Here is a 57,671-nt window from a genome sequence, read left to right as displayed (position 1 = left end):
GGGCGGCTGGAAGATCATCCAGACTATGGGCAAGAAGATCAGCGACATCGAAAGCCCGCAGGGCTTCGCCGCCGAGACCTCCAGCGCGGTGGCCATCCTGACCTCGGCACACCTGGGCTTCGCGCTGTCGACCACCCACGTGTGCACCGGGGCCATCTTCGGCGCCGGCGCCGGCAAGCGACTGGCCTCGGTCAAGTGGGGCGTCGCCCGCCAGATGGTCACCGCGTGGGCGCTGACCCTGCCCGCTGCTGCCTGCGTGGGAGCGGTGGCCGGTGGCGTCGCCGAGCGGGGACAGGTCGGGACGATCATCGTCGGCCTGGTCGGCGCCGGGATCGCGTTCGCCATCTTCGTCGCCTCGCGGCGTAACCCGGTCGGCGCGCACAACGTCAACGACGTCGAGGACACCACCCCGACGCGCGTCGGCGACCTGGCGATGAGCGCGGCGTGACCGCGACCGGACCTGGTACGGAGGAGTCGAGATGAAGGTCGACATCAAGTGGGGCCCGCTGGGCGAGGTCGCCCTGGTCACGATGGGCGTCGCGGTCACGGTGGTCGTGCTGGTCGCGGGCGGGTTGGTCGGACTGGCTGCCAAGGACGCCGACCCGAGGAGCCGCATGGTGGACCCGAGACTCGGGCAGTTCATGGGCTACCTGTGCCTGGGGTCCGTCGCGTTGGTCCTGCTCTACGGACTCAAGATGATCGTCGTGAAGCACTAGGAGCCGTCGACTGCTGAACAACTACGTGACGCCCGGGACGCAACGCGCCGTTCCGGGCGTCACGGCGGTCCCAGCGATGTGGAGCGGCCGTCAACGCAGATCGCGCAGAATTCGGGCGGCCGCGTTGTGCCCCGCGGCCCCGATCACGGAGCCGGCCGGGTGGCAGCCCGCCGATCCCGCGTAGAGGCCCGGGACCCCGGTCGCGTAGGGCATCCGGGCGTCGAACGCGAACGTGTTGTCGACGTGGTGGATGTGCCCGCCGGTGATCCCGAAGTGCTCGGCGATGCGCGGCGGCGGCAGCGCGTGCACGTCTATCACCGATGCGGTCGTGCCCGGCGCGAACCGGTCGCAGACGGCCAGCAGTCGGGCCACGTAACCGTCGACCTCCGCCGCCCAGGTGGATCCGGCCGGGACGTGCGGCACCGACTGCACGAACAGCGCCGATGAGTGCGGGCCGTCCGGCTCGGTCAGGCTCGGGTCGACGGTAGTGTGCAGATACCACTCGATCGTGGGGAACTCCGGCAGCACGCCGGCCTGGACCTGCCGCCACATCTCGCGCACGGCATCCAGCGGCCGATCCTCGCCGGGCAGCAGGTGCACGGTCGCGCCCCCGGAAGAACGCCCGCCGAGACCGGGGAAGCGCGGTGGCCGGGCCAGCGCGAGGTTCACCTTCATCGTCACGCCCGGCCGGTAGAGCCGATCCAGACGTTGGATCAGATCGATGGGCAGCACGTCCGCGCCGACCAGCCCCGGCAGCCGGAACGGGTCGCAGGCCACCAGCACGACGCGGGCCCGGATGCTCTGCCCGGTCGCGGTCTCGACCCCGTCGACCACGCCGCCGGTGGTGCCGATGCGGGTGACCGCGCTGCCGCGCCGCAGGTCGGCACCGGCCAGTCGCGCCGCGTCGGCCAGCCGCGCTGCCACCGTGCCCATCCCGCCGGCCACGATCATCCAGGTCCCGCCGGCGGCGGGCAGCCGGCACATGTTGTGCGCCAGGAAGTTGTGGCCGGTGCCCGGGTCGTCGGGACCGGCGGTCAGCCCGGAGATCCCGTCGGTCACCGCGTACATGGCCGGCAGCCGTTGGCCGACGAAGCCGAACCGATCCAGGTACTCGACCACCGAGCCGCGGCACAACGCGACGAACTTCTCCCGCAACCCCGGCCGGATCCAGCGTTCCGCGGTGGCCTCCACCGACTCCGGTTCGGTGAGCCAGGCCGGTGCCAGGTCCTCGCGGAAGGCGGCCAACTCCGCGCCGAGCGCGTCGTCGGCCCGGGCATCGGCGGGGGAGAAGGCGGCCTGCAGCGCCTGCCGGTTGGCGGCCCCGTCGGCGCCGAGCAGCAGCGACGGCAGCCCGGAGCCGACCGCGGCGGGCAGGGCGTAGTGCGGGTCGCGGCGCAGGGTGGGCAGGTCGAGTTCGAGCAGCCGGATCAGCTCCGGGGGCATCAGCCCGAGCAGGTACGCGCCGGTGGACTGCCTCAGCCGCGGGGCGGAGGCGAACGGGTGCTCGGTGCGGGCGGCGCCGCCGAACACCTCGGCGGCCTCGGCGACGATCACCGACAAGCCGGAGCGGACCAGCAGCGTCGCGGCGACCAACCCGTTGTGCCCGCCGCCGACGACCACCACGTCGGCGGCGGTCGGCGATGCGGTCCCGGTCATTCCTGACGCCCCGTCAGGTCCGGTCAGTCGCGGTCCTGGCGCAGTACCCGGGCCAGGACCTTGCCGGCGGCGTTGCGCGGCAGCTCGTCGAGGAAGGTCACGTCGCGGGGGACCGCGTGGCGGGCCAGGCGCTCGCGCACGATCGCCCGGATGTCCTCCGCGGTCAGCGTCGAACCCGCGGCGGTGACCACGAACGCCGCCAGGCGCTGGCCGAGGTCGGCGTCGGGCACCCCGACCACCGCCACGTCGGTGATGCCCGCGACGTCGGACAGCACGTCGGTGACCTCGCCGCAGAACACGTTCTCCCCGCCGCAGACCACGAGGTCGTCCTCCCGGCCGTCGACGTGCAGGCGGCCGCGGAGGTCCACGTGCCCGAAGTCGCCGGTCGGCATCAGGCCGTCCGCGTTGGTGGCCACGCCGGCAGCGTCGGTATAGCCGTCGAACAACATCGAGTTGCCCACGAAGATCCGCCCGCTGACCCCGATCGGGCAGGGCAGGCCGTCCGGGTCCAGGACGGTCAGCCGCGTGCCCAGCGGCGGCCGCCCGGCCGACCCGGGGTCCTGGGCCAGGTCGCCGGGCCCGGCCACGCTCACCCAGGACACCTCGGTCGAGCCGTAGAGGTTGTGCAGCACCGGCCCGAAGCGGGCCGCGGTCGCGCGCACGCTGGCCGGTGACAGTGCCGACCCGCTGGTGACGATCAACCGCAGTGCGGACAGGTCGGCCGCGGCGACCTGGTGGTCGGGCAGTGCGAGCAGTCGGTTCAGCATCACCGGGACGCAGAACAACTGCTCCACCCGGTGCTGGGACATCAGCCCGGCCAGCCGGGCGGGGTCGAAGTGGCGGCTGAGCACCACCGGGCAGCGCGCGGTCAGCGCCAGTTGCAGCGCACCCAGGCCCCAGGCGTGAAACAGCGGCGCCGGGATCGCGGTCGGCGTGGTGGCCCGCAACGGGATGCAGCCGAGCAACCCGGCCACGGCCAGCAGCGCCGCCGTGGTCGACGGTTCCGGACGGGCCGCGCCCTTCGGCGTGCCGGTGGTCCCGGAGGTCAGGACGATCATCCGCCCGACGCTGGTCGGGCGGCGCACCTGGCGATCGCTGCGGGTCTGCCGGATCAGGGTGCGCACCCCGTTGCGGTGCCCGTCGGCCCAGGCGGTCACCACCCGGACCTCCGCGGGCAGGCTCGGCAGGGCGAACTCGGCATCGGCGATGATCAGCCGCAGCCGCTGCGCGGCCACGATCCGGGCCAACTGCTCCGGTCCGGAGCCGGTGTTCAACAGCACGGCGTCCGCGCCCAGCCGGGACAGCGCCAGCAGGCACTCGACGAACTCGGCGGAGTTCCGGCACAGCAGGCCGACCCGGTCGCCCGCGCCGACGTCGAGGTCGGCGAACGCGGCGGCCAACCGTCGCCCGTCGTGGTCCAACTCGGCCCAGGTGCGCATCCCGGAGTCGTCGATCACGGCGACCCCACCGGCATCGAGCGCGGCCGCGGCCGCGACCGCCCCGGCCAGCGTCGGACCCTCGCGCCGCACGGCGTCCAACTGACGCAGGATCAGGTCGGGCCGCAGCGGCGGGATGACCCCGCTGCGCAGCACCCCGAAGCCTGTGCTCAGCGCGGTCAGCGGGTCGTGCGCGACCAATGCGATGCCGCGGACCGTCTCGGCCGGCACCGCCCGGGCCAGCCGCAGACCCTCCTCGGCCAGGCCCCGGAACGAACGCGGGCTCAGCACGGCGGACCGACTCGTATCGTCCGGTCGATCCAGCCGTCGCAGACCAAGGCAACCGCTCCCGTCGGGCCGGGGCCCGCGCCGTCGCGGACCAAGGGGCTCGACCCACGATACGGAACCCCGTCTCGGCGTCCCACGCCGTTGCCGGCGGCCACAGTGGCGTCGGTCACGGACGGGGCTAGGGTGTGCCCAGCGCGGGGCCCGACCGGCGCGCGGCACGGTGGCGCAGGAGGGCGAGGACATGGCGCAGACCTCGGTCGGCGACACGCCCCGCCGTCTGCCGCAGCTCCGCCTGCCCGGCCCGATCGACCGCTCCCTGGTGACGGTCGGTCAGATGGCGAGCATGTCCGGTGAGGTCGCCCGCGACCTGGTCGTGGACCTGGCTCGCGGCCGATTCCCGTGGGGCGAGTTCATTCTCCAGGCCTGGTTCGTCACCAGTGTCTCGCTGCTGCCGGCCCTGCTGGTCGCGATCCCGTTCGGCGTCATCGTCGCCATCAACGTGGGCAGCCTGGCCGCCCAGGTGGGGGCCACCTCGTTCGTCGGCGCCGTCAACGGCCTGGGCGTGATCCGGGAGGGTGCGCCCGTCGTCACCGCGCTGCTGCTGGCCGGGGCCGCCGGGTCGGCGATCTGCTCGGATCTCGGGGCGCGCACCATCCGGGAGGAGATGGACGCCATGCGGGTCATGGGCATCTCGCCGGTGCGTCGGCTCGTGGTGCCCCGGGTGGCGGCGCTGATGATTGTCGGCGCGCTGCTGTGCGCGGTGGTCGCGATGACCGGTGTGCTGGCCGGCTACCTGTTCAACGTCTACGTGCAGCACGGCACCGCCGGTGCCTACCTGTCGTCGTTCACCTCGTTCGCGACCGCCGGCGACTTCATCGTCGCCGAGATCAAGGCCACGATCTTCGGCTTCCTGACCGCGATCGTCGCCGCACACAAGGGCCTGCATGCGAAGGGCGGGCCGAAGGGTGTGGCCGACGGGGTCAACCAGTCGGTGGTGTTCACGTTCCTGCTGCTGTTCAGCACCAACATCGCGCTGACCCAGGCGTACTTGCTGATCTCCCCGCCCAAGGTCGTCTGAGACGTGCTCAGCGTCGGGGTCGGCGGACGGCGGGCAGCCGGGAGTGGCGGCGGTCCGCGGCCGATCCCGGTGCTGGCCGGCGTCGTCGCGTGGCTGATCCGGCTCGGCGAGGTCGCCACGTTCTTCTTCGTCGCATTCGCAGCGATCCCGGCGGCCCTGCGGCACTACCGCAAGGAGATCGGCCGCCTGCTGTCCGACATCAGTTGGGGCCGGGCCCTGCTGGTCGGCGGCGGGATCATGGGCGTGATGCTGCTGCTGTCGGCGTTCGTCGGCACCTCGGTCGGCATCGCCGGGTTCACCGGGCTGAACATCATCGGCCTGGCACCGTTCGCGGGTTTCGTGTCGGCGCTGGCCAACACCCGCGAGTTCGCCCCGCTGATCGCGGGCACCGCGTTCGCCGCGCAGGTGGGTTGCCGCTACACCGCGCAGATCGGCGCCATGCGGATCTCGGAGGAGATCGACGCGCTCGAGGTGATGGCGGTCCGGCCGATGCCGTACCTGGTCGCCACCCGCGTGGTGGCCGCGGCGCTGGCGATGCTCCCGCTCTACGTGGTCGGTCTGTTCGGGTCGTACTTCGCGACGAAGTTCGTCGTCACGGCTTTCTTCGGGCAGTCCTCGGGCACCTACGAGCACTACTTCCTGGCGTTCCTGAACCCGTTCGACATCGTGCTGTCGACGATCAAGGTCGCCGTGTTCATCGTGCTGACCACGTTGATCCACTGCTATTACGGCTACACCGCCGCGGGCGGTCCGGAGGGTGTCGGCCGGGCCACCGGGCGCGCGATCCGGGCGAGCATCATCGTGATCATCGTGACCGACATGTTCATGACGTTGGCGTTCTGGGGCTACGACCCCGGCGTGCGGATCAGCGGATGAGCGCGACGAGAAGGGTCCGGACCTACGGGGAGCCGTCGCGCCGTGCGCTGGCCGGTCGTGGTCTGGTGATGCTCGGCATCATCGTCGGGCTGATCGCGTTGGTCGCCGCGGAGTTCTCCGGAACCTTCGCCTCCGGCGCGAGCGTGCGCACCGTGCAACATGACGCCGGCGACGCGCTGGTGCCCGGGTCGGACGTCAAGCTGCGTGGGGTGGTCGTCGGCCGGGTCACCGGTGTGCGCCGGGTGCTCGGGCGGACCGGGGCGGACATAGACCTGCTGATCGACCCGGGTCGCATCGCCTCGGTACCGGCCGGGGTGACCGCGCGGGTCCTGCCCGCGAACGTGTTCGGTCAGGACTTCGTCGAACTGCTCGCGCCGGCCGCCGCCGGGCCGCACATCCACTCCGGCGTGCAGATCCCCGAGGACACCTCGGCGGAGTCGCTCGAACTGTCCGACGTGTTCCAGAAGCTGTACCGGGTGCTCACCGCGGTGCAGCCGGCCAAGCTGGCCACCGCGTTGGGCGCGCTGGCCGAGGCGTTGAACGGCCGCGGCGATCAGATCAACTCGGTCATCGGTCGGTCCAACACCTACCTGAGCCAGCTCGCGCCGGAACTGCCGACCCTCGAGCACGACCTGACCGCGTTCGCCTCGCTGGCGCAAACCTTCGCTGCCCAGACCCCGACCCTGTTCAGCTCGGTCGACGACACCCTGGTGCTGCTGCGCACGCTGATCTCCCGGGAGGCCCAGTTCGTCGAACTGCTCGGCGGCGGTCTCGGCCTGACCGGGCACGCCAAGGACCTGCTGAACAACAACGCGGACAACCTGATCCAGGTCTCGCACCAGACCAGCGCGATCTTCGGCGCGCTGGGCGCCCACCCGGACGCGTTCTCCACCGGCTTCGTCGACCTCGGCAAGTTCCTCGGCAGCCTGGCGGTCACCGACGGCCGCCGGTTCGGCCTGGACGCGCTCCTCAGCTCCGCACCGTTGCCGGCCTACGGGCCGGCCGACTGCCCCAAGTACCCGGGCCTGAACGGGCCGAACTGTTCCGGCGCGGCGACGACCGCCCCGAAGACGGCCGACCTCGCCCTCGGGGTCACCTACGGCGGCATCGGCCCGGTCGGCAGCGTGGCCGAGAAACTGGTGCTGGGTCAGATCCTCGCCTCACTGGTCGGTGACCACCCGCAGGACTTCGGTGACGTCGGCTACCTGTTGGCCGGTCCGCTGTTGCGCGGCACCACCGTGCGGCTTCCTGACGCGGCGTCAGCAGGTGCCCGGTGAGCGAGCGCAGCGAGCGAACCGTAGGGACGGCGTACACCACGGCGAACCGGCGCCGGCGCACGGAGGCGCGGCGGTGAGCGAGCGCAGCGAGCGAACCGTAGGGACGGCGTACACCACGGCGAACCGGCACCGGCATACGGAGGCGCGGCGGTGAAGGCCGCGACCGTGCGTGGTTCAGCGGTGCGGCTGGCGATCTTCGCGGTGATCTCCGGGATGATCGCGCTACTGCTCTACAACACGCTGACCAACGCGCTCGGCTCGTCGACCAGCCACTACACCGCGATGTTCGACGACGCCTCCGGCCTGCACTCCGGTGACAACGTGCGGGTGGCGGGGGTCCGGGTCGGCCGGGTCGACAGCGTCAGCCTCGACGGCACGGTCGCGAAGGTCGGCTTCACGGTCAACCGCAGCCAACCGGTGCTCAACAACACCCGTATCGCGATCCGCTACCAGAACCTGATCGGGCAACGGTTCCTGGCGCTGCTGCCCGGTACCGGGGCGGCGACCGCGCTGCCGTCCGGGGCCAGGATCCCGCAGGCCGCCACCGAGGACGCCCTGGACCTGACCGTGGTCATCAACGGTTTCCAGCCGCTGTTCGAGGTGATCTCCCCGGACGACATCAACAAGCTGGCCTCCTCGATCGTCTCGGTCCTGCAGGGCGAGGGCGGCAGCCTGGTCAACCTGCTGAAGACCGCTTCGGACCTGACCGGGCATCTTGCGGATCGCGACCAGCTGATCGGGCGGGTCATCGACAACTTCGCCACGGTGCTGTCCGACGTGGGCCAACGCAACACCCAGGTCGACGACCTGATCGGGCAGTTGCACCGCCTCGTCGCCGCGACTGCCGCCGACCGCGACCAGATCGGCGGCTCGATCGACGCCCTGGCGGGCCTGACCACCGCGACCACCGCGCTGCTGCGGGACATCCGGCCGCAGCTGAAGGCCGACCTGACTCGCCTGGACTCGGTCGCGGGCACCTACGCCGCGTCGGCGACCGCGTTCGGGCAGGCCGTGCAGGGCCTGCCGGTCGCGCTGTCCTCGTTCACCCGGATCATGCAGTACGGGTCCTGGACCAACCTCTACCTCTGCAACGTGTACTACACGTTCGCGGGCAGCAAGCCGCAGCAGTTCGCCGCGAGCGGCTCGAACTCGGCGGTGTGCAAGTGACGAGAGTGCGTAGGTTCCTGGCCTCGCTCAGCGCTCGGTCCATCGGGGCGATCACGGTCGCGATCGTGGTCGCGATGGTCGCAGCGCTGTTCGTGCCCTCCGGATTCGCGCTGGGCAAATCGACCTACCACGCCGAACTGCCCGAGGCCGGCGGCCTGACCACCGGCGACGAGGTCCGGGTCGCCGGGGTCCCGGTCGGCAAGGTCTCCGACCTGCGGGTGACCCGGGCGATCGTGCTGGCCGACCTCCGAATCGACAAGAACGTGCACCTGGGCAGCGCCACGACCGCCGAGGTGAAGGTCGCCACCCTGCTGGGCAACCACTTCCTGTCGTTGAGCCCGGCCGGTACCGGCACCCTGCCCAAGCACACGATCCCGTTGGCCAACACGACCGTGCCGTTCGAGGTCCAGGACATCGTCGCGGCCGGCGGCACCGCGCTGGAGAAGTTGGACGGCGCGAAACTGCAGGCCGCGTTGAAGGTGCTCGCCGACGACTTCCGCAACACCCCGGCGCTGACCGGTCAGGCCTTCGCGAACATCGCCCGCCTGTCCGATGTCGTGGTCAAGCGGCGCGGCGAACTGGACACACTGATCAAGGACGCCGACGCGGTCACGGCAAACCTCAACCTCAACCGCGACACCCTCGTCGACCTGATGAAGCAGGCCAGCCTGATCCTCGACGCGGTCGCCAAGCGCCGGGCCGCGATCACCGCGCTGTTGACCGAATCCCGCGACCTGGCCGTGCAACTGACCGGCCTGGTGCGGGACAACAAGGCGACGATCGGGCCGATGCTCGCCCACCTGAACGTGGTCCTGGAGGTGCTGAAGAACAACGACGCGGCGCTGAACCAGATCGGGATCCTGCTCGGCCCGGCCGGCCGCTACTTCGCCAACAGCGCAGGTAACGGGCCCTACCTCGACATCAACGGCCCGGACGCGATCTTCCCGGACTCCATGCTCTGCGGGCCGCAGCAGAAGTGCGTCCCGAATGCGGGCAAGAAATGACGCGCCGTCAGCGGGTTGCCGCGAGCGCCCTGACCGTGGCCGGACTGTGCCTGGGCACGACCGCGTGCCTGCCGTTCGTCTCGGACACCATGACGATCTCGGCCCGGTTCACCGAGTCCGTCGGTCTGTTCCCGGGCAACCGGGTCGATGTGCTCGGCGTGCCGATCGGCCGGGTCACCGACGTCAAGCCGCAGGGCACCTCGGTGCTGGTCCGGATGAGCGTCCCGAGCGACTTCAAGATCCCGGCCGGCGCGCAGGCGCTGATCATCCCGCCCAGCGTCATCACCGACCGGTACGTGGAACTGACCCCGGCCTGGACCTCCGGGCCGACCCTGACCTCGGGCACCGAGATCCCGCTGGCCCGTACCCGGACCCCGGTCGAGTTCGACCGGATCGTGCGCTCGCTGGACACGTTGTCGAACAGCCTGAACGGCGACCAGGCGACGGTTGCCGCGATCCGCGACGCGCTGCACGTGGGCGCCACCAACCTCAAGGGCAACGGCTCCGCGATCCACCAGAGCATCCAGGGCCTCTCGGCCGCGTTGGGCACGTTGGCCGAGAACAGCGTGAACATCTCCGGGCTGATCCACAGTCTGGACGGGCTCACCGCAGCCTTCGCCCAGAACGATACGACGGTCCGTCAGTTCGCCAAGAACGTCACCGCCGCAACCCAGCTGCTCTCCGACAACGGCAAGAACCTCAACGACACCGTCTCCGCGCTGGCCACTGCGCTCGGTGAGGTTTCGTCGTTCGTGAAGAGCAATCAGGCCGCGTTCGGCACCACCGTCGGCGACCTGAGCAACGTGCTCTCGGTGATCAACGCGCACAAGGGCGCGTTGACCGAGGCGCTCGACGTGCTGCCGTTGACGTTCCAGAACCTGGCGCAGGCGATCAACCCGGCCGACCATCGGATGCGGGCGAATGCCTCGGCCGCGGCCAACATCCTCAACCCCGTGGTGGCGCAGCAGTTCTGCGACAGCTTCGGGCCGTTCCTGTGCGCCAACGCGGGCAAGCCGATCGGGTCGTTCTCCGCGTCCTGGCCGCACCGATGAGCGAGCTTGCGAGTGAATCCATGTCACAGTCTCAGCTGATGCCGACCGGTCACCTGCCAACGAAGGCGCACCGATGAACCGGGCAGGCCTGCTGGCCGGCGGAGTGGCGCTGACCACCTTGGCCGGGTGCGGGCCGACCATATTCGACCTGCCTCGGCCCGGCGGAGGAGTCTCCGGCGACACCTACGAGATCACCGCCCAGTTCGCCGACGCGCTGAACCTGCCCGACGGCGCGCACGTCCGGGTCGGGGGCGTCGAGGTCGGTCGGGTGGAGAACATCAGCACCCACAACTTCGTCGCCGACGTGCGGATGCGGATCCCGCGCAAGGTCGTGATCACCGATGCGGCCACCGCCCAGCTGCGCCTGACCACCCCGCTGGGTGAGGGTTTCGTCGACATCGACCCGGGCAAGGGTCCGCACCAGCTCACCGACGGCGCGGTGCTCGCGACCGCGGCGACCAACACTGCTGCCAGCGTCGAGGACATGCTCGCGGCGGCCTCGGTGCTGATCACCGGAGGTGGCCTGGGCCAACTGCGGACGATCGCGGTCGAACTGCAGAAGGTGATCCAGGGCGACCACGGCGACCCGCGTGCGCTGTTGAAGTCGCTGAACGACACGTTGAGCGCCTTGGACTCGCGCAGCGCCGACATCGACAAGACGCTGGTAGCCCTCGACAGCCTGGCCGGCACGCTGGTCAACCGGAAGGCGACCCTGGACGCGGCGTTGCGCGACGCCGCGCCCGCGGCCAAGCTGCTGGCCGACCAGACCGACAAGTTCAGCAAGCTGTTGTCCCAGCTGGCCCAACTCGGCAAGGTCGGCGACCGGGTGGTCAAGGCCACCAGCGCCGACATCATCTCCGCGCTCAAGTCCGCCCAACCGGTCCTGGACGCGCTGATCTCGGTCTCGAAGGACATCGGCCCGACGTTGAGCCAGCTGGTGACGTTCGGGAAATTCTTCGACAAGGCCACGCCCGGCGACTACCTGTCCGGCGACGCCCAGTTCTCGCCGTCCGCGATCGGCGTCGGCACCGCCGGGCCGGATCTGAGCCTGCATCAGATGATGCGGGGGCGGCGATGATGACCTTCCTGCGTCGGCGCGGGAACCTACTGGCGAACCTGGCCGTCGCGCTGGTGCTGGTCGTCGGCGTCTACCACGTCGGCTTCAACATCCTGCGCCTGCAACTGGCCCGGCACCCGTTCGGCGTGAGCATGCAGCTGGGCACCTCCGGCGGCCTGTACCCGCGTTCGGAGGTCACCTACCGCGGCAAGCTCGTCGGGCAGGTCACCTCGCTGAAGCTGGTGCCCAACGGTGTCGTCGCGGCGCTGCGGATCGACGAGGGCACGAAGATCCCGGCCGACCTCGACGCGGTGGTCGCCGACCTTTCACCGGCCGGTGAGCAGTTCGTCGACCTGCGACCGCGGGTGGCCACCGGGCCGATGCTGCACGACGGCAGCGTGATCACCCAGGACCGCACGAGCGTCCCGCTCACGGTCCCGGTCGTGATCCGCGACGTGTCGCGCCTGCTCGACCAGTTCGACACCGCTGATCTGAACACCGTGGTCAGCGAACTGGCGACGGCGCTGAGCGGGACCGGGCCGGCGATGGCCGGGATCATCGAGAACTCCGACAAGATCCTGGCCGCGGCCCAGCAGGACCTGCCGTCGCTGAACAACGTGCTGAACAACGGCAAGACCGATGTGGACACCGGCAACGACCTGTCGGGGGAGTTCGCGAAGTTCAACACGGCACTGCGCGGGCTGACCGAGCAGCTGGCGGCCACCGACCCAACGATCGACAAGCTGCTGGCCTCGGGCCCCGGCTTCGTCGGCGACCTCGACAGCTTCGTCACCCAGTTGACCAACCCGATCTCCACGCTGCTGGGCAACCTGGTCACCCCGGGCAGCCTGATCGCGGCCCGGATCCCCGCGCTCAACGCGCTGCTGATCGCGTTCCCGCAGGCCACCGCGGGGCTGCGGACCACCGTCAAGGACGGCAACTTCATGACGGAGTTGCACCTGACCGGAAACCCGACCTGCAACTACGGGACGCCGCGGCGCACCCCGGTGGACGCCACCCGGCACCCGGCGGACCTGAACCGGGTGTGCACCGACAAGACCACCCCTGGCGTGGCGGCGCGCGGGGCCCAGAACGCGCCGCGGCCCTCGCCGTCCGGCCCCGGGGCGAACCTGGGCCCGGACGTCACCGGCTCGACCGCCGTGGCTTCCTACGACCCGAGCACCGACATGGTGGCGCTGCCGAACGGCTCACGACTGAACCTGGCCACCGTCCGCGGCGCCGGCACCGAGGCCGCCGTGCTGGCGCTGCTGCTGGCGTTGCTGCGCCAGTGACGCGAGCGGCGTTGCGCGGTTGAGGCGCGGGCGAGGCAGAATCCTCCCCCAAGGAGGCGCATGAACGAGCGCAGCGAGCGAACCGATGTCACAGTGACGGCCACCTTCGACCCGCACCGGGAATGGACGGTCCGCCGGTGAGCGAGTCGAATTCCGGTGGCGGTCCGGCGGTCCCGCACCAGTCCCCGGCCGGACCGGAGGCGAGCCCGGCTGCCGAGGCCCCGCACGCATCGAGCCCGGCCCCGCCGGCCGAGCCCACGCCGTCGGCGGCGGAGCCGGCCAAGCCGGGTCGCCGGGTGCCCTGGCGTCGGCTGGTGGTGCCGGCGGCGGCGGCCGTCGGAGTGGCGGCGGTCGTGCTTACCGTCCTGCAAACGTTGCGGCTACGTGACGAGCACGCGGACGACGACGCGCGCCGGCAGGCGATCGTCACCGCGACCAACTACGCGGTCGACCTGACCACCTACGACTTCTCGCACCTCGACGCGGAGTTCCAGAAGGTGCTCGACGAGTCGACCGGGTCCTTCCGCTCCGAGTACACCGCGGCCAGTGCCTCCCTGCGCGACCTGATCGCGAAGTTCAAGGCGACGGCATCCGGGAAGGTTCTTGAGACTGCTGTTGTCGCCAGCGACACAAGTCATGCAACGGTGTTGTTGTTCGTAGATCAAACAGTCACGAACACGAATTCCACTGCCCCACGCGTCGACCGAAGTCGGATGAAGATGGGGCTGGAGAAACACAATGGGAAATGGTTGATCAGTTCCCTCGACCTGCTCTGACCGCAGGCCCGGCGCTCAGTGGTACAGGCGCTCAGTGGTACAGGCTTTGTGTGTACCCGGCCATCCAGATTCCGAAGGTGATGGTGGCGATCGCGCACAGCACTGCAATGCCCGCAAGCAGAACGGAGGACCGATTCAGTCGCCTGTCGGCGCCGAGGACCTCGATCGTGGCCACCGAGGTGCCGCCCGCGCGGCTCGGCTCAGTTCGCATGGGTGAGATCGTCCCGTCAAACGACCGATTTGCACCCGCCTCGCTGACGTTCATTTACCAGGTTTTCCAGCCGCATGAGACGTTCGCTCAATTTCGTCGCGGTGTGTGCACGGGTGGGGACGCAGCGCCATCCAGTTCAGTATTCGCAGCCTTCGGTAATGCCGTCGCGCCGCTTGGCGCTCGGCGGGTGAGGAGCTTCACCCGGCCACCGGTTCCCGCGTAACCTACGGTTGCGTAACCTAGTTGGCAGAGCACGCAGTGTCGGGCAGGTCGGACGCCGGCGGCCCGGGCACAACGGCAAGCAGAACGGCAATCAGGGAGCGTCGTGACCACGACAGAACTCACGCAGATCGAGATCCTCACCGAGCTCGAGTCGGTGGTGGAGGCCGAGCTGGCACGTCACCTGGCCCAGGCCAAGGAGTGGATGCCGCACGAGTACATCCCGTGGGGCGAAGGTCGCACCTACGACGGCCCGCTGGGCGGCGAGGCCTGGAACCGCGAGCAGTCGAAGGTCGACCCCGCGGTGGCCACCGCGCTGGCTGTCAACCTGCTGACCGAGGACAACCTCCCCAGCTACCACTTCGAGATCGCCACGCTGTTCGGTCGCGACCGCGCCTGGGGCGCCTGGGTGCATCGGTGGACCGCGGAGGAGGGTCGGCACGGACAGGCGATCCGCGACTATCTGCTGGTGACTCGTGCCTGCGACCCCGTCGCGCTGGAGCGCGAGCGCATGGTCCACATGTCCGACGGCTTCACCAACGACAACCCGGGCGACGCGATCGCCTCGGTCGCCTATGTGTCCTTCCAGGAGCTGGCCACCCGGGTCTCGCACCGCAACGTCGGCAAGGCCACCGGCGACCCGATCGGCGAGGCGCTGTTTTCCCGCATCGCGACCGACGAGAACCTGCACATGGTCTTCTACCGACGGCTGCTCGAGGCGTCGCTGGAGATCGCACCGGACAGCACGATGCGCGCCATCACCGACGTCGTGCGCAAGTTCCAGATGCCCGGCTACGACCTGCCCGGCTTCCAGCGCAAGGCCCTGGAGATCGCGCTGGCCGGGATCTACGACATCCGGCAGCACCGCGACAACGTCCTGCTCCCGGTCCTGCGCTTCTGGAACGTCTGGGAGCGGTCGTTCGGCCCCGAGGGCGAGAGGGCCCGCGATGAGCTGGACGCGATCCTCGCCGAGCTCGACTCCTCGGCGACCCGCTTCGCCGAGCGCCGCGACGCCCGCGCCGCCCGCATCGCCGCGCGCGCCTGAGGCGCCTCCGCCGGTCGGAACGCGCCCTCCGCCCTGTGCCGTACCGCCTTGAGCCCTACCGCCCTACCGGCCTTGCAGTCGTCGACCTTCGTCCCCGCCTGTCGGCCGAAATAACCGCCGACAGGCGTGGTTTACGGTCGACGACAGCAAATGCTTGACGTTTCTTACCGGCGGTAAGATGCTGTCGGGTATGGGGACAATCACGACTCTTCGCCGATTCCTGGCAACCTCCGTCGCCGCGACCCTCGTGGTCGCGCTCGGTGTCCCGGCAGCCTCAGCCGCCGGCCCGACCAACTACCCGGACGGCTCCGGCTATCCCGTCTCGCCCAGCGACGACGCGTTCTACACCCCGCCGAGCCCGATCCCGGACGTCGCGCCCGGCACGATCCTGCGCTCGCGCCCGGTCGTCGTCCGCGGGCTCGGCCTGCCGATGCCGGTGCGCACCTACCAAGTGCTCTACCGCTCGACCGACACTCAGGGCCGGCCGGACGCCGTGTCGGGGACCGTCGGGGTCCTGCAGGACGGCCGCGCGGACGTCGACCGGCCGCTGGTCGTCTACAACATCGGCACCCACGGACTCGGCCCGACCTGCGCGCCCTCCTACCTGCTGCGGCTGGGCATGGACCCGGAGGAGCCGCTGATGGCTTCGGCCATCGCCCGCGGGTACGCGGTGATGGTGACCGACTACGAGGGCCTGGGCACCCCGGGCCCGCACACCTACGCCTCCGGTCCGACCACGGGCCATGCCGTTCTTGACGGGGCGCGGGCCGCGCTGCACCTGCCCGACCTCGGGCTGAGCCCGAAGGCCAAGACGGCGATCTGGGGCTACTCCGAGGGCGGCCTGGCCTCGACCTGGGCGGCTGAGTTGGCGAAGAGCTACGCCCCCGACGTCAACCTGGTCGGCACGGCGGCCGGCGGGGTGCCGGCCAACCTCGAGCACACCGCCCGCATGCTCGACGGCACTTACGGGTCCGGGCTGCTCCTGGCCGCTGCGGTCGGCCTGAACCGGGCCTACCCGCAGCTGAAGCTGGATCAGATCCTCACCGACGCCGGTAGGCAGGCCGCCGCGGCCGTGGCGAGTGAGTGCGTCGAGCAGTTCGCCGCCCAGTACTCCTTCAAGAAGCTCGCCGACTACTCGAAGGTTCCCGACCCGCTGGCCCTGCCGCGGGTGCGCGCCGTCCTGGACGCCAACAACCTGGGCCGCCGCATCCCGGCCGAGCCGATGCACATCTACGAGGCGACCAACGACGAACTGCTCCCGCTGGCCGACGTCCACAACCTGGTGGCCGACTACTGCCGGCATGGGTTGGCCGTGGACTACCACGAGTACCCGGGCGAGCACCTGTGGGTGGCTGGGTCCGGCTCGTTCGACGCCCTGGACTGGATCGCCGCCCGCTTCAACGGCGTCCCGGCGCCCAGCAACTGCGCCCAAGGCTGAGACCTCGGCCTAGGCCCCCGAACCAACCACGCGACTTCTGCTGCCTGTCCCACGTATCGCGCGCCCGCGATAGGTGGGACAGGCAGCAGAAGTGCGGTGGCGGTGGCGGTGGTGGCGGTGGTGGGCGCGCGGGGTCCGGCGGGAGCGTCAGGTCTGCCAGCGGGGCTTGCGCTTCTCCAGGAAGGCGGTCATGCCCTCCTTGGCCTCCTCGGAGGCGAACAAGCTCGCGGACAGCCGGGCGATGTCCTCGCCGTCGCGGTCCAACAGCTCCACGATCTCCTGGCCGAGCAGCTTCTTGGTCTGCGCCAACCCCTGCGGGGAGGCGAGCAGGAGCTCGCTCAGCACGTGCTGTACGGCCGCGTCGAGTTCGGCTGCGGGCACGGCCGCCGAGATCAGGCCGGCGTTCGCCGCGGCGGTGGCGTCGAAGGTCTCACCGGAGAGCATCCACCGGTGGGCGGTCCGCGGCTCCATCCGGGGCAGCACGGTCAGCGAGATGATCGCGGGCGCGACGCCGATGCGGGCCTCGGTGAAGGCGAAGGTGATGTCGGCGGCGGCGATGACGACGTCGGCGGCGCCGATGATGCCCAGGCCGCCGGCCCGGGCCGGCCCGGCCAGCTTGACGACCACCGGCTTGGACAGCGCGGCGATGCGTCGCAGCATCCCCAGCAGGATCCCGGAAACCTTCTCCAGACCCAGCGCGACCGCTTCCTTGAGATCCATGCCGGCGCTGAACACCGGTCCGTTGTGGGTCAGCACCACGACCCGGGTGGAGGCGTCGGCCTCGGCGGCGTCCAGCGCGTCGGTCAGCGCGGTAAGCATCGCGGTGGACAGCGCATTGCGGTTGGCCGGCGAGTTCAGGGTCAGCGTCGCGATGCCGCCCGCGCTCGTCGACAGGACCAGGGGTTCATCGCTCATGCCGCCGCCTCGTTCCTCGGCGGCGTCATGAGGGACAGGCGATTGAGGCGAGCGGAGCAGAGCACGCTTTTCGCTCTGGCTCCCGAGCCGATTGAGCCTGTTGACCGCAGGGAACACGGTCGCGCTGTGTTCATTGATTCGCTCGCAAGCTCGCTCATGACTACCTCTCGACATGCGTGCGTCCGGCGAACCCGAGGCTATAGCCGGGGGTTCGCCGGACGCTGCGGAGTGTGCGCGGGCCAGGCCTCGGTCAGCCCGGCAGGACCTTGCCCTGCTTGGCCGCGGTCACCAGCGAGGCGGGCGGGCTGAACCGGTCGCCGTACTTGGCGGCCAACTCCTGGGCCCGGTCGACGAACCCGAGCGGGCCACCCTCGTAGCCGGCGATGTACTGCACGACACCACCGGTCCACGGCGGGAAGCCGATGCCCAGGATCGAACCGATGTTGGCCTCCTCGACCGAGCGCAGCACGCCCTCGTCGAAGCACCGGATGGTCTCCAGCGACTCGACGAACAGCATCCGCTCCTGCAGCTCGATCAGCCCCGGGGTGCCGAGGGTCGGCATCAGGTCGTCGTTGCCGAAGTGCTCACGCAGCCCCGCCCACAGCCCGGCCTTCTTGCCGTCGACGTACTCGTAGAACCCGGCGCCTTCCTTGCGGCCGGGCCGGTTGAACTCGTCGATCATCCGGTCGACGACCGCGTCGGCGGGGTGATTCGCCCAGCCGGCCGCGCCGACGGCGCGCTGGGTCTCCTGGCGGATGTGGCGCATCAGCTTCATGTTCAGCTCGTCCATCAGCGCCAGCGCGCCGACCGGGTAGCCGGCCTGGGTGCACGCCTGCTCGATGGTCTGCGGGTCGATGCCCTCGCCGACCATCGCCAGGCACTCGTTGATGAACGTAGAGATCACCCGGCTGGTGAAGAAGCCGGGGGAGTCGTTTACCAGGATCGGCGTCTTGCGGATCTGCTTGGCGATGTCGAAGGCCCGCGCCAGGGTGGCCTCCGAGGTCCGCTTGCCGGAGATGATCTCCAGCAGCGGCATCTTGTCCACGGGGGAGAAGAAGTGCAGGCCGATGAAGTCCTCGGACCGCTGCACGCCCTCAGCCAGGCCGGTGATCGGCAGGCTGGAGGTGTTCGAGCCGAGCAGGGCGTCCGGGGCCACCAGGTGCTCGATCTCGCTGTAGACCTTGTGCTTGAGCTCCGGGCTCTCGAACACCGCCTCGATGACCAGGTCGGCCCCGGCGACGTCCTCGGCGGTCTCGGTCGGCGTGATCCGGGCCAGCAGCGCGTCGGCGGCTTCCTGGGTCATCTTCCCGCGCGAGACGGCCTTCTTGACCAGGCCCTCGGAGTACGCCTTGCCCTTGGTCGCCGCTTCCAGGCTGACGTCCTTGAGCACGACGTCGATCCCGGCCTTCGCGCACACGTAGGCGATGCCTGCGCCCATCATCCCGGCTCCGAGGACGGCGGCCTTCTTGGCCGTGTAGGTCTCGTAGCCGGCCGGCCGGCTACCGCCGGAGTTCACGAACTGCATGTCGAAGAAGAACGCCTTGATCATGTTCTTCGAGACCTGGCCGATCGCCAGGTCGACCAGGTAGCGCGTCTCGATCTTGAACGCCGAGTCGATGTCGACCTGCGCGCCCTCGACTGCCGCGGCCATGATGTTGCGCGGGGCGGGCATCGGGGCGCCCTTGATCTGCTTGCGCAGGTTGGCCGGGAACGCGGGTAGGTTCGCCGCGAACGCCGGGGTCGACGGCGAACCGCCGGGGATCTTGTAGCCCTTGACGTCCCACGGCGCGGTGGCGTTCGGGTTGGCCTTGATCCAGGCCTTCGCGTCGGCCAGCAGCGCGTCCGGGGTGTCGACCACCGCGTGCACCAGGCCCTTGGCCAGGGCGTCCTTCGGGTTGTAACGCTGGCCCTGCAGCAAGACGTTCAGCAGCGCGTCCTGGATGCCGAGCAGGCGCACCGTGCGGGTGACGCCGCCGGCGCCGGGCAGCAGGCCCAGGCTGACCTCGGGCAGGCCGATCTGGCTGCCCCGCGCGTCAAGTGCGATGCGGTGGTGGCAGGCCAGGGTGATCTCGTAGCCGCCGCCGAGGGCCGCGCCGTTGATGGCCGCGACCACCGGTCTGCCCAGGGTCTCCAGGCGGCGCAACTGCCTCTTGATGTTGTCGACGTTCACCGTGAACACCGGGGCGTCCTCGGGCCGCGCCGCAATCAGGTCGTTGAGGTTGCCGCCGGCGAAGAAGGTCTTCTTCGCCGAGGTGACGACCACGCCGGTGATGTTCGACTTCTCGGCCTCGAGTCGGTCGTTCACCGCGGTGATCGAGCTGACCCAGGCGTCGTTCATGGTGTTGGCCGAGCCGGCCGGGTCGTCCATGGTGAGGACGACGATGCCGTCAGCGTCCTGCTCCCAGCGGATCGTGCCGAGCGTGTCCTGCGCCGTCATGCGCGGGGGTCCCTTCTAGATTTCCCTTACCCGACTGGATGACTGACGATCGATCAGATTCGCTCGACCACGGTGGCGATGCCCATGCCGCCGCCGACGCAGAGCGTGACCAGGCCGTAGCGCTGGTCGCGGCGGTGCAGTTCGTCGACGATCGTGCCCAGCAGCATCGCGCCGGTGGCACCCAGCGGGTGCCCGAGCGCGATCGCGCCGCCGTTGACGTTGACCTTCTCCTCGAGCTCGGTCTGCGACAGGCCCATGTCCTTGCAGAAGCGCAGCACGACGGCCGCGAAGGCCTCGTTCATCTCGAACAGGTCGATGTCGTCGACGTCCAGGCCGGCCTTGAGCAGAGCCTTGCGGCTGGCCGGCGCCGGGCCGGTCAGCATGATCGCCGAGTCGGCGCCGCTGACCGCGGTGGAGACGATCCGCGCCCGCGGGGTCAGGCCGAGCTCGGTGCCGATGGCCTCGGAGCCGATGGCGACCAGCGAGGCGCCGTCGACGATCCCGGAGGAGTTCCCTGGGTGATGTACGTGGTTGATCTTCTCGACCCAGTGGTACTTCTGCAGGATCGTTGCGTCGAAGCCGCCGAGCTCGCCGATCATCTCGAACGAGGGGCTGAGCGCGCCGAGGCCCTCCAGGGTCGTGTCGGCGCGGACGTGCTCGTCGTGGTCGAGGATCAGCACGCCGTTGCGGTCGCGGACCGGGATCAGCGACTGGCTGAAGTACCCGCCGGCCTGGGCCTTGGCCGCGCGCTCCTGGGAGAGCAGCGCGTAGCGGTCGACGTCCTCGCGGGAGAAGCCCTCCAGGGTGGCGATCAGGTCGGCGCCGATGCCCTGCGGGGTGAAGTAGGTCTGGTAGCTGGTCTCCGGGTCCATCGCCCAGGCGCCGCCGTCGGAGCCCATGGCCACGCGCGACATCGACTCGACGCCGCCGGCCAGCACCAGGTCCTCCATGCCGGAGCGGACCTTCTGGGTGGCCATGTTCACGGCCTCGAGGCCGGAGGCGCAGAACCGGTTGATCTGTACGCCGGCGACGGTGTCCGGCAGGCCCGCGACCAGGGCCGCGGTTTTCGCGATGTCGGCGCCCTGGTCGCCCACCGGGCTGACCACGCCGAGCACCAGGTCATCGATACGGTCCGTGTCCAGGCCCGGGTTGCGTCGCCGCAGCTCGTCGATCAGGCCGACGACCAGGGATACGGGCTTCACGGTGTGGAGCGAACCGGTCTTCTTGCCGCGTCCGCGCGGGGTGCGGATCGCCTCATAAACGAACGCTTCGGTGCTCACGGCTGCCTCCTGCAGACAATGGCCTTCAGCTCGGACCGGCGGAGACGACCCTCTCGGCTCGCTCCGTCCTAAGTTGACTCGCCAGTAGCTTAGCGTCCGAGGCCCGCAACCTGACGTCCGGTCCCGGTGTCAAGCACAACGGTCGGACGCCGGTGAGGCTTCCCGGCGGTGGCGGCAATCCTGGCACCGATTTGCGTTAATGGCCATTCGCATCGGTGTGCCGGGCTCGTCCCCGACGCATGCGAACCGGCCCGTCGTGGCGGCCAGTAGGTTTGCCGGATGCACGATGCCAAGGAGTTGATCCAGCTCGGCGACGCGGCTGTGGCGCGGCTGGCCCGTCGGGGTTACCAGCTCGACCCGGCCCCGCTGGCCGCCCTGCTGACCGGACGCAACCAGGCCATCCGCACCGGCGACGAGCTGCGCGCGGAGTCCAAGCGCATCGCCGGCGAGGTCGGCAAGGCGGCCAAGGCCGGCGGCGACGTCGAGGGCCTCAAGGAGACCGCGCGGGAGCTCAAGGAACGCATCCGGACCGTCGAGGAGGACGCCGAACGGCTGGCCGCGGCGCTGCACGAGCAGATGCTGGTGATCCCGAATCTGCCCTCGGACGCGGCCCCGGACGGGCGCAGCGAGGACGACGCGGTCGAGGTGCGCCGGTGGGGCAGCCCGCCGGAGTTCGATTTCGCGCCGGCCGACCACGTCGACATCGGCGAGGCACTCGGCATCCTCGACTTCGCCCGGGCCACCAAGCTGTCCGGGCCGCGGTTCTCCGTCGCCCGCGGCGCGGGAGCCGCGCTGGAGCGGGCGCTGACCTCGTTCTTCCTGGACCTGCACACCCGACGTCACGGGTACACCGAGTACTCGGTGCCGGCCTTGGTCACCCGGGCCACGATGACCGGCACCGGCCAGCTGCCGAAGTTCGCCGACGACCTGTTCGCCACCTCGGCCGGCGACCGGGAGCTGTTCCTGATCCCGACCGCCGAGGTGCCGCTGACCAACCTGCACGCCGACGAGATCCTCGAGGCGTCGGCGCTGCCGTTCGCCTACACCGCACACACCCCGTGCTTCCGGTCGGAGGCCGGCTCCTACGGCCGCGACACCCGCGGCATCCTGCGGCTGCATCAGTTCTCGAAGGTGGAGCTGGTGCGCATCTGCGTGGCGGAGAACTCGAACGCCGAGCTCGAGCTGATGGTCTCCCACGCGGAAACCTGCCTGGTCGAGCTGGGTCTGCCGCACCGGGTGATCAAGCTGGCGGCCGGCGACATGGGGTTCTCCGCGCAGCTCACCTACGACATCGAGGTGTGGCTGCCGAGCCAGGGCCGCTACCGCGAGATCTCGTCCTGCTCGGACTGCGGTCAGTTCCAGGCCCGCCGCGCCGGGATCCGGGTCCGCGACGCCGCGGGAAGCCGCGCGCCCGCGGCGACGTTGAACGGTTCCGGGCTCCCGATCGGACGCACGATGGCCGCGATCCTGGAGAACTACCAGCAGGCCGACGGCTCGGTCGTCGTCCCGGAAGCCCTCGTGCCGTACCTCGGGACGAAGACGTTGGGGCCGAAGGAGAGCTGAGATGAGCGCTGGACACACGATCACGATCGAGCCTGCGAATGCCCTGGTGACCGTTACGGTCGACGGGGTCAAGGTCGCCGAGTCGCAGGGCGCACTGGTCCTGCACGAGACCGGACTGCCGCCGCGCTACTACCTGCCCGCGTCCGACGTCGACGCCGGCGTGCTGCGGTCCAGTGAGCTGCACACGACCTGTCCGTTCAAGGGCCAGGCCAGTTACCACTCGCTGGCGATCGACGGGACGACCCACACCGATGTCGTCTGGTACTACCCGGACCCGATCCCGGAGGTCGCGCAGATCGCCGGGATGCTGAGCTTCTACCCCGACCGGGCCCGCATCGAGGTCGACGGCGCAGCCGTCTGAGCCATGCTCGAGTGGAAAGGGGCCCGGTGCCCGAATACGCCCCGGAGTTGATCGCCGGCGGCTTCGCCGTGGAGATCGCCGACGCGGATCTGCTGCACAACTGGCTCGACCTGGCCGACCTGGCGCACGTGCTGGTGCTGCTGGACCGGGGCGTCCTGCCCCGGTCCGCGGCGGCGCGCCTGCTGGGGGCGTTGCTGGCGAGCCACGAGACACCGGTGGCGGAGATCGGTTACGACCCGGCCCGCGGGGAGATCTACAACTGCCGCGAGGACTGGCTGGTGGCCCGGATCGGCGACGACGCCGGGTGGCTGCACGCCGGTCGACCCCGGCGGGAGGCGGTGCGCATCGCGCTGCGGCTCCGGCTGCGGCGCGACGTGCTCGACCTGATCGAGGCCACCGCGCAGTTCGCCGGTGCGGTCGGTGCGCAGGCCGCCCGGCACACCGAGACCTGGATGCCCGAGCAGACCTATCTGCAGCACGCGCAGCCCTCGACCTTCGGGCACTATCTGCTGACGTTCGCCCATGCCGGGCTGCGCGACCTGGCCCGACTCGAGGACGCGTACGCCTGGCTGAACCGCAGTCCGGGCGGGGCCGGCGGGGTGAACGGTTCGGCGTTGACCGGCGACCGGAACACGGTGGCCGACCTGCTCGGTTTCGACGGGGTCATCGAGCACACCCGGGATGCCATGTGGCAGACCGACGGGTACATCGCGCTGCTCTCCGCGGTGACCAGCCTGGCCATCACGTGCGCGAAGCTGGCCGAGGACCTGGAGATCTGGGCCAGCCAGGAGTTCGACTACGTACGCCTGGCCGACGGGCACACCCGCACCAGCGTCCTGATGCCGCAGAAACGCAACCCTTACGCCTTGACGATGATCCGGGGTGAGGCCGGGGTCCTGATCGGCCGGCTGACCGGGATGCTGGCGGTGACCAAGTCCCCGTCCGCACGCAGCGACAACCTGATCTTCGCCTACGGCGAGGTGCCCCGGGCACTGGATCTGGCGGTGCGTCAGATGCGCTTGACCGCCGGTGTCGTGGCCGGGCTGACCGCGAATGCCGACCGGATGTACGCGGCGTTGGAGTCGGGGTACTCGCAGGCGGCCGACTTGGCCGAGCACCTGATGGTCGAGGTCGGGATCGACTACCGGACGGCCTACCGGATCGTCGGTGCTGCCGTGCGGCGGGCCGCCGAGCTCGGTCTGCGGGGGATCGACATCACCGGCGGGCTGCTCGCGGAGTGCGCGGTCGCGGTGGCCGGTTCCGAATTCGGTCTGCGTGAGCTGGATCTGACGGCCGCGCTCGATCCTCGCCAGATCGTCCGGTCGCGGGGCACGGTCGGCGGCGCCGAACCCACCGTGGTCGCGGCGATGGCGGCCGGGGCGGTCTCGGCCGGGGACCAGGCCCGCCGGGCCGCGGAGCAGCGTCGTGTCGCGCTGGACGCCGTCGAGTCCGGCCTGATCGCTCGGTCTCGCGACCTGGCAGCGATCTGACTTGCCGTCAGATCGATTGCCGAGTCGGTGGTCAGTCCGTGATCAGGATCTGGTCGGGACGGCGCTGAGCCGGGATACGGGCACCGCGGCGAGCGAAGTTGGCCTCTTGAGCGGCCTTGTGCTCGCTGCAGAACCACACGGTGGCGCGGTACAACGGTGTGGTCACGATGATGCGGTGCGGCGCCTGAGCACCGCACTGCGGCTCGGCGTTCGAGGTGAACCAGGAACAGCTGTGCACTTCGGGTCCTCTCGTCCCGCACTTGCGGGTCCGGTGCCGGCAGGCAGTCGCAGTCCTGTCAGCAGGTAGTTCTCGCCTCCGGCGTGCCGCCGGTGCGGGTTTCCTGGTTGAGACGAAGCCGTTACAAGTTCGGTTGCACCGCGGCAAGAAATCCCACGATCGTTCCGGTGTGGGTCATCCGTTCGGGCCGCTTTCGGGCGTTCTGGGTCCTCCGCGACGAAGTTCCCGCTTCGCCGCCTGTTGCGACCTGCCGGAAGGGTTCCGGGTCTAGGTGGTGAACAGCGTCGGCGCACCTCCGCTGGCCAGGAAGACCACCGGACCCTGGGCCGTCCCCGTCGCAGCCGCCGCGAGCAGACCGGCCATCGCCTTCGCCGCGAACACCGGGTCGAGGAACACGCCCTCGGTCCGCGCGACCAGATCGGCGGCCGCCGCCGATTCCGGCGACGGTTCGCCGTACGGGGCGGCGAGGAGCATCTCGGCGTGCACGATCGGCTCCCGCGTCGGCGCGGCCGACTCGATCAGCGCGCAGGCCTCCGCCGCGATCCCGGCGACCCGAGCGATGCATTCCGCTGCCGGGCGGCTCACCGTGACCCCGTGAATCTCCCAGGGCGTGCCGTAGGTGGCCGCCCCGGCGACCAGGCCGGCGTGGGTCCCGCACGACCCGGTAGCCAGCCAGAGCTGACGCGGTGTCAGGTTCAGCTGCGCGGCCTGGGCGGCGATCTCGCCGGTGGCGCTGAGATAGCCCAGGGCCCCGACCGGACCGGCGCCGCCGCGGCCCAACGTGTACGGGTTGCGGCCGACCGAGCGCATCCGCTCGGCGATGGCCTCGGCGACCGACTCGACCGTGGAGCGATCCGGGTCGCCGGTGAAGTGGATCCCGGCCCCGATCGACGCGGCCAGCGCGAGGTTGCCGGTGTAGGGCACGGGTTGCCCGTAGTAGACCAATGCCGCGTCCATGTCCCGGGTCCGCGCGGCCAGCGCCGCGAGCATCGCCCAGTTCGAACTCGGCCCGCCGCCGGTGATCAGGCAGTCGGCGCCGGCCGCGGTCGCCGCGCCCAGCACGAACTCCAGTGCCCGAACCTTGTTCCCGCCCAGGCCCAGCCCGGTCAGGTCGTCGCGTTTGAACCAGATCTCCACCCCGGCGGCCTCGGACAGCCGCGGCGCCGGGTGCAACGGGGTCGGCAGCGTGCCCAGCCGGATCCGGGGCGCCGCCGCCAGGCCGGGCGGGATCACCTGGCCCCGCCCGCCGCGAGCACCCGGTCGATGAAGGTCGTCGTCGAACCGAGCGCCGTCCGCGGGTCGATGGCCGCGCTGATCTGATCCGGCGTCAGCAACCCGCGTTCGGCGACCACCTTCTCCAGGTCGAGGCCGTTCTCGACTGCGTGCATCGCCGCGGTGTAGATCGCCTCGTGCGCCGCGTGCTTGCCGATGCGATCGCCCAGGACGCGCATCATCGGTTCGGAGAGCAGTAGCCCGCGCCGCGCGTCGAGGTTCACCCGCATGCGTTCGGCGTTTATCTGCAGGCCCTCCAGCAGTCGCGCCCCGAACCCCAGCGCCGCGCCGGTGAGCTGGCAGGCCTCCGGCAGTGCCAGCCACTCGGCCTTCCAGCTCCGGCCGTCGCGCTCGTGCAGCGCGATCATGCCCTCGACGCACGAGGCCGCGTCGAGGCGGACCCGGCGGGCCAGGGTGTCCAGGTGCTCGGCCAGTTCCGGGTTCCGCTTGTGTGGCATCGTGATGCTGCCGACCTGACCGGGGGTGAACGGCTCGGCGACCTCGCCGATCTCCGGGCGCGCCAACTCGAAGACCTCGTTGCCGATCTTGCCCAGGGTCCCGGACACCATTGCCAGCAGCATCGCGAACTCCGCCACCCGGTCGCGGGCGGTGATCCACGCGATGTCCGGCGCCCCCAGCCCGCAGCGGCGGGCGAATGCCGCCAGCAGGTCCGGTGCGCCCGGGCCCCAGAACTCCATCGTCCCGAGCGCCCCGCCCAGTTGCACCACGGCCAGCCGCGGTCGCGCTTCCCGGATCCGTTCGGCGTGCCGGCCGAGTTCGTCGGCCCACACCGCTGCCTTGAACCCGAACGTGATCGGCAGGCCGGGTTGGCCGTGGGTGCGTCCGCACATGATCGTGTCGCGGTGGGCGCGGGCCAGTTGCAACGCGGCTGCCCGGCAGCGCTCCACGTCGCGGTCGAGGATGTCGAGGACCGTGGTCATGGTCTGCGCGGTCCAGGTGTCGGTGACGTCCTGGACGGTGGCCCCGTAGTACACCCACTCCCGCGCGGCCTCCGGCAGCACCCGACGCAGTTCCTGAATCAGCCCCAGCGTCGAGTGACCGGCCGCCCGGGTGCCGGCCGCGACGGCGGCGAGGTCCAGTCGGTCGACGTGGGCTTGCTCGGCGATCGCCGTGGCGGCCTCGGCCGGCAGCATCCCCACCTCGGCCTGGGCGGCGGCCAGTGCGGCGAGCACCTCCAGCCAACCCTGGGTGCGCCCGGTGTCGTCGAACAGGGCGTGCATCTCCGGGGTGGTCCACAGATGGCCGAACAGCTGCGAGTCGGACAGGTGGCTGCTCATGACCCGCCGTTCGCCGCCGGCGTCAGGGGGGTCTCGGCGTGCGCCGGGTCGAGCAGCAGGGTCCGCAGGCCGGTGCGGATCTCGTCGAGGTTCGCACCCCACGGCACGACGGCGCAGCGGCCGTCGACCTCGATGCCGCGCTCCAGCAGGCAGCACTTGATCAGCGCCAGTTCGTTGCTCGCGGCGAACTCCGGGTCGGCCGCCAGGCGCGCGCGCGGGCACAGGTCGACCTGGGGCGGCTCGTCGCCGTAGAAGTGCCGATGGAACTGCAACGAGCGCTCGCACCCGATCAGCAGCCAGTCCTCGCGACCGGCCGGGCGGGTGTCGAGGAACGCGAGCCTGGCGCCGTCGGGTGCGGCCCCGGAGCCCCGGCAGGGCAGCAGGTAGGTGTCCGCCGGGTTGGCTGCCACCAGGTCGTCGATGACCACGGCGTCGAGCACCAGGTTGATCGGCGGCAGGTCCTCGTCGAACGCGACGACCTGCTCGGCCTGGGCCAACAGCTTCGGCGGATGCGGCGGGACGACCTCGGTCACCCGGACCCGGATCGGAGCGGGTCGGTACAGGAAGTTCACGTGGGAGAACATTCCGACCACGACGGTGGTGAGCTTGTCCGGATCGGCCACCTTGCCCAGGGCGGTCGCATTGCCCACGTCGACCGACGGGTCCTCCAGGTAGGCAGTGTCCTCCGGGCCGGACAGCACCAACGCGTCGGTGACCGGGGAGAACAGCGGCACCGTGCTCTCCTTGGCGACCTGCACCAGTGCCGTCCGGTCGCCGTGGCGCAGCGCCAGGAAGTCGGTGCGCCGGTAGACCTCACGGCCCATCAGGTGCTCGAGGATCGCCGCCTCGGTGAGCGGGAAGTCGACCTCCTGCATCGACAGCCCGCGGTAGGGGTGCGACCTGGTGTTCGGCGGTGGTGGCACGAGGCGGCCGGGGGCAGTCACCGGTGTCGCCTTGCGGCTCGCTCGCGAGTGGTCGGGATCACGCCCCCATTGTCGCCGACGCCCGGGACAGTGTGCGTCGTGCGCGGTCGACAACCGGCTTGTCCACCATCTTCCCGTCCAGGGTGGTGACGGCGCCGTCGCCGGCGGCCTGCACCACTCGGCGCGCCCACTCCAACTCCTCGGCCGTCGGGTCGAAGGCGGTGTGCACGACCTGCAACTGGCGGGGGTGGATGCACATCTTGCCGGTGAACCCGAGCCCGGCGCCGTGCGCGGCGTCGGCGGCCAGTCGGTCGTCGTCGGTGACATCGGTCGTGACGCCGTCGACCGGGCCGGCGACCCCGGCGGCGGCGCTGGCCAGCACCAGCCGGGACCGGGCGAACAGGAACGCCTGGTAGTCGTTCGGGTCGACTCCCAGCTGCGCCGACAGGTCGATCGAGCCGAACGCCGCCCGCACCACCCCGCGCAGCGCGAGGAACTCATCGGCCGCGAGAACCCCGGCCGCGGTCTCCACCAGCGGCAGCACCGCAGCGTCCGTACCGAGCGCCGCGACGACCGTGGCGACCTGCTCGGCGGACTCGGCCTTCGGCAGCATGACCGGGTGTCCGGCGACCGCGGCCAAGTCGTCGTCGTGCCAGGGCGTTCCCGGCGCGTTGATGCGGACGATCCCGCCCCCGCCACCGGCCAACCACTTGGCCACGTGCTCACGGGCCTCGACCTTGGCCTCCGGCGCAACCGCGTCCTCGAGGTCGAGGATGATCGCGCCGGCACCGGAGTCGGCTGCCTTCGCGAAGCGGTCGGGCCGATGGCCGGGGACGAACAACAGACTCGTGACGGACGCCAGATCCTGGGGCGACATGGGACTCCTCGTGGTGCCTTCCGACCCGGCAATTATCGTTCAGCCCCGTCCGGCACGGTCCGCCTCCGGACGTGGCATAGGCCACCCGGAGCCGCTGCGGGTTGCATGAATCGAACATGTGTTCGAACATAACACGGTGTCCACCACAGTTGCCGACCTGATTTCCAGACTGCCCGCCGGTGCGGTCTCGCGGGCCTCGGCGACCCCGCCGGTCAGTTCGGTACTGCCCGTGCCGGACGCGTTGCGGCCGGTCCTGATCGGAGGCGGACTGCGGCGGGGAAGCACGGTCGAGATCGGGATCGCCGGGCCGTTGGCCCCGGGTCGGTCCGGCGGTGGGGGGTCGGGCGAGTGCTACCGGGAGGCTGTCGGCCCGGGCGGTTGTTCGGTGCTGTTGTTGCTGCTCGCGCGGGTGTCGGGTGCCGGGTCCTGGTGCGCGCTGGTGAACGGCCCCGGAATCGGTCTGGCCGCCGCCGCGGAGGCCGGTGTCGACCTGGACAGGTTGGCCCTGGTGCCGGAACCGGGTCGGGACTGGGTGCGGGTCGTGGGGGCGTTGCTCGACGGCTTCGACCTGGTGGCGGTCCGCCCCCCGACAGCCTTGCGGCCCGCCGACGAGCGGTGGCTCGCCGCGCGGATCCGTCGGCACGGCACGGTGCTGGTCTCGCTCGGGCCGTGGGTCGACGCCGATGTGCGACTGCGGTCGACGGCCGCGCGGTGGGAGGGCCTCGGCGACGGTTTCGGGCAGCTGTCTGCCCACCGCCTGTCGGTTGGCGTCTCGGGCCGCGGGGTGGTCGGTGCCCGGTCGGCGACCGTCGAGATCCGACCGGCCGGCTTGCCGGATCCACTCGTCGTGGCCGGACCCGAACTGGCCGACGCCGCCGGCTGACAGCTTATCTGACGGAGCGTCAGGCGACGCGCGGGCCACCCTTGACAATCGAACAGATGTTCGAACATAGTCGTCCGCATGGCCACCGCCCGAACAGCTCGAGAGCACCCCGTCCGGCCCTCCGCGAGCCGGTGCGGGGAGCTCTCGCGGGTGGATGCGCCCGCCGGGCGGACCATCGCGATCTGGTCCCCGGACTGGCCGGTGCTGACCGCGGTGGCAGCTGTCGGTCTGGCCCCGGAGGCCCCGGCCGCGGTCCTGTCCGGCGGCGTCGTGCTCTCGTGCACCGCCCGGGCCCGGGCGGCCGGGGTGCGTCGTGGGTTGCGCCGTCGGGAGGCCCAGTACCGCTGCCCGGAGCTGGCGGTGCTCGACCGCGACCTGGCCGAGGAGGCGCGCGCGTTCGAGCCCGTGGTGGCCGCGGTCGAAGCCGTGGCGCCGGGTGTCGAGGTCGTCCGGCCGGGGCTGTGCGCGGTGTCCGCGCGCGGCCCGGCGCGGTACTTCGGGGGCGACGAGCCGGCCGCGGTCCGGCTCGCCGACGAGGCGTCCGCGGCCGGTCCGGGCGACTCCTGCCTGGCCGGGGTGGCCGAGGGGCCGTTCGCCGCCGCGCTGGCGGCCCGCCGTGGCGCCGTTGTGCCCGCCGGTCGCACACCGGAGTTCCTGGCCGCGCAGTCGCTGGAGGTCATCGACCGGCCGGAACTGGTCGACCTGTTGCGTCGGCTCGGGCTGCGCACGTTGGGGGAGTTCGCCCAACTGCCCGCCCCCGACGTGATGGCCCGGTTCGGCTCCGACGGCGTCTTCGTCCACCGGTTGGCCCGTGGGTTGGATCCGCGGCCACCGGACGCCCGGGTCCCACCGCCGGACCTGGTCGTCTCGCTGACCCTCGACCCACCGGCCGACTCCGTGGAGCGGGCGGCCTTCGCGGCCCGGCGGCTGGCCGACCAGCTCCAGCTGCGCCTGGCCGCGGCCGGTCTCGGGTGCACCCGGGTGAGTGTCGAGGCGGAGACCGAGAGCGGGGAGCGCCACACCCGGGTCTGGCGCCACGAGGGTGTGCTGACCGCGGCGGCGATCGCGGAACGGGTTCGCTGGCAGTTGGACGGGTGGTTGGCCACCCGCCCGGGCGCCGCCTCGCCCGCCCGGGCGCGGTCCGGGATAGCGGTTCTCCGGCTGGCGCCCGATGAGGTGATCGAGCACGCCGGTGAGCAGCTCGGGTTGTGGGCCCCGTCCGGGGCCGATGCGGATGCCGCCGCCCGGGCCGGGCGGGCGTTGTCCCGGGTGCAGGGCCTGCTCGGGCAGCCGTCGGTGCAGACCGCGGTGGTCGGCGGCGGGCGAGGTCCGGGGGAGCGGGTCCGCTACGTCACCTGGGGCGACCCGCGGGAGTCCCGTCGCGCGGACGGTCCGTGGCCGGGCCGGGTGCCCGAGCCCAGCCCGGCGTTGGTCCCGCCGATCCCGGTTCCTGCCGTGCTCATCGATGAGTCCGGGGCCCCGGTGGCGGTGACGGCCCGCTACGCGCTCTCCGGCGCCCCGGCCCGCCTGGTCGTCGGTCGCGAGCCGCCGCGCCGGGTCCTGTCGTGGGCCGGTCCGTGGCCTGCCGACGAGCGGTGGTGGGACTCGGCCAAGGCGCGGCTGCGGATCCGCTTCCAGGTGGCCACCGCCGACGGGGCCGGCTGGTTGCTCCTGCAGGAGGACGGGATGTGGTTCGTCGAGGCGGTCTACGACTGAGGCAGCGTCAGTTCCGATACAGGCAAGGCTTTTCGGGAGGGCTTTTCGGGAGGGGAGGGGAGATGGGTTGGGGCAACCCGCCGATGCCGTGGCGGGAGCTGGAGCGGCGGCTGTCCGGGAAGTTCCCGCCGCCGGGGGAGAACCAGCCCCCGCAGGCAGCTCCCCGGTTGGCGTTCGGGACCGAGCCGGAGCGGCCCGGGAGCACCCGGCGGGCGCCCTACCGGCCGCGACCGGACCTGGGGCGGACGCCCGGGCGCGACGTCCCCTACGCGGAGCTGCACGCCCACACCAACTTCAGCTTCCTGGACGGGGCCGCGCACCCGGAGGAGATGGTCGAGGAGGCCGTCCGGCTCGGCCTGACCGCACTGGCGATCACCGACCACGACGGGTTCTACGGGGTGGTCCGGTTCGCCGAGGCCGCGACCAGGTACGGGCTGCCGACCGTGTTCGGGTCGGAGCTGAGCCTCGGGTTGACCCGGCCGCAGAACGGGATCGCCGATCCGGAGGGCAGTCACCTGCTGGTGCTGGCCAGAGATCCCGACGGCTACGCGAGGTTGTCCACCGCCATCAGCGACGGCCACGCCGCCGGGGCGGAGAAGGGCCGTCCGGTCCACGACCTGGATTCGTTGGGTGCCGCCGCGCAGGGCCATTGGGTGATCCTGACCGGATGCCGCAAAGGAACCGTCCCGGCCGCATTGGCCGTCGGCGGCGCGGCCGGTGCAGCGGCTGCCACGCGGGAGCTGGACCGGCTGGTGGACTTGTTCGGCCGGGACAACGTCGTGGTGGAGCTGACCGACCACGGCCAGCCGGAGGACGCCGCCCGCATCGAGGTGCTGGCCGGGTTGGCCCGGCGGTTCGACCTGGCCACGGTGGCGACCGCCAATGCCCACTACGCCACCCCGGACGGTCATCGCCTGGCCACCGCGCTGTCCGCGGTCCGCGCCCGGCGCAGCCTCGACGATCTGGCCGGTTGGTTGCCCGCGGCCGGGACGGCCCACCTGCGGTCCGGCGCCGAGCAGGCCCGGCACTTCCGCAGGTATCCGGACGCGGTCCGGCAGGCGGCCGAGTTGGCCGAGCAGTGCGCGTTCGACCTGGCTCTGATCCGCCCGCGCCTGCCGGATTTCCCGGTCCCCGCCGGGCACACCGCGATGAGTTGGTTGCGCGAACTGACCGAGCGGGGGGCCGCAGTGCGCTACGGGTCCCGCTACGCCGAACGGCAGCCCGGTGCCTACGCCCAGCTGGACCACGAACTGGAGATGATCGAGAAGCTCGACTTCCCCGGGTACTTCCTGATCGTCCACGAGATCGTGGAGTTCGCCCGGTCGCGCGACATCCTCTGCCAGGGCCGCGGATCCGCGGCCAACTCCGCGGTCTGCTACGCGCTGGGGATCACCGCGGTCGACGCGGTCTATTACGGCCTGCTGTTCGAACGCTTCCTGTCCCCGGAGCGGGGCGAGCCGCCGGACATCGACGTCGACATCGAGTCCGGCCGCCGCGAGGAGGTCATCCAGCACGTCTACGCGCGCTACGGCCGGCGGCACGCGGCCCAGGTCGCGAACGTGATCTCGTACCGGCCCCGGTCCGCTGTCCGTGACATGGCCAAGGCCCTGGGTTACTCGACCGGTGCCCAGGACGCCTTCGCCCGCGAGGCCCATCGCTACGACCTGCCGAGAACCGCCGAGCAGAGCGCCGTCGAGGAGGTGCCCGCCGAGGTCCTCACGCTGTCGAACCGGTTGCTGGGGTTCCCCCGGCACCTGGGCATCCATTCCGGCGGGATGGTAATCTGCGACCGGCCGGTGGTCGAGGTGTGTCCGGTTGAGTGGGCCCGGATGGCCGATCGCACGGTCGTGCAGTGGGACAAGGACGACTGCGCCTCGCCGTTGGTGAACCTCGTCAAGTTCGACCTGCTCGGGCTCGGGATGCTCTCCGCCCTGCACGGCTGCTTCGACCTCGTCCGCGACTTCCACGGCACCGGCTGGACGCTCGCGACGTTGCCGAAGGAGGACCCGGCGGTCTACGAGATGCTCTGCCGGGCCGACTCGGTGGGCGTCTTCCAGGTCGAGTCCCGGGCCCAGATGGCCACCCTGCCCCGGCTGAAACCCCAGTGCTTCTACGACCTGGTGCTGGAGATCGCGCTGATCCGGCCGGGCCCGATCCAGGGCGGTTCGGTCCACCCGTTCATCCGCCGACGCAACGGCCGGGAGCCGATCCGGTACCCGCACCCGTCGTTGGAGGACTGCCTGCGGCGCACGCTCGGCGTGCCGATGTTCCAGGAACAGCTGATGCAGATGGTCGTCGACGCGGCCGGGTGCACCCCGACCCAGGCCGACCGGGTGCGTCGGGCGGTCGGCTCGAAACGGTCGGCCCAGCAGGTCGCGGCGCTACGTGAGGAGCTGTACGCCGGGATGGAGCGGACCCACGGCATCACCGGCGCTACCGCTGACGAGATCTTCAACCTCATCGCGGCCTTCGCGAACTTCGGCTTCGCGGAGAGCCACTCGATCAGCTTCGCGCTGCTGGTCTACGCGAGCTCCTGGTTGAAGCTGCGTTACCCGGCGGCGTTCTGCGCCGCGCTGCTCAACGCCCAGCCGATGGGCTTCTACTCGCCGCAGTCGCTGTGCGCGGACGCGCGCCGGCACGGGGTGGTCGTCCGTCGACCGGACGTGAACGCCTCTGCCGCCACCGCGAGCCTGGAACCGGTGGACGAGCACGACTCGGAGCCGTCGACGAGTTGTGGGCGGGCTGCGGTCCGGCTGGGCATCGGTTCGGTGCGCTCGGTCGGGACGGAGTTGGCCGAGCGCATCGCCGCGGGCCGGCCGTACACCGACATGGCCGACTTCGCGCTCCGGACCGCGGCCGGCGCTGCCCACATCGAGGCGCTGGCCACGGCGGGGGCGTTCGACTGCTTCGGGGTGTCCCGGCGGGCGGCGTTGTGGGCCGCCGGGGCGGTGGCGCAGTTGAGCCCGGACCGATTGGCCGGCACGGTCGTCGGCGACCGGGCGCCGATCCTGCCGCGGCTGATGGCGGCCGAGCGGAGCATGGCCGACCTGTGGGCCACCGGGATCACTCCGGACGGCCACCCGATGGAGCACATGCGGGCCGACCTGGACCCCGACGTGGTCACGGTGGGCGACCTGGCCGGGCGCCGCGATCGGGACCGCGTGCGGGTCGCCGGTGTGGTGACCCATCGCCAGCAACCGCAGACCGCCTCGGGGACGATCTTCCTGAACCTCGAGGACGAGACGGGGATGCTCAACGTCATCTGCGCGCCGGGGGCCTGGGCCCGGTACCGCCGGATCGCCCGCGACAGCCCGGCGCTGATCGTGCGGGGCCGGCTGGAGAAGGCCGACGGCGTCACCAGCCTGGTGGCGGAGGCCTTCGTGGAGTTGCGGATGTTCGTCGGCCGGTCCTCCAGGGACTTCCGATGAGCGAGCTTGCGAGCTCATCAATGAGCAGTGCACGACACCGCCGACCTGCATTGGCGACCGACGACGCACCGATCACCCAGTCCAGGGCCGTGGTAGACAAAGCCGCGACAATCTTCACTCCGAAGCAGATAGTCGGGCTCGGCCTCGGTAGAACGGGAGGGGTATGCAGACCGTCTACGCGACCCACCTCCCGCTGCCGGCCGACCTCGGCGCCGCCGCGTTGGACCAGGCCGTGGCCGCGGTCGCCGGCTGGCTGCACGACCGTTACGAGGTCAGCCCCAGTCCGCTCTCGGGTGGCTCCCACCGCTCCGACGAGGTCACGATCGAGTGGGAGAGCCTCTTCGGTGAGGCCGGCGGGCTGGTGTGGTTCGAGGTCGACCAGGCCGACCCGGTCGACGCCACGTGGCGTTGGCGCTCCCACCTCGACATCGGCGTGGAGAAAGGCCAGGCCTGGATCCGGGTCCGGGTGGGCCTGTTCTCACCACGGGAGGGTCTGGTCACCCGGCCCAAGGTCGCCGCCCACCGGCCGCCGGTGGTTCGTCGGATCGCCGACCGGATCGACGTCCGGATCGACGGGCGCCGGGTGGGTGAGCCGTGGGTGCTGACCGTGCCCGAGGTCCCCAGCTACGTGAAGTTCCTGACCAGCCGGGAGCGTCGCCTGCCGGTGCTGGCGATCTCGCACGACCCGGACGGCGAACCGTTCCTGGACCGGGCCCGCGCGGCCGACCGCCTGCTCGGGCTGGCCCACGTGGTCGAGGTCGACCTGCACTCCGGCTACGCGGTCACCGACGCCATCGGCAAGACCCTGAGCTGCTACTCCGGCGCTGTGCGCATGTACTGGCCCGGGTTCGCCGTCGGCGACGACCCGTACTTCCACCGGGCGTACGTGGGCGGCAGCTTGGCCTACCTCGGCCGCGAGGGCATGGGTACGGAGCTGTTCGACACCCTCGGCCGGCTCTCCGCGCTGTCGATCTCCGAGCCGACGTTGCGGGCCCGGCTGCGTCGCGAGCAGCACGCCCACGAAACCGCTGCCCGGGCCGCCCAGGCCGCCGTCACCCGCGCCACCCTGGCCCGGCCGGACGGCTCGCCGGACGGCGTGGTCGACCGCGCCGCCTGGCTCGCGCTGTGCGCCGACCACGACCTGCAGCAGCAGCGGCTCGCCGTCCTCGACGGCGAGCTGTTCGAGGCCCGTCTGGAGATCGACGTCCTGCGCGGGGAGCGCGACTCGGCCCAGGCCCACGCCGCGTCGCTGGACCGCGCCCTCACCGTGGCCTCGGCCCGCACCCCACCGCGCCGCCCGGAGCTGGAGTCCGCGACGGACGAGCCCACGCCGGAGTCGGTCCTCGAGGCCGTCCGCATCGCGCAGGAACGCTGCACGCACCTGGTGTTCCTCGACGAGGCGTTCACCGCGGCGGCCGTCAGCGAGTACCACGACCCGGAACGCGTCCTGGCCAACCTGCTGCTGATGGAGCAGATCGGCGCCGAATGGGCCAGCGGGGAACTGCCCGGCGGACCCGACGACGCGTTCAAGCAGCGGTGCAGCGGGTACCACGCAGGTCTGCATGAGGCCCAGGTGCCGATGGCCGACCTCTTCCGTCGCACGTTCCAGGACCGGGAGGTGACCCTCGGTCCGCACATCGCCCGCGGACACGGCTCGCCGGCCTCGGTGCTGCGCATCTACTGGTACGTCGACGTCACGCGCAAACAGATCCTGATCGGCCACGTCGGGGGACTGGTCCGCACCGCCGACGCCGTGGCCGACCGCCGACCCGTCAGTTCCTGAACGCGCCCACCCGACCTCGGCGCCGGTCGAGGCGGCGGGACAATTGCTCCAGGACCGCGGGGCCATCGGCCTCCCGGAGGAGAGGGGAGAAGGCGTTGGCACAGAGCATCGCCCGACAGATCATCGACGTGCACCCGACCGGCTACGGGACGACCGACCGCAAGCTGCTGGAGGCTGCGCTCCTGCTGAGCCAGCAGGCCTCACTGGCCGCTTCGATGTGCGCCGACGGATGCCTGAACGAGGGCATGGTCAAGGACATGCGCGAGTGCATCCGGGCCTGCCTGGACTGCTCGGACGTCGTCGACGCCGCGGTTCGCAGCATGTCCCGGAACACGGGCCTGAACGAGTCCGCCGTGCCTGCGATCCTCTCGGCGGCCGTCGCCGTGCTGGCAACCTGCGCCCACGAGACGGCGCGTCACGCCTCGATGCACATGCACGCCCGGCTGGCCGCGGAGACCTGCCGCAAGGCCGAGGCCGCCTGCACCGAGTTGCTGGAGTCGCTGAGCAAGTGAGCCCGGCGGCCGAGCCGACGGAGACCGTTGGGTCGCGGTCCTGGCTGACCCGCAACCTGCGCGTGCTCAGCGGGGTCAGCCTGCTGCAGGACGCGGCCAGCGAGATGCTCTACCCGGTCCTGCCGATCTTCCTGACCGTCACGCTCGGCGCGCCGGCTTCGGTGGTCGGCTTCACCGAGGGCCTCGCCGAGGGCATCGCCTCGGTCGTCAAGCTGTTCGCCGGGCGGTTCGCGGACCGGCGCGGCCGCCGCTCCCTGATCGCCGCCGGCTACGGCCTGGCCGCCGTGGGGAAGTTGCTCATCGCGGTCGCATTCGTCTGGCCGGTCGTCCTGCTCGGTCGCGGGGTCGACCGGGTCGGCAAGGGGATCCGGGGGGCGCCGCGCGACGCGTTGCTGATGGTCGACGCCGACCCGGCGGCGCGGGGTCGCATCTTCGGCTTCCACCGAGCGGCCGACACACTCGGTGCGGTCATCGGGCCGGCTGTCGGCCTGGCCATCTACGAGGCCGCCGGCCACCGGATCCGGCCGTTGCTGATCATCGCCGTGGTGCCCGCGGTCGCCTCGGTCGGCCTGGTCCGCTGGGTCGCCGACCCCGGCGCGCCGGCCAAGGCCAAGACCCGCACCCCGATCGCCACGCCGGGCTCGCTGCCCCCGGCGCTGCGTTCGCTGATCGTGCTGCTCGGGCTGTTCTCGCTGGTGAACTTCCCGGACGCGTTGTTGCTGCTGCGGGCCCACGACCTCGGGCTGTCGACCGCCGCGGTCATCGGCGTCTACATCGTCTACAACTTCGTCTACGCGGCCGCGTCGTACCCGGCCGGGGCATGGTCCGACAAGGCCCCGCGGCACCTGGTTTTCGCGCTGGGGCTGGGTTTTTTCGCCGTCGGCTATCTTGGCCTCGGCCTGATCCACGACTCGCGGTGGGTGTGGCCGATCCTGCCGCTGTACGGCGGGTTCGCCGCCTGCACCGACGGCGTCGGCAAGGCGTGGGTCGCCGAACTGGCGCCGGGAGGTGGGCAGGGCAGTGCGCAGGGTCTGCTCCAGGCCGTGACCGGCGCCGGTGTGCTCGTGGCCGGGATCGTGGCAGGCCTCGCGTGGCGCGGCGACGGTCGGCTGCCGCTGCTGACGGCGGGGACCGTGGGCGCGGCACTGGCTGTGCTGCTGGCTGTGATCGGTGGGCGTTGGCGGGCGGTCGCACCATGAACGAGCGCAGCGAGCGAATCAATGTCACAGTGCCCGCCACCTCCGAGCCGCACCGGCGATCGATGGTGCGCCGGTGAGCGGCCCGGTGCTGTTGCGCCCGCGGGAGGTCCCGCTGGGCGGACCGCGGGCGATGACCGTGCGCCGCACGTTGCCGCAGTTGGCCCGGACCTTCATCGGGGCCTGGTGCTTCGTCGACCACTACGGACCTGACGATGTGTCAGAAACCGGCGGGATGGCGGTTCCCGGGCACCCGCACACCGGTCTGGCGACCGCGACCTGGCTGTTCGCCGGCGAGGTCGAGCACCGCGACACCACGGGGATGCACGCGATCGTGCGGCCCGGGGAACTGAACCTGATGACGGCCGGTTCGGGAATCGCGCACTCGGAGTTCTCGACTCCGAGCACCGACATACTGCACGGCGTGCAGTTGTGGATCGCGCTGCCCGAACGCGACCGGTTCGTCGAACCCGGATTCGTCCACCACGTCGCCGAGTCCGCCGACGTCGACGGCGCACGGGTTGCGGTGTTCCTCGGCGACCTGCTCGGCGTCACCTCGCCGGTGGCGACCCATTCGCCACTGGTCGGTGCCGAGATCACCTTGCCTGCCGGCCAACGGTTGCAGCTGCCGGTCGACGTCGCCCACGAGCACGGCCTGCTCTGCGACTCCGGGCAGATCCGGGTGGGCGAGGTCGCCGCCGGGCCGGGCGAACTGGTGCTGTGCCCGACCGGGGCCCGCACGCTCGGTGTGGTCGCCGGCCCGGACGCGCCGGCCCGTCTGCTGCTGATCGGTGGCGAGCCGTTGGGCGAGCAGTTGGTCATGTGGTGGAACTTCATCGGCGGCAGCGACGAGGAGGTCCGCGCCTTCCGGGCCGACTGGGAGCGCGAACGTCAGTACGGCGGCGGTGAGCGGTTCGGCCGGTTCCCGCAGGCCTGGACGGGGACCCTGCCCGCGCCCGAACTGCCGAACGTGACGTTACGGCTGCGCGGCTGAACCCCGCCGCCGGCCGATCACCACGGTCGCCTCCAGGTCCGCGTCGCGCACGACCGCGCAGTCCAGCCCTGCCTGCTCCAACTCCGCGACCAGCAACGTGGACTGCTCGGCCGAGGTCTCCAGCAGCAGCCGGCCACCGGGGCGCAGCCAGTTCGGGGCGGCCGCGACGATCCGCCGTTGCACGCCGGTTCCGTCCGCGCCGCCGTCCAACGCGGCTCGGGGCTCGTGCAGCCGTGCCTCGGCGGGCATGGTCGGCAGAGCCGCGCTCGGCACGTAGGGCGCGTTGGCCACGACCACGTCGACCGCTCCGCGCAGCTCGCCAGGCAGCGGGGTGAACAGGTCGCCGTGGTGCACGCGGCCCGGGCCGAGGTTCTGCTCGGCGCAGGCGACGGCGCGGGCATCGACGTCCACCGCGTGGACCAGCACGTCCGGGCGGGCGGCTCGCACGGCCGCCCCGATCGCCCCGCAACCGCAGCACAGGTCCAGGACACAACCGGCCGCCGGCAGCTCCGCCAGCAGGCATTCGACGAGGAACTCGGTGCGCAACCGGGGCACGAACACGCCAGGTGCCACAGCCAGTCGCAACCCGCGGAACTCGGCCCAACCCAGCACGTGCTCCAGCGGCGCCCCGGTGCACCGTCGCTCGACCAGGTCCGCCAGCAGTTCCGGATCGGCGGCCTCGGCGATCAGCAGCCGGGCCTCGTCCTCAGCGAAGACGCACCCGGATTCACGCAGGCGGGCCGCGACGGCTGCCGGGTCGCCGGCCGTCAAAGCCGGTCGGTCAGTGCGGTGAGCACCGCCGCCGTCGGTCGCTCGGCGACGGCGGCATGTCCGGTCCCGGCCCACAGGTGCAGTCGTTCGGCGTCGCCCGCGGCCGCTGCGGCCCGTCGCATCCCGGTCGTCAGGTAGTGCACGGCGGGGTAGCCGACCGGCGCGCCGGCGGTCCATCGGTCGGTGAACTCGTTGCGGATCCCGCGGGCCGGGCGCCCGGTGAACGCGCTGGTCACCACGGTCGGCTCGGTTCGCTTGGCGACCAACGCGGCCCGGTAGGTCGAGTTGGCACCGCTCTCCGGGGTCAGCAGCAGCAACGTCCCGACGGCCACCGCCTCGGCACCGGCCTTCAGCGCCGCAGCCACGTCGTCCGGCCCGGACACCCCACCGGCACCGAGCAACGGCACCGCGACTGCTTCCCGCACCGCCGCCAGCAACTCGGGCAACGGCCGTTCGGCCGGTCGCTGCCGCGGCGTGAAGGTGCCGCTGTGCCCGCCGGCGTGGCTGCTCTGCACAGCGAGTGCGTCCATCCCGGCCTCGACGGCCAGCCGCGCCTCCTCGACCGAGGTGACCGTCTGCACCAGCAACGACCCCGCGCGCCGCAACCGGTCCAGCGACCCGGCGTCGGGCAGCCCGAACGTGAAGCTGACCACCGGCACCGGGTCGGCCGCCAGCAGGTCGACCTTGGCGGCCCAGGCGTCGTCGTCCTCGATGATCGCCGCCCCGGTCAGGTCCAACCCGTGTGCGGCCCCCTCGGGCGCGATCGCGGTGGCGTAGCGGCGGAACTCCGCGGCGTCCACCGGTACCGGGTTCGGCACGAACAGGTTCACCCCGAACGTCCCGGTCTGCGCCCGCACCGCCCGGATCTGCTCCGCGAGCGCCTCGGCGCTCTTGTAGCCCCCGGCCACGAACCCCAGGCTCCCGGCCCCGGCCGCGGCAAGGACCATCTCCACCGTCGTCGGCCCCCCGGCCATGGGAGCGGCGAGAACAGGAATACGGACGCCGAGTGCTTCAAGCATGCGACCAATGATCACCGACCCGTCGAGACGCCGGCGAGCGCGTAGCGCGAGCAGACTACGGCCGGGCAATCATTCGACCCGAACCACGAGCAGGGCGACGTCGTCGCTGTTGGGGGCGTGGTGCAGGAGTTGGTCGCAGACTTCCTCGACGCCCCGGTCGGCCAACCCCGCTGCGCGTTGCCCGAGCTCGGCTATGCTCACGGCCATGTCGACGCCGCGGCGTTCGATCAGCCCGTCGGTGTACAGCAGGAGCATCGACCCTGCAGGCAGCACCTGGCAGGCGGTCGGGTACGGGTGGACCAGACCCGGGGACAGCGCTATCCCACCGGCCTGCTGCAGCGGCCGGGCCCGGCCGTCGGCGGGGTCGATGAACAGCGGAGGCGGGTGACCGGCGCGCGCCCAGGACAGTTCCCAGTCCTCGCCGCCTCGGATCAGGCGGGCGAACACGGCGGTGGCGAACCTGGCCATGTGCAGGGACCGGTTGGTCTCGGCCAGCCGTTGCAAGATCGCTCCTGGCTCCAGCGCCTCATCCAGGGCCAGCGTGCGCAACGCCGCACGTAGCTGCCCCATGGAAGCCGCGGCGGCGATGTCGTGCCCCACCACATCTCCGATGGCCAGCGCGAGGTGACCGGGCCCGGTCAGGAAGGCGTCGTACCAGTCGCCGCCGACCTCGTCGCGACCCGCGGGCCGGTAGCGGGCACACACCCGTAGGCCGTCGACATCGGGCGGGTCACTGAGCAGGCTGTGCTGCAGAACCAACGCCGTGTGCCGGGTGTGCTGATAGGAGATGCCGTGCTCCACGGCCAGGGCGGCGTACTCGGCGATCTCACCGAGGATCTGCAGCTCGAGTTCGGACCACGCCGGGCGGTCCTGGCACGTCCCGAAGGTGGCCACCGCCACGACCAGGCCGTCGGCCAGGACCGGCGCCAGGACGACCCGGTCGAGGGTGGACCGGAAGACGACCTCGGTGCCGGCGGGCCGGGCCCACGTCGGAACCTGCGCGGTTCGGATCGGGGCGGTCAGGCGTCCCTGCCGGATCGCCTCGACGACCGGTGAGCCCTGTTCCCATTCGAGGCCGTCGTGGGTCGGTGGCAGTTCGAGGCTCTCGATCACCTCTGCGGCCACCCGGTTGGTGACGACCGGCAGCGGCGGCATCGCTCCGGGCGGCACCGGAACGGCGAGCACGTGCACGGTGGACAGGTCGGCCAACTCGGGGACCACGACCCGCGTCAGAGCCCGAAGTTGGGTCACCGGGTCCAGACGTCGGTTCATCGCGGCCTGCGCGGCCGACAGCAGCCTGTGGCGACGTTCGTCCGCCCCCAGCCGTTCGGTGCGCTGCGCCCGGCCCAATGCCTGGGCGGCGAGGTCGGCCACCGTGGTCAGGAACAGCCGCTCCGCCTCGTCGAAGGTCCGCGGGCGGTGATAGCCGACCGAGAGAATCGCGACCAGCTCGCCCTCGACCAGCAGCGGCAACCGGGCCAGAGCCTGACCCCGGGTCGTCTCGTAGCTCTGCGCGGCCGCGGCGCCGAAAAGGGCACGGTGCTCAGCCGGTGAGCCCACGAACACCGCGGTGCGGGTCGCGGCCACCTCGGCCAACGCGCTGGGCACGTCCAGCGCGACGTCGATGGACCGTTCCAGGTCACCGAGCGCAGTACCGGCCAGCCGCGCCGCCCGGGCCACCGACTCCGAGGCGCGGATCTCGCGCAGGGAGAACAACTGGGCTTCCACGGCTCGCGGTACATGCTCGGCCAGTACCGCGGTGACCTCGTCGACGCTCAGCGTGGTGGCCAGCGCGGCGGCCAGATCGGCCAGGCCGGCCGCGCGCGCCGCGTCAGCGCGGTGCCGTTCCCCACGCATCGCCCGGCCCAGCGCCTGGGCGGCCAGGTCGGCCACCGTGGTCAGGAACAGCCGCTCCGCCTCCTCGAAGGTCCGCGGACGCCGGTAGCCCACCGACAGGATTGCCACCAGTTCACCGTCGACCACCAACGGGAACCGGGCCACCGCCTCGACGTGAGCGGCCTCGTAGCGCCGCGCCGCAGCCGCGCCGTAGCGTTCGCGGGTCTGCTGCGTGGACGTCACGAACACCGGCCGCCTGGTGGCGACAACCTCAGCCAGCGCGCTGGGAGCGTCCAGCGGAACCTCGGCGTAGCGGTGCCGCTGGTTGCGGGCCGCACCGCCGGACAGCAGCGTCCGCGCCAAGCCGGCCTGGTGGTCCACCCAGCGCAGCGAGAATGCGTCGGCGGTCATCGCCGACTGGACATGCTCGGCCAGAACTGCGGCAACCCCCGCGACGCCGACCGCCGTGACCAGCGCCGCACCCAGATCCCCCAGCCTGCGGGCTCGATCAGCCTCGGCGCGCAGTTTTTCGGCGCCCATGGCCCGGGCCAGCGCCTGGGCGGCCAGGTCGGCCACCGTGGTCAGGAACAACCGCTCCTGCGGCGGGAAGGCCTGCGCGGTCACGTACCCGATGGACAGCACTGCCACCAGTTCACCCTCGACCGGCAACGGCAACCGGGCCAGGCCCTCGATGCCGCCCGCGCCGTGCTGTGCGTCGGCGGCGGGCCCGTAGCGGCGCCGGTTGTCCTCCGCACTGGTGACGAACACCGCCCTCCCGCTCGCAACCACCTCCGCCAACGAACTGGAGCCCTCCAGGGCAAGCTCGACGAACTTCTCCCGGTAATTCGGGTGCTCGAATTCCATCCGGACAACCCGCGCCACCCCCGCTGCGCGGTCCACGGAGCGCAGGGAGAAGGTCTGCCCGGCCACCGCCTCGCGCACGTGCTCGCCGAGTACCACGGCCACGTCGCCCACGCTGCCCGCCCCGACCAGCGCAGCGGCCAACGCCCCGACCCGCTCGGCGCGGGCGGCGTCCGCCTGCGCGCGTTCGGTGGCCATGGCCCGGCCCAGCGCCTGGGCGGCCAGGTCGGCCACCGTGCTCAGGAACAGCCGCTCCTCAGGCGGGAACGGCTGCACGGTGCGATAGCCGACGGACAGGACAGCGACCGGTTCGCCGTCGACGATCAGTGGCAGCCGGGCCAGACCCTCGATTCCGGCCGCAGTGTGCTGCTCGGTGGGGGCGGTGCCGTAGCGGCGGCCGTTGTCCTGCGCGCTGGACACGAACACCGGCTGTCGGGTCGCAACCGCTTCGGCCAGGGCCGACGGCGTGTCCAGCGGCACCTCGCCAAAGCGTTGCCGGTAGCCGGGCTGCGGGCCTTCGATCCGGAGCACCCGGGCCACCCGCTCGTCGGGGTGGACGCTGCGCAGGGAGAAGGTCTGCCCGTCGACGGCGGCCTGCGCGTGCTGCGCGAACACCTCGACGACCTGCTCGACGCTGACCGCGGCGACCAACGCAGCGGCCAATGCCCCGACCCGCTCGGCGCGCGCAGCCGCCGCGCCCACCACCGCCCGGGCCCGCATCTCCCCGGCCGGCAACCCGGCCCGGTGCAGGGCCAGTGCAGCCAGTTCCCCGGCGGCGACCAGAAACGCTTCCTCCCCCTCCGCCGGGGGCCGGGCCCGGTCGAAACCGAACCCGACCATCCCGCACACGGCGCGCGCCCCCGGGGCACGCAGCGGCAGCAGCCCCACCGTGGCCAGTTCCGGGACGACCTCGACCAGGCTCGGCAGGTGGTCTTTGACCTGCGTGGCGCCGACCCACCACAGCAGGCGCCCGACCTCGACCTGGCGCAGCGGGGCCCAGCCGGCTGGATCAGTCTGTGCCCGCAGGACGTCCAGCACCCGTTTGCCGGCGCCCAAGGAGTCCAGGGCGACGAACCGGTCGGCGGTGGCGTCGAACTCCGCCGCCCACACGTGGGCACAGTCCAACCGCGCGCCTATCGCCTCGACCGTACGGGCGGCCACCTGCTTCGCGCTGCGAGTCGTCGCCAACGCCACACCCAACTCGTACAGCGCGGCCGACCCCGGCGCAGCCCCGTGCACCGAGTCCGGCACGACTTCCTCCAACGCCGCGCCCTCGGGCGCCTTCTTCTTCGCCACTGAAACGGCAAGCATCTCGCCTGAGCGCTAACCGGCCCGGCCGTGTCATGCCGTCCGCCCGTGCCGTGCGGCCCGACGGTCGGCTCCCGGTCGCGACTGGTTGCGGTGAGGGTCTCACGTCCGCCTAGGCCCGGGACCGCGGTCCGCCGGCCACGACACGACCGCGCCGTTCACCTCGCCCGCCTGTGGTGCGGTGGCCTTGGCCGAGGGCTGGAACGGCGACCGCCTGGCGCGGCCCGGGCACGCGCCACCGAACATGGCGATGGAGTACGAAGGGCTCGCGGAGGAACGACTCCGCGAGATCGCCGACCGCCTGGCGGCCTTGGCCGAAGGTGAGTCAATCCTCGTCGGCGAGCCGAGCGATGCGCCAGACGGAGACCAGCTCGCCGGTGATGTCGTACATCACTCGATACCGCCCGATGCGCAGCCGCCGGCGGTCGGGCGACCCGTACGGGAACGAAGGCCGGACGGGGATCATCGGCGAGCCGTCCGACGGCATCGAGTGTTGCCCGCAAACCCTGCGGGTCATCGAGAACCCGGCGGCCTGACTGACAGCCTGTTCCTCCCAGATGACCTGCCGGGTCATCCGCGCAAACCGAGCCGACGCGGCACCTCGTCGTGCGGCACATAGGTCGTCTGGCCGCCAGCCTCCCGGGTTTTCCGGTCCGCCGGCGCCGAAGCGTCCGCAGCCGAAGGAAATCGGTCACGGGCACCACGACGGCGGCCTGCCCACCGAGATGGATGACCTTCGGATCGGCCGGCTGAGCGGTCGTCCCGCCACCCGGGCCGGTACGGACCTCAGGCGAGCCGAAGTGCATCGTCACGAACGACCCGTGGCCGCGCTTCACTTCCCAGGAGGGCAGGCCAAGGACCGATTGGAAGGCCGCCGCCACGGGATCGTTCGTGCCCGTGGTCGAGCAGGATCCCGCTGCCGGGAGCGAACTTCGGACGGCTGGTGATCCAGCGGGGGTGGGGCACGTGATCCGCACGATCAACCTGCGTAAGCCTCTGCGGTTTGTCACCAGATTAAAGTGCCCCCGGCAGGATTCGAACCTAATATTTCATGTGCGGAGAGTGCAGATCAGAAGCGTGGAATGCGTCCTGAGCTGCATAGATACCAGATCTATGTGACTGTGAGTTACCATGATCGACCCTTTCTCATCGAAGCATCTGGCCATAATCTGGCCAACATGGCGTGCAGGATGGCTGACTAGCGGGGTCCGGAATGTATGAGCAGGTCGAGAACCAGCACAGCGGCGGCGGTAATCGAAGGGGACGCAAGGCCTCGTTCGGCAGCATCCGGCAACGCGGGTCGCGGCGGTTCCAGGCTCGCTATACCGGCCCGGACGGGCTCCAGTACACGGCGTACTCGCCGGGCGGCTCGGCCACCTTTCAGACACGGACGGACGCAGACCGAGCGCTGGCCCGGGTCCGGGTTGATATCGATGCAGGGACCTGGGTCTTGCCCGAGGTGCCAGTAGTCATCGAGACGGCAGTCGTGTGCGGACCTTTGAAGTTCGGCGAGTACGCCGAGACATGGCTCACTCAGCGACCCCTGGCCACCCGCACGCGTGACCTCTACCGTTCGCTGCTGGACAAGCACCTGCTGCCGTACTGGCACGACACCGTATTGACCGCGATCACCTCGACTGCCGTCCGGGAGTGGCACGGCGGGCTGGACAAGACCAAGCCGCGTGCGGTGGCAAACGCCTACAGCCTTCTCAAGACGATCCTGGAGACGGCAGTCGCGGACGATCTGCTCCCGGCCAACCCCTGCAGGATCAAGGGCGGGAGCCAATATCGGCGGGCCAAGGAGCCGGGCATGGCCACCCTCGCGGAGATTGCGTCGCTGCGGGCGGCAATGCCCGAGCACTACAGGTCCGCCATCGATCTTGGCGTGTGGGCCAGCCTGCGCATCGGCGAAGTGATCGGGCTGCAACGGGCGGACGTGTCGCTGAGCGCCTCCGACGCGACCGAGCAGACGGCGGTGATCCACGTCCGCCGCTCGGTCGGCCGCACCCGCTCCGGCCGGGAGGAGAAGCTGCCCAAGAGCGGGGCGGGTACACGCGACGTCCCGTCACCGCCGCACATCGTCCCGGCTCTGCGCCGGCATCTGGCTACCCACAGCGCACCAGGCCGCAAGGGCTGGGTCTTTCCGGCCGCCACCGACGCGAAGACCAACGTTTCGGCGGACGTGCTGCGCGAGGCGTTCGAGACGGCCCGGCACAAAATCGGGCGCGACGACCTGGTGTTCCACCACTTGCGCGGCATCGGGGCAACGCTGGCGGCGCGCGCGGGCGCCACCGTGCGGGAACTTCAGGACCGACTCGGCCACGCCACCCCGAACATGGCGCTGGCCTACCAACGCGTGGCCGACGACCGACCCAGACAGATCGCCGAGGCGCTGAGCCGAATGATCGCCACCGAAGAGTGACCGGGACTCCAGATCCGAATTGCTCGGCGTCGCATGAACCGGCTTCCCGTAAACCTTCCCCCGACACGACGTGGTGTAACCTTAGCTATCTAAACCTTCACTTCACTGCTCGTGCTGCAAGGTTGCCGACCGGGACCGGGGGAGCGATGGCGGACACCGTGGTCGCGACGTGGACGCCGCTGGCGAACGCGCCGACACGCGTGCACCGCCGCGGCGGTCCGTACCAGGCCTACCATCCGGACCTGCTGGTCGACCGGCCGCTCGCGCTGGACCGGCAGGTCGCCGAAGTGGCCGCCCACGCCGAGAGCGCGGTCCGCCGACTGCGGGATGCACCCGGCGCGCACGGCTTGGAAGGTCTCGCGCGATTCCTGCTGCGTTCGGAGGCGATCGCCTCGTCGCGGATCGAGGGCATGGAGGCCTCGCCCGCCCAGGTCGGATTGGCCGAACTGGCCGAGGAGGAAGACCTGACCGCGACCAACGTGAGCCGGACCGCGCGCCGGGTCGCGGCGAACATCACTGCGGTGCGCACCGCGACCGCCGACCTCGCCCGAGCGGATCGCATCACAGTCGCCGACGTTGAAGGAATGCATGCGGCGCTGCTGGCCGACGAGCCACAACTGCACGGGCTGCGCACGGTGCAGAACTGGATCGGCGGTTCGGACTACCACCCGATCGACGCCGAATTCGTGCCCCCGCCGCCGGATCTAGTGCCCGGGCTGATGGCGGACCTGGTCGCCTACCTCAACAGCGCGGGTCACGCCGGGCTGATCCAAGCCGGTATTGCCCACGCGCAGTTCGAGACCATCCACCCGTTCAAGGACGGCAACGGCCGGATCGGGCGCGCGTTGATCCACACGGTCCTGGTGCGCCGCGGTCTGAGCCCGCACGCCGTCGTCCCGGTCAGCCCGGTGCTGCTGACCCGCTCGCAGGAGTACGTCCGGGGTCTCACGGCCTACCGCTACCTCGGCCCGCCCGACGGCGAGGCCGCGAAGGCGGCCGTATCGGCCTGGCTGCGTTGCTTCCTCGACGCGGTCTCGCTGGCCGTCACCCAGGCCGAGGTCTTCGCGGCCGACCTCGCCGAGTTGCACGCCCGCTGGGAACAGGACCTGGCCAAAGCCCGCACCCATTCCGGAGTCCGGACAGTGCCGCGGGCCGACTCCGCGATCGCCCGCATCCTGGCCTGCCTCCAGGAGCACCCCGTGTTGACCGCGTCGAGCGTGGTTCGGCTGTTCGACGTCAGCCGCCCCTCGGCCGCGGCCGCGCTCGAGGAGCTGACCGCGGCCGGAATTCTGACGCGCCGTCGGATCGGCCGCGGATACGGCTACCTGGCCACCGACGTGTTCGACCTGCTCACCTTCGCCGAACGCCGACTGGCCAGCACCCGCTGGGACACAACGGCATCAGAGCCTGCGCGGCCGGCGCCGTACCGCCCCGCGACCTGAGAACCGGCGCGGCTGACCGCTGCCTGCTCGACGGCGTCCCGTCCGATGACTTCGCGGTCAGTCAAGGCGGACAGCGGCGGCTGGTGGCGGAGCGCTGCGGCGGGGTCAAGCAGCCGAAAGGCGCTCGATAGGCAAGCCGACTGGCAACCCTGCGAGACGCCGCTTCAGTTGCAGGGCAAGCGTTTCGGCAATCGCGCACGGATAGGCCGGCGTCGGCACTACAGATGTCGATCACTCCAGCGTCGCTGGATGCTAAGTCGGATCAGCCGCCTGAGGCCGTCGGCGCCGGTACTACCAGGGCCCGATCTCGGGAAGGTCGCTGCCCTTGGGGTCACGGGGAACGCGGGACTCGCCATCGTCGCTGTCCCACCGCCTGCCGTACTGGTCGGGCATCGATCCCAGCCCCAATAGGCCATCGGCCTGTCCGGGACGATGCCCAACTCATTCAGGGGATCAACCCGCTGCGGACCGACCGTGCACAGATGCAGCCAGCCATCGCCGGGGTCGAATTCGTAGACGAACACCTCGTACGGTTGCAACCGCCCCAGCGTCACCTTCCGGTCGTCGTGCACCATCTGATCGGGGTCGTCCCAGTCCGGGTCGGGGAGGCCGACGCGCTGCCATCTGCGAGCCAGAACTGATGCAGGTGCGCCAGGTCCCATCGGCCGAACGCGTCGTTGATCGCAGTGGCCAGGTGGGCGAAGGTATGCCTCCGCGGGGCGGCGAAGATGCGGCCGGGGGCGCGGCCAGAGGTCGGCGGCGTGGCCCTCGACGAGGTCGACGCGGATCGACAGCCAGGTCCGGGCCACGCGGTGATCGTCTCAGAGCCAACGGCGGTTCCCGCGGCGGCGCGTCCCGGTCGCGACCGGTTGCTCAGCTTAGCTCAGCTACTTCAACCTGAAATAGTCGGAGTCTGCTGGCAGCCCGTCGGCGCCCGTGTAGTCGTCGGTGTGCTGTGGCCGGCCCTCGTCTGCTCGCACGGTTCGTTAGGCGACCAGGGTGCTGATCTTGATCAGGTTGTGGGCCAGGATGCCGTGCCCGGTCCAGATCTTCGCGCCTTCGGCGGTGTCAATACGGGTTCGGTCCCAGCCGTATCCGCGTTTGAGGGTGCTGATCCTCCCCTCGCAACCGGTTCGCCACTTGACGGTTCGTCGGAACGCCGGTCGATGCTCGGCAACTCGTCGTTGCGCGGAGGGTTTGCCCTTGCGGGGAATCACGACGTTACGGACACCGAGATCATGTAGCTCGTCCTCCACGCTGTTCTCGCCGTAGCCGCGGTCAGCGGTGACCGTTCGCGGGGGCCGGCCGGCGCGTTGGGTGACCCGCTTGACCGCCGGCGCGAGCTGGGGGCGTCAGCGGGATTTCCCTGCTCGATGTTGTGGTCCACGATCACCCCGTCATCGCCCTCGACGATCTGGGCCCTGTGGCCGAATTCCACGGGCTTGCCCAGGCGGCCCTTGGCGATCGGGCGGGCGTCGGGGTCGTGCAGGCTGACCCGTCGGGTGGGCCGTCCGGGGTTTGCCCGGCCAGCCGTTGCCGGGTCTGGGCGACGATCTGGCGGGTCGCGCCGACCAGGTCGGCCAGGTCCTCGACCGCCCGGGCCAGCCGGCCCCGGCGGCGTCCGGCAGTGGCGTCGTGCTTAGCTTCGGCCTTCGCGGCAGCGGCCTTGGCGCGCGCCCTCCGCTCCGACGCCGACCGCCGAGCGCCTCATGCGGATCGCGGACGGGCAGTGACGTGCAGTGGAGCGACATCCGCACCCGAACACGTTGCTCGCACGGGCTGCGAGTTGTCGGTGCCGACGGGTGCCGACGGAAAACTGGGCCGGTGTTGCCGAGGCGGGGTCCTGCGCACGTTGCACCATCGTGCGAACGAAGGCCCGGATCTTCTCCAGCCCGGGCAGCTCACCGACGGTCGACGGGTCGAGCTGCCGGTCGACCTGGCTGATCTCTCGGTCCAGCAACGCCTGTTCCGAGGGGGAGTGCACGTAGAACGCGCCCTTCGACAGCCCGGCGCGGGCACATACGTCGTCGACGGTCAGGTTTCGGAAGCCGCACTCGGTGGCCAGGCCCCGGGCGGCCCGCATGAACTGACACGCCGCGCCGTCCGCCGTCTCCGCGTCGGTCCTCGGCATGTATCCCCCGAATTCGTCATGAAACGTGCACGACCGGGTACGTAGCCTGTAATACAACAAACCGACCAGTCAGTTTTCGGAGTTGGTTGTGTCCAGCACCATGTCGGTTCCCGCCGGCCGGTCCGCGGCCCACCGCTCGGTGGACGCCTCGGGCGAGACGTTCAGCGGGCACTCCCACGGCCGCGGGTGCATCTCGGGAGACTGGTGCTGCTGCCCGTGGCGATCGCGTTGGGGGCCTTCGAGGACAACTACTGGCTGTTCATCCTGCAGATGACGTTCATCATGGGCATGGTCGCGCTCGGCACCCTGATCGTCGCCGGATATGCCCGGGAGATCACGTTGATGCAGGCCGGGCTGACCGGCACCGCGATCTACGTCTCCGGGTGGGCCTACCGGTCGAACTGCGAGGGTCTGAAGTGGCCGTTGCCGGTCGCGGTGGCATTCGGCACGGCGTCGTGGTCTCGATCTCGATCGCGGTGGCGATGGTCCGTTCGCCGGAGTCGCTCACTCGCGCAGGTCGTGTCCTGCACGGGAGGTAGCGGATGCTGATAGGGAGAGCGCGCAGGCGGAGGACCATCCTCGCGGTCGTGTCTGCGATGGTCGCTTCGTTGGTCGCCATGGCCGCGCCGAGTTCGGCGGCCGCGGACACCGACGTCCATGTGGTGCACACCGCCGCGTACGGGGACGTGGTGGTCTCGACCAGCCGCGTGCAGGCCGGCAACGGCAAGGTCTTTGCTGTCACCAACCACCTGGTCCGCAGGTACGCCCAGCGAAATGTCCGCGGCACTCCGGAGGAGTATCTGGTGGTGTTGGCCAGCGACGAGAACGCCGCCGACACGGTCGGGCGGGACGTCAAGACACTGCCCGGTTCGCTGCAGGACCCGCCGGACAAGGCCAGGAACGCGCTCGTGGGACCGGATTTCCTTGCGGTCATCGACGCGACGAAGGGCTCGCCGTCCTACGGCCGTCTGGTGAATACCGCCACGCTGAGCCCGCTCGTGTACAACGAGTTGCACCACGCGCAGTACACCTGGCACAAGGGTGACACCTTGTTCGTCGGTGGCCTGTACACCTCGACGACCTACGCCATGGACGTGTCCGACCTGCCGATGCTCAAGCTCAGGGGCGTGAGCGTGCCGACCGACACGATGTGCGGGTCCGTGCCGGATGCGTACTACGTGTTCCACGACGGCACCGCCTATGCCACCTACATGGGCGGCCCGGTGCTGCCCGGTCCGTGCCGCTATTCGGACGGTTCGATGCGCTCGGGGAACGGTTATGCCGGCAGCCCGGGCGCGGTCGTGCACTTCGACCGGAACGCCAAGGTCCTCTCGATCAGCCCGGCCGCCACGCCGCAGGGTGACAAGGCGGGCACGTGCGACAACCTGCCGCCAACCGGCAAGCCGAGCTGCGCCAACCCGCACGGCATCCAGGCCCGCCCGGACCTGAGCCGGATGGTAACCGGCGATTACGTGGAGCCGAGAAACCTCATCCTGAGCCCCATTCCCCCGGCCTCGGCGAAGCTGTTCCGGCCGACGGTACGGACCTGGGACATCTCCGACCGCAACCACCCGAGGGTCACCGATGTGACCTACCTCCCCGATGACCCGGCGGGCGACCCGAAGGCCCCGCTGTACCGCGAGAACAGCGCGACCATGGAGGTCACGGTCACCCAGCAGCCGGGCCACAAGGGCGCGTTCGCGCAGACTATGCAGGGCGGCGAGATCTTCTACGCGCCCGACATCACCGTGCCGCACCCGCGGTGGCGGAAGGTGTGGGACGACGGTGCCGCGATCAAGGGCTACAACTCCAGATGGGAAGACACCAGCGGGGCCGGCACCCACGGCGGCTGGGTCCAGACCAGTCCGAACGACAAGTTCCTCTACCACTCGACGATGGGTCGCCATGCGGGCATCCTGGGTCCGAATGATCCGGGCGCGCCCGGCGGAATGATGGTGATAAACATCGCCAAGCTGGTGAACGCCGGCGCCGACCCGAGGTGCGACTTGGACGAACACATCACCAAGGACTGCCCGGCGCTGGCCGGTGCCGCCGCGCTCAATCCGACGAAACCGGGCCTGGGGCCGCACTTCGGCACCGTCGACAACTTCGTTCTGGGCGCGGATGTCAAGTACCACGAAACCGACCAACCCGGCCGGCTGGCGGGGACGGACTACTTCGTCTCCCGGGCCGGCAGTGCCTACCACAGTGACCACAAGCTGTGGGTGGCCACGGTGGGCAAAAACGGCGCGCTCTCGGTCGACAAGGACTTCCACGACTTCCTCTACGGCGACAGCTCGCCGGGCTGGAACTTCGACCGAAAGTCCTGGCCGCACGGTCCGTACGGCAACGCAAAGCCGCACAAGGCGTTGTTCGTCGTTGCCGACCGTGACGTGGCCACAGCATCCGAACAACGTGCGGCACACCACGAGCAGCCGATGGCCCCGTACGCGGTGGTTCCGGATCGGGCGCAGAGGGTCGTCGGGCGGCGTCGCCGACCTGCCTCCAACTGCTGACTCCAGCCGGACAAACCGGTCGAACCGACCCCGGGGAGGCGCCGATCTCCGCCCGTCGGATCGAGATCACGTTCAGGCGGGAAGTGACGATCAGTCAGGCGTAGGTGCCGTACGGATCGGGACGGCGGTTTCATGTTGATCGTGAGACGTTTTCGGACGTTTTTTAGCACTATCCACCGGGTAGCCCTCAAAACTCATGACCGAGCCTCGCCGGCACGATCAACTGCGGGTGCCACAACAGCAAGTTCGACATCAACGACGGCCATGTGCTCTCGCCCCCGCCACCAAACCCCTGCCGCCCGTGAAGATCACGGTCAAGAACTGGCCAGGTCAGCAAAGCCTGACTTTTCCGGCGAACTCACGCCTCTTGTCCGCCGCCGTCGCCCGGGATGACCGGCCCGGCGAGCTGAGCCGTCTCGCGCAGAAGCAAAGCTCCCGACGAGGAGATCAGTGACTCGCGGACACGATCAACAACGATGCCAGCAACCCAACCCGATTTCACCCCACAGTGCTTGAACGCCCGCAACGCCGGTGTCGACCTGCTGGCTCTCGGGATGGACGGCGCCGCTATGACCGGGGTGGGCCGCTCCGGCGCGGCGATCGGCTACCGACCGTTGCTCGCCCCGGGCGCCGCGACGTTCACCTTGGAGAACACCGGGGACCCGAAGCTACGCGCCTTCGGCATGGTCAGCGGCAGCCGCGTCGCGCCGTGGATGGCCCAGGACACCCCAGCGGCGCGCGCCTTCCACGACGCCCTGGCCCGTTTCGCCCCGGACCTAATCCCGGACGGCGAGACCATGCTCGGGTGGACCTCCGGCAAGCTGCTCGAGGCGGCCCTCGACAAGCTTTCCGCCGGTGCGCTGACGCCGCGTTCGGCCGCATCCACGGCGAAACCCTCGGCGGCTCACGGGGGCGCTGACCTTCATCCCCGGTGAGAAACACGCGATCAGCGGTGGCTGCATCTGCTTTGAACCACTCGGCCCGACCGGGTCAACCACCCCGACCGCCGGCAAACCCGTGTGCCACTGAACGAGCGGGCCGACCTGCTGCCTCGCCCGTCCTGCGCGGCCCGCATCGTCACGGCCCTACGCGGGACCTCAGGGCGACGGTCGGTCGGTTCAAGAACGACGCCCCGGCCCACACCGAGTTCTACCGACGATGCGCAGCAGGGACCCGCGGCGTTTCGCGACGGTCGTCACACGCAGGGGGCGGGTCGCTGGTCGCGGCCCTGCATCGAACTGATGCAGCGTCAGATGAACTTACGGTGAGCGCGGCGGCATGGCGGCGGCGCAGCCGCACGTATGCCTGTCGTGCCTGTTCCCCCTGCAGCACTGCCATGTCGCAGTCCCCTTTCCATCCACTGCTCACAACGGTCGACGCGGCTGTAGTGTTCCGCGCCGGCCGTGTCGTTTCGATCAAATCTCGATGGAACATCGGCATCCAATTCCCGCCGGACGGCACCTGGCGGCCGCCGGCTCACGCCGACGGAATCTCGCCCCAGACGAGCAAAACCCGACGTCACCAAAGACCTCGCCCTCCTAGGGCCTGAGACGTCCGTTGCAGCAGGAACGCGAGCCATACCTGTGGGGGCCAGGTTTTCGGCCGGTCACTTCCAGGTGTAGATGACGAACTGGTTCGGGTCGGGGACGAATCCGTTGGGCGTCCCGTCGGGGCTGGAGATGGTGTTGGCCGAGGTGTACTTGTACATGAACTCCCGGGCCTGGCCGTAGTAGTGGTTCCAGGTGTCGCACCGCGGGTAATCGGCCAACCCTTGTGCCCCCGATGCCAGAACGAGCAGCGCCGGGTCGAAAACGATCCGGTCTAACAATAATTCGCGCCAGTGACCGTTTATATCCCTGCTGGACCGCCAATACTCCTGGCAACCGCCATTCACTCAGCCACGACCATTCGACTGTTGAAAGGCAGCAGACATGTGCATTCTTCGAATGTACTGTCGGTGGTGGTGTCGGCGGTTCAGCGTAGGGGTCGCGGATGTTGAGTTCGGCGAAGATCGGAACCTCGTCGTGGCGCTACTACACGAATTCGGCGCCGTGCGCGGCGACGGAGTACTACCTCGGCGTCGGTGAGGCGCCGGGGTACTGGCACGGTCGCGGCCTGGCGGCGCTAGGCCTGGAGCCGGGCGCGGTCGGGTCCGAGGCTCAGCTGGAGGCGCTGTTCGCGCGGGCCCTGCATCCGAGCACAAGGGAGCAGCTCGGTCGGGCGTGGCGCTCGGACGGGGTGACCGGGTTCGACCTGACGTTCTCGGCGCCGAAGAGCGTCAGCGCCCTTTGGGCGTGGGGAGATTCGGGTACGGCCTGGGAACTGCGGGCCGCCCACAAGGCCGCGGTCGCGGCGGCGTTGGGGTACCTGGACGCGCACGCGTCGGCGTCGCGCCGAGGGGTGGACGGGGTCGAACAGGTCGGCTCGGCCGGGTTGGTGGCGGCGTGCTTCGACCACCGCACCTCCCGGTGCGCGGACCCCCAATTGCACACCCACGCCCTGGTCCTGAACAAGGTCCAGTGCGCCGATGGGGTGTGGCGGTCGTTGGACGCCACCGAATTGTTCGGCCACAAGAAATCGGCGGGAATGATCTACCAGGCGGCGTTGCGCAGCGAAATCACGAGTCGTCTTGGTCTGGTTTTCGACACGGCGGACACGCACGGTCAGGCAGAGATAATCGGGGTCCCGTCCGGGCTCCTGAAATTGTGGTCCAAACGCACTGCGCAGATAACGCCAGAGGCCGCGGGAAAGATCGCCGAGTACGAACAATCCCTGGGCCGTTCGCTTACCTCCGGGGAGCGGGCGGCGGTGACCAAGACCGCGGTGCTGAAGACCCGGCCCGGTAAGACCCACCAGCACCCGATGGCCCTTGCCGAGGGTTGGGCCGCCGAAGCCGCGGCAGCCGGCTACCACCGCGAGGACGTCGTCGCAGGTGTGCAGGAGGCAGCCCGGCAAGCGGTGCGGCAACCACCGGCAAGCGGGGCGGCAATCGCCGTCGCCGCGATCCAGGCCGCGGCCGGGTTGCGCTCGACATTCTCCCGGGCCGATGTGGCTGGGCAGGTCGCCGCCCGGTTGCCCGGCGACGGGCGTAGCGCGCAGGAGGTGGTGGCCACGGTCGAGCGGCTCACCGACGAAGCCTTGGAACTCGACGCGGCGGTGTCGGTCGGTTCCCACCCGCGGGGGGTCACCGCCCGGGCTTCGGATGCGCGGTGGGCCGGGGCGACGGTGTTGGCCGCGGAGGCGCGGGTGCTGTCGCTGGCCGAACGCGGCCGCGCGGCCGGTTACGGGCTGGTCCACCCGGCCGTGCTGATCACATCCCTGGCCGACACCGGGCTGGACGCCGATCAACATGCAGCGGTGCGGGCGTTGGCCGGGGACGGGGACTTCGTATCGGTGCTGACCGCCCCGGCCGGGGCCGGGAAGACCGTGACCCTGGGAGCCGCGGCCCGGCTGTGGCGCGGCGAAGGCTATCGGGTGATCGGCCTGGCCCCCTCCGCCCGCGCCGCCGCCGAACTCGCCTCGGCCACAGGGGGAACGGCGGACACCCTCGCGAAGTGGATCCACGACCACCGCCGCCGCGGCCTGCTGCCCGGCCATGAACGGGCCCGCAC

46 protein-coding genes and 1 pseudogene (1 of these 47 running past the window's edge) are annotated in these 57,671 nt (G+C 70.9%); 29 read left to right on the top strand and 18 right to left on the bottom strand.

Features of this window, described 5'->3' with window-relative positions; translation table 11 throughout:
- Both VHU88_02950 and VHU88_02945 read left to right on the top strand, forming a co-directional pair.
- Positions 1-448, top strand: partial view of an anion permease gene (locus VHU88_02950; protein ID HEX3610622.1) — the end only. 698 nt of this gene lie to the left of the window's left edge; only the last 448 of its 1,146 coding nucleotides appear in the window; its start codon lies off the left edge, out of view; its stop codon occupies positions 446-448.
- A gap of 31 nt (positions 449-479) precedes the next feature.
- Positions 480-716, top strand: a complete 237-nt coding sequence (locus tag VHU88_02945) for a hypothetical protein (GenBank protein ID HEX3610621.1) — start codon at positions 480-482, stop codon at positions 714-716.
- 90 nt (positions 717-806) lie between these two features.
- Here VHU88_02945 and VHU88_02940 read toward each other — a convergent pair whose 3' ends face one another.
- Complete coding sequence (locus tag VHU88_02940) at positions 807-2,372, bottom strand: NAD(P)/FAD-dependent oxidoreductase (GenBank protein HEX3610620.1); 1,566 nt, start codon at positions 2,370-2,372, stop codon at positions 807-809.
- Between the two features lie 23 nt (positions 2,373-2,395).
- On the bottom strand, positions 2,396-4,099 hold the full coding sequence (locus tag VHU88_02935; protein HEX3610619.1) for an AMP-binding protein: 1,704 nt from the start codon (positions 4,097-4,099) through the stop codon (positions 2,396-2,398).
- A 238-nt stretch (positions 4,100-4,337) separates the two neighbouring features.
- Between VHU88_02935 and VHU88_02930 the strand changes: the two genes are divergently transcribed.
- The 9 genes from VHU88_02930 to VHU88_02890 all read left to right on the top strand — a co-directional run bounded on the left by VHU88_02930 (position 4,338) and on the right by VHU88_02890 (position 13,675).
- Complete coding sequence (locus VHU88_02930) at positions 4,338-5,174, top strand: ABC transporter permease (GenBank protein ID HEX3610618.1); 837 nt, start codon at positions 4,338-4,340, stop codon at positions 5,172-5,174.
- Positions 5,175-5,177: 3 nt separating this feature from the next.
- Positions 5,178-6,050, top strand: a complete 873-nt coding sequence (locus VHU88_02925) for an ABC transporter permease (GenBank protein ID HEX3610617.1) — start codon at positions 5,178-5,180, stop codon at positions 6,048-6,050.
- Positions 6,047-7,327 (top strand): MCE family protein, encoded by a 1,281-nt coding sequence (locus tag VHU88_02920; GenBank protein ID HEX3610616.1) that lies wholly within the window; start codon positions 6,047-6,049, stop codon positions 7,325-7,327. Before VHU88_02925 ends, VHU88_02920 begins: the two co-directional genes overlap by 4 nt.
- A gap of 150 nt (positions 7,328-7,477) precedes the next feature.
- Positions 7,478-8,494 carry an MlaD family protein gene (locus tag VHU88_02915; protein HEX3610615.1) on the top strand — a complete coding sequence of 339 codons (1,017 nt, stop codon included), beginning with the start codon at positions 7,478-7,480 and terminating at the stop codon, positions 8,492-8,494.
- The gene (locus VHU88_02910; GenBank protein HEX3610614.1) at positions 8,491-9,498 is read left to right on the top strand and encodes an MCE family protein; all 1,008 of its coding nucleotides are present in this window, start codon (positions 8,491-8,493) and stop codon (positions 9,496-9,498) included. The genes VHU88_02915 and VHU88_02910 overlap by 4 nt, the downstream gene beginning before the upstream one ends.
- On the top strand, positions 9,495-10,550 hold the full coding sequence (locus VHU88_02905) for an MCE family protein (GenBank protein ID HEX3610613.1): 1,056 nt from the start codon (positions 9,495-9,497) through the stop codon (positions 10,548-10,550). The genes VHU88_02910 and VHU88_02905 overlap by 4 nt, the downstream gene beginning before the upstream one ends.
- 73 nt (positions 10,551-10,623) lie before the next feature.
- The gene (locus VHU88_02900) at positions 10,624-11,628 is read left to right on the top strand and encodes an MCE family protein (GenBank protein ID HEX3610612.1); all 1,005 of its coding nucleotides are present in this window, start codon (positions 10,624-10,626) and stop codon (positions 11,626-11,628) included.
- The gene (locus tag VHU88_02895) at positions 11,628-12,899 is read left to right on the top strand and encodes an MlaD family protein (protein HEX3610611.1); all 1,272 of its coding nucleotides are present in this window, start codon (positions 11,628-11,630) and stop codon (positions 12,897-12,899) included. The genes VHU88_02900 and VHU88_02895 overlap by 1 nt, the downstream gene beginning before the upstream one ends.
- Before the next feature lie 137 nt (positions 12,900-13,036).
- Positions 13,037-13,675, top strand: coding sequence for a hypothetical protein (locus VHU88_02890; protein ID HEX3610610.1), 639 nt, complete (start codon positions 13,037-13,039; stop codon positions 13,673-13,675).
- Positions 13,676-13,706: 31 nt separating this feature from the next.
- Here the strand turns inward: VHU88_02890 and VHU88_02885 are convergent, their stop codons facing one another.
- The gene (locus VHU88_02885) at positions 13,707-13,886 is read right to left on the bottom strand and encodes a hypothetical protein (GenBank protein ID HEX3610609.1); all 180 of its coding nucleotides are present in this window, start codon (positions 13,884-13,886) and stop codon (positions 13,707-13,709) included.
- Between the two features lie 325 nt (positions 13,887-14,211).
- On the opposite strand from VHU88_02885, the gene VHU88_02880 reads away from it, so the two are divergent.
- Both VHU88_02880 and VHU88_02875 read left to right on the top strand, forming a co-directional pair.
- Positions 14,212-15,150, top strand: a complete 939-nt coding sequence (locus tag VHU88_02880) for an acyl-ACP desaturase (protein ID HEX3610608.1) — start codon at positions 14,212-14,214, stop codon at positions 15,148-15,150.
- A 190-nt stretch (positions 15,151-15,340) separates the two neighbouring features.
- Entirely contained in the window at positions 15,341-16,588 is a 1,248-nt protein-coding gene (locus tag VHU88_02875) for a lipase family protein (protein ID HEX3610607.1), read from the top strand.
- 147 nt (positions 16,589-16,735) lie between these two features.
- Here the strand turns inward: VHU88_02875 and VHU88_02870 are convergent, their stop codons facing one another.
- From VHU88_02870 to VHU88_02860, 3 genes are all read right to left on the bottom strand, one after another.
- Positions 16,736-17,503 carry an enoyl-CoA hydratase family protein gene (locus VHU88_02870; GenBank protein HEX3610606.1) on the bottom strand — a complete coding sequence of 256 codons (768 nt, stop codon included), beginning with the start codon at positions 17,501-17,503 and terminating at the stop codon, positions 16,736-16,738.
- Positions 17,504-17,753: 250 nt separating this feature from the next.
- Positions 17,754-19,940 carry a 3-hydroxyacyl-CoA dehydrogenase NAD-binding domain-containing protein gene (locus VHU88_02865; protein ID HEX3610605.1) on the bottom strand — a complete coding sequence of 729 codons (2,187 nt, stop codon included), beginning with the start codon at positions 19,938-19,940 and terminating at the stop codon, positions 17,754-17,756.
- 53 nt (positions 19,941-19,993) lie between these two features.
- Complete coding sequence (locus tag VHU88_02860; GenBank protein ID HEX3610604.1) at positions 19,994-21,220, bottom strand: acetyl-CoA C-acetyltransferase; 1,227 nt, start codon at positions 21,218-21,220, stop codon at positions 19,994-19,996.
- Positions 21,221-21,499: 279 nt separating this feature from the next.
- On the opposite strand from VHU88_02860, the gene serS reads away from it, so the two are divergent.
- From serS to VHU88_02845, 3 genes are read left to right on the top strand one after another with little or no spacing between them, the layout of a single operon-like run.
- The gene (serS, locus tag VHU88_02855; protein ID HEX3610603.1) at positions 21,500-22,783 is read left to right on the top strand and encodes a serine--tRNA ligase; all 1,284 of its coding nucleotides are present in this window, start codon (positions 21,500-21,502) and stop codon (positions 22,781-22,783) included.
- A 1-nt stretch (position 22,784) separates the two neighbouring features.
- Positions 22,785-23,144, top strand: a complete 360-nt coding sequence (locus VHU88_02850) for a DUF427 domain-containing protein (GenBank protein HEX3610602.1) — start codon at positions 22,785-22,787, stop codon at positions 23,142-23,144.
- A gap of 26 nt (positions 23,145-23,170) precedes the next feature.
- Positions 23,171-24,634: a lyase family protein gene (locus tag VHU88_02845; GenBank protein HEX3610601.1), complete on the top strand. Its 1,464-nt coding sequence runs from the start codon at positions 23,171-23,173 to the stop codon at positions 24,632-24,634.
- A 31-nt stretch (positions 24,635-24,665) separates the two neighbouring features.
- Here the strand turns inward: VHU88_02845 and VHU88_02840 are convergent, their stop codons facing one another.
- From VHU88_02840 to VHU88_02820, 5 genes are all read right to left on the bottom strand, one after another.
- The gene (locus VHU88_02840) at positions 24,666-24,872 is read right to left on the bottom strand and encodes a hypothetical protein (GenBank protein HEX3610600.1); all 207 of its coding nucleotides are present in this window, start codon (positions 24,870-24,872) and stop codon (positions 24,666-24,668) included.
- A gap of 267 nt (positions 24,873-25,139) precedes the next feature.
- Positions 25,140-26,105 carry a pyridoxal-phosphate dependent enzyme gene (locus VHU88_02835; GenBank protein HEX3610599.1) on the bottom strand — a complete coding sequence of 322 codons (966 nt, stop codon included), beginning with the start codon at positions 26,103-26,105 and terminating at the stop codon, positions 25,140-25,142.
- Complete coding sequence (locus tag VHU88_02830; GenBank protein HEX3610598.1) at positions 26,102-27,442, bottom strand: adenylosuccinate lyase family protein; 1,341 nt, start codon at positions 27,440-27,442, stop codon at positions 26,102-26,104. The genes VHU88_02835 and VHU88_02830 overlap by 4 nt, the downstream gene beginning before the upstream one ends.
- Positions 27,439-28,386 carry a hypothetical protein gene (locus VHU88_02825; GenBank protein HEX3610597.1) on the bottom strand — a complete coding sequence of 316 codons (948 nt, stop codon included), beginning with the start codon at positions 28,384-28,386 and terminating at the stop codon, positions 27,439-27,441. Before VHU88_02825 ends, VHU88_02830 begins: the two co-directional genes overlap by 4 nt.
- Before the next feature lie 37 nt (positions 28,387-28,423).
- Entirely contained in the window at positions 28,424-29,242 is an 819-nt protein-coding gene (locus VHU88_02820; GenBank protein HEX3610596.1) for a CoA ester lyase, read from the bottom strand.
- A 136-nt stretch (positions 29,243-29,378) separates the two neighbouring features.
- On the opposite strand from VHU88_02820, the gene VHU88_02815 reads away from it, so the two are divergent.
- The 7 genes from VHU88_02815 (at position 29,379) to VHU88_02785 (ending at position 39,754) form a co-directional block, all read left to right on the top strand.
- Positions 29,379-30,125 carry a hypothetical protein gene (locus tag VHU88_02815; GenBank protein HEX3610595.1) on the top strand — a complete coding sequence of 249 codons (747 nt, stop codon included), beginning with the start codon at positions 29,379-29,381 and terminating at the stop codon, positions 30,123-30,125.
- A gap of 150 nt (positions 30,126-30,275) precedes the next feature.
- Positions 30,276-31,841 (top strand): DNA polymerase Y family protein, encoded by a 1,566-nt coding sequence (locus VHU88_02810; GenBank protein ID HEX3610594.1) that lies wholly within the window; start codon positions 30,276-30,278, stop codon positions 31,839-31,841.
- A 62-nt stretch (positions 31,842-31,903) separates the two neighbouring features.
- Positions 31,904-35,269, top strand: coding sequence for an error-prone DNA polymerase (locus VHU88_02805; protein ID HEX3610593.1), 3,366 nt, complete (start codon positions 31,904-31,906; stop codon positions 35,267-35,269).
- A gap of 163 nt (positions 35,270-35,432) precedes the next feature.
- Entirely contained in the window at positions 35,433-37,052 is a 1,620-nt protein-coding gene (locus VHU88_02800) for a hypothetical protein (protein ID HEX3610592.1), read from the top strand.
- 95 nt (positions 37,053-37,147) lie between these two features.
- On the top strand, positions 37,148-37,564 hold the full coding sequence (locus VHU88_02795) for a four-helix bundle copper-binding protein (protein ID HEX3610591.1): 417 nt from the start codon (positions 37,148-37,150) through the stop codon (positions 37,562-37,564).
- Positions 37,561-38,763 carry an MFS transporter gene (locus tag VHU88_02790; GenBank protein ID HEX3610590.1) on the top strand — a complete coding sequence of 401 codons (1,203 nt, stop codon included), beginning with the start codon at positions 37,561-37,563 and terminating at the stop codon, positions 38,761-38,763. The genes VHU88_02795 and VHU88_02790 overlap by 4 nt, the downstream gene beginning before the upstream one ends.
- 73 nt (positions 38,764-38,836) lie before the next feature.
- Positions 38,837-39,754 carry a pirin family protein gene (locus tag VHU88_02785; protein ID HEX3610589.1) on the top strand — a complete coding sequence of 306 codons (918 nt, stop codon included), beginning with the start codon at positions 38,837-38,839 and terminating at the stop codon, positions 39,752-39,754.
- Here the strand turns inward: VHU88_02785 and VHU88_02780 are convergent.
- The 4 genes from VHU88_02780 to VHU88_02765 form a co-directional block, all read right to left on the bottom strand.
- Entirely contained in the window at positions 39,737-40,525 is a 789-nt protein-coding gene (locus VHU88_02780) for a putative protein N(5)-glutamine methyltransferase (protein HEX3610588.1), read from the bottom strand. The two genes, VHU88_02785 and VHU88_02780, sit on opposite strands and share 18 nt — an antisense overlap.
- On the bottom strand, positions 40,522-41,544 hold the full coding sequence (locus tag VHU88_02775; GenBank protein HEX3610587.1) for a nitronate monooxygenase: 1,023 nt from the start codon (positions 41,542-41,544) through the stop codon (positions 40,522-40,524). The genes VHU88_02780 and VHU88_02775 overlap by 4 nt, the downstream gene beginning before the upstream one ends.
- Positions 41,545-41,613: 69 nt before the next feature.
- Positions 41,614-45,552, bottom strand: coding sequence for a GAF domain-containing protein (locus VHU88_02770; protein ID HEX3610586.1), 3,939 nt, complete (start codon positions 45,550-45,552; stop codon positions 41,614-41,616).
- A 322-nt stretch (positions 45,553-45,874) separates the two neighbouring features.
- Positions 45,875-46,123, bottom strand: a complete 249-nt coding sequence (locus VHU88_02765; GenBank protein ID HEX3610585.1) for a hypothetical protein — start codon at positions 46,121-46,123, stop codon at positions 45,875-45,877.
- Positions 46,124-46,762: 639 nt separating this feature from the next.
- Here VHU88_02765 and VHU88_02760 point away from each other — a divergent pair.
- Positions 46,763-47,971, top strand: a complete 1,209-nt coding sequence (locus VHU88_02760) for a tyrosine-type recombinase/integrase (protein HEX3610584.1) — start codon at positions 46,763-46,765, stop codon at positions 47,969-47,971.
- A gap of 146 nt (positions 47,972-48,117) precedes the next feature.
- Complete coding sequence (locus VHU88_02755) at positions 48,118-49,413, top strand: Fic family protein (protein HEX3610583.1); 1,296 nt, start codon at positions 48,118-48,120, stop codon at positions 49,411-49,413.
- Positions 49,414-50,399: 986 nt separating this feature from the next.
- Here the strand turns inward: VHU88_02755 and VHU88_02750 are convergent.
- Together VHU88_02750 and VHU88_02745 are read right to left on the bottom strand one after the other, a co-directional pair.
- Positions 50,400-51,039 (bottom strand): annotated as a pseudogene (locus tag VHU88_02750) (transposase).
- Positions 51,040-51,052: 13 nt separating this feature from the next.
- Positions 51,053-51,544 (bottom strand): helix-turn-helix domain-containing protein, encoded by a 492-nt coding sequence (locus VHU88_02745; protein HEX3610582.1) that lies wholly within the window; start codon positions 51,542-51,544, stop codon positions 51,053-51,055.
- Between the two features lie 204 nt (positions 51,545-51,748).
- Here VHU88_02745 and VHU88_02740 point away from each other — a divergent pair, with 204 nt between their 5' ends.
- The 3 genes from VHU88_02740 to VHU88_02730 all read left to right on the top strand — a co-directional run bounded on the left by VHU88_02740 (position 51,749) and on the right by VHU88_02730 (position 54,995).
- Positions 51,749-52,093, top strand: coding sequence for a hypothetical protein (locus tag VHU88_02740; protein HEX3610581.1), 345 nt, complete (start codon positions 51,749-51,751; stop codon positions 52,091-52,093).
- A gap of 38 nt (positions 52,094-52,131) precedes the next feature.
- Positions 52,132-54,060 carry a hypothetical protein gene (locus tag VHU88_02735; protein HEX3610580.1) on the top strand — a complete coding sequence of 643 codons (1,929 nt, stop codon included), beginning with the start codon at positions 52,132-52,134 and terminating at the stop codon, positions 54,058-54,060.
- Between the two features lie 476 nt (positions 54,061-54,536).
- Positions 54,537-54,995, top strand: a complete 459-nt coding sequence (locus VHU88_02730) for an ABC transporter substrate-binding protein (protein ID HEX3610579.1) — start codon at positions 54,537-54,539, stop codon at positions 54,993-54,995.
- 671 nt (positions 54,996-55,666) lie between these two features.
- Here the strand turns inward: VHU88_02730 and VHU88_02725 are convergent.
- The gene (locus VHU88_02725) at positions 55,667-55,828 is read right to left on the bottom strand and encodes a hypothetical protein (protein ID HEX3610578.1); all 162 of its coding nucleotides are present in this window, start codon (positions 55,826-55,828) and stop codon (positions 55,667-55,669) included.
- 224 nt (positions 55,829-56,052) lie between these two features.
- On the opposite strand from VHU88_02725, the gene mobF reads away from it, so the two are divergent.
- Positions 56,053-57,671 (top strand): MobF family relaxase (mobF, locus tag VHU88_02720; GenBank protein HEX3610577.1); only part of this gene is annotated, 1,619 nt, incomplete at its 3' end.

It is taken from the genome of Sporichthyaceae bacterium (assembly GCA_036269075.1).
GTDB lineage: Bacteria > Actinomycetota > Actinomycetes > Sporichthyales > Sporichthyaceae > DASQPJ01.
The sequence above is the reverse complement of the archived record's forward strand: the minus strand, read 5'-3'. Positions and strand labels throughout refer to the sequence as shown.

Bases quoted from the DNA above. Each gene is read 5' to 3' on its own strand.
- VHU88_02895 (HEX3610611.1), top strand. From the start codon at position 11,628: ATGACCTTCCTGCGTCGGCGCGGGAACCTACTGGCGAACCTGGCCGTC.
- VHU88_02905 (HEX3610613.1), top strand. From the start codon at position 9,495: ATGACGCGCCGTCAGCGGGTTGCCGCGAGCGCCCTGACCGTGGCCGGA.
- VHU88_02885 (HEX3610609.1), bottom strand. From the start codon at position 13,886: ATGCGAACTGAGCCGAGCCGCGCGGGCGGCACCTCGGTGGCCACGATC.
- VHU88_02920 (HEX3610616.1), top strand. From the start codon at position 6,047: ATGAGCGCGACGAGAAGGGTCCGGACCTACGGGGAGCCGTCGCGCCGT.
- VHU88_02800 (HEX3610592.1), top strand. From the start codon at position 35,433: ATGCAGACCGTCTACGCGACCCACCTCCCGCTGCCGGCCGACCTCGGC.
- VHU88_02930 (HEX3610618.1), top strand. From the start codon at position 4,338: ATGGCGCAGACCTCGGTCGGCGACACGCCCCGCCGTCTGCCGCAGCTC.
- VHU88_02765 (HEX3610585.1), bottom strand. From the start codon at position 46,123: ATGACCCGGCAGGTCATCTGGGAGGAACAGGCTGTCAGTCAGGCCGCC.
- VHU88_02730 (HEX3610579.1), top strand. From the start codon at position 54,537: ATGCCAGCAACCCAACCCGATTTCACCCCACAGTGCTTGAACGCCCGC.
- VHU88_02945 (HEX3610621.1), top strand. From the start codon at position 480: ATGAAGGTCGACATCAAGTGGGGCCCGCTGGGCGAGGTCGCCCTGGTC.
- VHU88_02940 (HEX3610620.1), bottom strand. From the start codon at position 2,372: ATGACCGGGACCGCATCGCCGACCGCCGCCGACGTGGTGGTCGTCGGC.
- VHU88_02775 (HEX3610587.1), bottom strand. From the start codon at position 41,544: ATGCTTGAAGCACTCGGCGTCCGTATTCCTGTTCTCGCCGCTCCCATG.
- VHU88_02745 (HEX3610582.1), bottom strand. From the start codon at position 51,544: ATGCCGAGGACCGACGCGGAGACGGCGGACGGCGCGGCGTGTCAGTTC.
- VHU88_02865 (HEX3610605.1), bottom strand. From the start codon at position 19,940: ATGACGGCGCAGGACACGCTCGGCACGATCCGCTGGGAGCAGGACGCT.
- VHU88_02830 (HEX3610598.1), bottom strand. From the start codon at position 27,442: ATGAGCAGCCACCTGTCCGACTCGCAGCTGTTCGGCCATCTGTGGACC.
- VHU88_02850 (HEX3610602.1), top strand. From the start codon at position 22,785: ATGAGCGCTGGACACACGATCACGATCGAGCCTGCGAATGCCCTGGTG.
- VHU88_02760 (HEX3610584.1), top strand. From the start codon at position 46,763: ATGTATGAGCAGGTCGAGAACCAGCACAGCGGCGGCGGTAATCGAAGG.
- VHU88_02870 (HEX3610606.1), bottom strand. From the start codon at position 17,503: ATGAGCGATGAACCCCTGGTCCTGTCGACGAGCGCGGGCGGCATCGCG.
- VHU88_02755 (HEX3610583.1), top strand. From the start codon at position 48,118: ATGGCGGACACCGTGGTCGCGACGTGGACGCCGCTGGCGAACGCGCCG.
- VHU88_02820 (HEX3610596.1), bottom strand. From the start codon at position 29,242: ATGTCGCCCCAGGATCTGGCGTCCGTCACGAGTCTGTTGTTCGTCCCC.
- VHU88_02875 (HEX3610607.1), top strand. From the start codon at position 15,341: ATGGGGACAATCACGACTCTTCGCCGATTCCTGGCAACCTCCGTCGCC.
- VHU88_02805 (HEX3610593.1), top strand. From the start codon at position 31,904: ATGGGTTGGGGCAACCCGCCGATGCCGTGGCGGGAGCTGGAGCGGCGG.
- VHU88_02770 (HEX3610586.1), bottom strand. From the start codon at position 45,552: ATGCTTGCCGTTTCAGTGGCGAAGAAGAAGGCGCCCGAGGGCGCGGCG.
- VHU88_02900 (HEX3610612.1), top strand. From the start codon at position 10,624: ATGAACCGGGCAGGCCTGCTGGCCGGCGGAGTGGCGCTGACCACCTTG.
- serS (HEX3610603.1), top strand. From the start codon at position 21,500: ATGCACGATGCCAAGGAGTTGATCCAGCTCGGCGACGCGGCTGTGGCG.